We start from the raw sequence: 57,671 nt of genomic DNA, 5'->3' as shown, positions 1-57,671 counted from the left end.
TGTTACCAGCAAATTATTCGTCACCGTAATGGTGAAGACGAAGTGGTTTCCGATGCCTATGTCACTTTTGTGTTCATTGATGGAAAAAGCAATAAAGCGATGGTGATTGAAGATGAATTACACGAAAAGATTGAGTCTTTGAAAAATAAAATAGATGCATGTATTGAAGTATAGCCAACCGAGGGGCAGTCTTGGTTGGCCGGCTGAATTACTTAATGCTATTGAGGTGTTTGAGTAGGGAGTCCATAACGGCTTGCTTATTATTGAGATAATAATTCAAACCCTTGCTACGTAAATGACATGCTGCGCATTCAGCACAGCCGTCACCTTGGATACCATTGTAGCAAGTCAGTGTTTGTGTACGGATAGTTTCAAGATGCCCATAATAATCAGCAAGAGCCCAAGTTTGAGCTTTGTCTAACCACATAAGCGGTGTTTCGAAACGGATATCTTTTGCTAACCCTAAATTGACAGCATGATTCAGTGCTTTGACAAACTCGTCACGGCAATCAGGGTAGCCCGAGAAATCAGTTTCACACACGCCAGTGATCACTGCTTCTGCGTTGACCTGATAAGCATAAATGGCGGAAAGCGTCAGAAATAGAATATTTCGACCAGGCACAAAGGTACTTGGAAGGCCACTTGCTTCACTTTCTTCATAATCAGGGACAGGGATATTGTCACGGGTTAGGCTGCTTATCGCAAGTTCGTTGAGTAATGAGACATCGAGAACTTTATGCGCTTTTGCACCTAATTGGAGGCTCAATTTTTGTGCGACCTCAATTTCTAAGCGGTGACGTTGCCCATAATCAAAGGTCACACAGTGAACCTCATCATAATCTTTGAGTGCTTGAATTAGGCAGGTCGTTGAATCTTGCCCTCCACTGAAGACGACAACGGCGCGTTTCATAAGTCTCTCCTGAGCTTGCAATAATGAGGAAATTAATTGAGCCCTATGTTAGCGGTCTAGAAGAGTAATGAACAGCTTGTTTTTGTACTATACCCTTATGGTATAAGCAATTTATGCTATTTTTCGGCTATTTATGCAAAGTTATTCTACAATACTTGCAATTCATAACGGCTTTATTATTTCATCATGATAGAATTTTGCTGATACAGGAATCCGCCTAGGGGCTAAATATGCTGGATAAAATAGATAAAAAACTACTTGGCTTATTACAAAATGACAGCAGCCTATCATTAAATTCATTAGCGGAAGCCGTTAACTTAACTTCCACGCCATGTTGGAAGCGATTAAAACGACTAGAAGATGAAGGCTATATTCGAGGTCGTGTCACACTCCTTGATGGAGAAAAACTAGGATTAGGATTGACCGTCATTGTCATGATTAAAACCCAGCAACACAATAGTGAATGGTACGCGCAGTTTGTTTCCTTTGTCGAAAAGCTTCCTGAGGTTTTAGTATTTTATCGTATGGCGGGAGAATATGATTACCTGATGCAGGTTGAAGTCCATGATATGAAATCCTATGATCTATTCTATAAGAAGTTGGTTAATGGTGTTCACGGCTTAATTGATGTAACCTCCAGTTTTGCAATGGAAAAAATCAAATATACGACAGTACTGCCCATTCCCGACTAATTTAGCTTACTTAAATTGGTGCAATATAGGCTAAAACACAAAGTCATTAATAATAAAGAAAGTAGGCAGTTACTAACATCATTCAAGGCAGTAATACGTGCGATTATTTTCACAGTTACGTTGGTATTTTATAAGCGAATGGCGTCGTTATCTCGGCGCTATTTGTTTTCTTGTGGTCATTGCCATTCTACAGATAATTCCTCCACGTTTCGTTGGTGTGATTGTGGACGGCATAAGTAAAGGCTCGATGACTAATCAACAACTTGTTAATTACGTCTTATCGATGTTAGCTATTGCCTTAACGGTTTATGGGTTACGTTATGTTTGGCGGTTATGGTTGTTTGGTGCTTCCTATAAGTTAGCCGTTCAGTTGAGGCAACAAATCTATCGACAACTCAGTTTACAAAACCAACCATTTTATTTGAAATATCGTACAGGCGATCTTATCGCTCGGACTACGAATGATGTCGACCGCGTGGTATTTGCTGCGGGGGAAGGGGTGCTGACCCTTGTAGACTCTTTAGTGATGGGATGTGCTGTCCTTATCATGATGAGTATTGAAATTAGTTGGCAATTAACACTGCTTGCCCTGATCCCTATGCCTATTATGGCATTGGTTATTAAGCGCTATGGCGACCAACTTCACCACCGCTTTAAACACGCTCAGGGCGCTTTCTCTTCTTTAAATAACCATGCTCAAGAAAGCTTAACCAGCATTCGAATGATTAAAGCATTTGGTCTGGAAGATCATCAATCTAACCAGTTTGAACAAGTTGCCACTGAAGCAGGGCGACGCAATATGCATGTCGCAAAGATTGATGCTCGCTTTGACCCGACCATTTTTATGGCAATTGGTATGGCAAACCTATTAGCCATAGCTGGTGGGAGCTGGATGGTATTGAATGATACCTTGACTCTCGGGGAGCTCACCAGTTTCGTGATGTACTTAGGTTTGATGATTTGGCCAATGTTAGCGCTTGCATGGATGTTTAATATCGTTGAGCGTGGTAGTGCAGCTTATAGCCGAATTTTAAGTTTACTCAATGAGCCATTAGTGATTAAAGATGGTAACCAAAGTTTGCTCGCTGAAAAAGGCGAGTTAAGTGTGAATATCCGAACGTTTTCTTATCCTGAAACTCAGCGGTATGCTCTGAAAGACATTCAATTTACGTTGAAGCCTGGTGGATTTCTTGGTTTATGTGGACCAACGGGTTCCGGTAAATCGACACTAATTACTGTACTACAACGTCATTTTGATGTGAGTGATGGCGAAATTAGTTATCAGCATAAGCCACTTACTGATATTCAGCTCGATGAATGGCGGGCTAGGCTATCTATCGTCAATCAATCCGCTTTCCTGTTTTCGGATACAGTGGCAAATAATATCGCTCTTGGGCAGCCAGATGCCACTATGGCACAAATAGAAGATGCTGCTCGTATTGCTTGTGTTCATGAAGATATTCTACGGCTACCTGAAGGGTATCAAACCCAAGTGGGAGAACGTGGAGTCATGCTTTCCGGTGGGCAAAAACAGCGCATTTCCATTGCGAGAGCCATTTTGAAAAATGCCGAGATATTGGTCTTGGATGATGCGTTATCTGCGGTAGATGGGCAAACGGAACACGTTATTTTGCAAAATTTGAGTGACTGGAGACAGGGGCGAACTTTGATTATTAGTGCCCATCGTTTATCTGCTTTGGTCGATGCTGATAATATCCTCGTGTTATGTCATGGTGGGATTGTTGCTAAGGGAACTCACAAAGAGTTAGTTAAGGAATCAGGTTGGTACAGTGATATGTATCATTATCAGCAAATTGAAGCTGCTTTGGATGGTGACCTATGAACCAGAAAAAGCCGCTATGGCCGGCACTAAAACGCTTATTATCTTATGGTAAAGCTTACCGTAGGACTATGGGGATCGCGATAACGATGCTGTGGCTGGCAGCCGCAGCAGAAGTGAGTGGACCCTTACTTATTAGTTACTTTATTGACAACATGGTGGCAAAAAAACAGATTATCATGCCGCTTACGTTATATATGGTGATAGGATTTATTGCATTGCAAATTATCGCCGCACTCCTCCATTACTATCAAAAAATACTGTTTAACCAAGCTTCTGTTGGTGTGGTACAAAACTTACGAACGGATGTGATGAATGCGGCTTTACGCCAGCCTTTGAGTGCTTTTGATAAGCAACCCGTAGGGCAGATTATTTCCCGAGTGACTAACGACACTGAAGTCATCAAAGACCTGTTTGTTATGGTCGTACCAACCGTATTTCGTAGCTTAGCATTGATTTGCGCTATGTTAGTGGCGATGTTCTCTTTAGAGTGGAAAATGGCGTCCATTGCAGTATTAATATTTCCAGCGGTACTGGTTGTTATGCTGGTTTATCAACGCCTAAGTACACCAATTGTACGCCGAGTTAGGGCATATTTAGCGGATATTAATAACGGCTTTAATGAAGTTATTAACGGTATGACAGTCATTCAACAATTTCTACAACAAGCGAGATTTGGTCAAAAAATGTTGTCTGCGAGTGAAGATCATTACCATTCAAGAATGAAAGCATTGAAATTGGATGGGTTACTCCTCAGACCGTTACTAAGCCTGTTTTCCGCTTGTGTACTGTGTGGATTGTTGTTGCTATTTGGGTTTGACGGAACCAGCACCGTTGGGGTTGGGGTCCTGTATGTTTTCATTAACTATTTGGGACGATTAAACGAACCACTCATTGAATTAACTTCTCAACAATCGATGCTGCAACAAGCGGTTGTCTCCGGTGAACGTGTTTTTGAATTAATGGATAGTCCACAGCAAGGGTATGGCGAAAATATTGCGCCATTGCAAGGTGGGGCGATTGAAATTAAGCATCTTTCGTTTGCTTATCGTGCAGATAAAAAAGTCCTTGATGATATTAATTTGTCTGTACCTGAACACCATTTTGTTGCATTGGTTGGGCATACGGGTAGTGGGAAAAGCACTATCGCAAACTTAATTATGGGTTATTACCCGTGGCAAGAAGGGGAAATATTACTGGATGGGAGAGACCTAAACTCACTGTCTCATCAAGTATTACGCAATGGTATTGCCATGGTACAGCAAGATCCCGTTGTATTGGCGGCTTCATTTTTTGATAACGTGGCATTAGGGCGTGAGGTTTCCCAAGAAAAAGTGTGGGAAGTGCTTGAAACCGTACAATTAGCTCAACATGTTCGTGAATTACCGGATGGATTAGACTCTTTATTAGGTGAACAAGGGAATACTTTATCTGTGGGGCAACGCCAATTATTGGCGATGGCTCGAGTACTGGTGATAACGCCGAAAATTTTGATTTTGGATGAAGCCACCGCGAATATTGATTCGGGGACCGAACAGGCAATTCAGAAGGCACTACGCGTTATTCGTCAAAATACTACATTGGTTGTGATTGCTCATCGCTTATCCACCATTGTAGATGCAGACCATGTTGTCGTATTACATCGAGGGATGATTGTAGAACAAGGAACTCATACTCAGCTCCTCCAACAGGGAGGGCGCTATTATCAAATGTATCAATTACAGCAGGTTGGCGAATCATTGAATTCCCGTGATGAAGCAGCGGAAGCATTATTAGTTTAGTTAGTGCTTACTGACAGATATTGCTCCAATAGCGTGGTGTATTATACGAGATATCAAATAAAAGAGCCTCGTAGTAGAGGCTCTTAATATCTTGAGAAGTAATGGCTTACTTTCATTTCATGAGCAGAGATAAGAGATAGTGGGTATTAGCGAGGTTTTCTCTTACGAATAACACCTTCTTGTACGGTTGTTGCCACTAAATCTCCTTGCTGGTTATAAATTTGCCCCTTAACAAAACCACGCCCACCGGAAGCGGAAGGGCTTTCAATGGCATATAGTAACCATTCATCAATGCGATAAGGTCTATGGAACCACATGGAATGGTCAATGGTTGCGACTTGCAAGTCCCGCTCCATGAAACCTCGCCCGTGCGGTTGTAATGCGGCCGGTAGGAAATTGTAGTCTGATGCATAGCCTAGTAAGTAGTCATGTAGCTCAGGGCTATTGGGGAGCTCACCTTTGGCTTTAAACCAAATATAGCGAAAGGGTTCTTGAGGTGCACTATCAAACGGGCTATAGAACTCAATAGGACGAAATTCAAAAGGATTAGGTCGTAACGCATATTTTTTAACTGCATCGGGCAGTTGATCCGAGAAACGTTGAATGATTTCATCCTGCGAAATTAATTGTTCTGGCGTAGGAACATCAGGCATTAGATTCTGATGGTTAAAACCGTCTTCTTGTTCTTGAAAAGAAGCCGTCATAAAGAAGATAGGTTTACCATTTTGGATAGCACTAATGCGGCGTGTACTAAAGCTTCCACCATCACGCAAGATTTCTACATCGTAGACAATTGGTTTTTGGCTGTCCCCAGGCCGTAGAAAATAGCTGTGAAAGGAAGTGATAATCCGCTCTTCTGGCGTGGTTTGTTTTGCAGCATACATTGCTTGTCCAACAACTTGCCCGCCAAAAACTTGCGGCAAACCAAGATCTTCGCTTTGTCCCCGAAAAATACCTTCTTCAATTTTTTCGAGTTTAATTAGGCTGATTAAATTCTGTAATTCTGGGCTCATGGTCACCTTGAAGAGGATTAAAAAATATCAGATGCGGCTATTTTCCCATTAATCTGCATAAATAGGTAGGCTGTTTATGTACTGATTAATTGACAATCGTTTTTGGTTACAATTTGAAATATAATTTCATTATTTAATTTGTATTAGATATAATTTTCTAAGTTTAGATAAACTCTGATATATCAATAATAATCATATGAAAATGTCTAAATAAATCAAAAAACTATAGGTAATTATTATGACATTACATCGCTACATGATTAGTTTGTTGATGCTTATTTTCTTGGCAGGTTGTGAAGGTAACAATGCGAGCCCACCAGAAAAAAGGGTGAAAGGAAAAAGTAGTCATGAGAACCAGAAGGTCGATATTGGCACTATTAGTGGGAATATTATCATTGGTAAAAGTATGGGGTTATCTGAAAACGTAGACCTCACCGTCACGATGTCGGACAATTCATTTGTTGAGTTACCAGCGCTTATATTATCTCAAAAGCATTACACAAGTTTGGATAACCAAGTGACGATTCCTTATGAACTGACTTACCACAAGGATGAAATAAGAAGCCAAGCCAAAATTACGGTGAGTGCCACGCTATATGTTGATGGTAAATTAATTTATATTACAGACTCACCTACTGAAGTGATCAACAATGGTATCTATAAGAATATAGATCTGTTATTGGTTCCTGCCAACTGATGTTGCTCCTTGCTAATATGTACTCTTTATCGCTATCTATTATTCAGCGGTGATTCGGATTTTTGTGTAATAAAACAGCACTTGGTAGCGGCTTTCTTGCTATTTAGCTATCTATCAAGCATAATGCCCCTGCTTTGAAAAAAGCAATCAATGGGGGCTCTGTTGGTTCTCCCGCAACGCTAACTTGTTAACTCGGTCAGGTCCGGAAGGAAGCAGCCATAGCAGGGGTCGTGTGTGCCGGGATGTCGCTGGCAGGGCTCCCACCCAAAAAACTCCCAAAACGTTGATACCTTTCTTATATTCACGCCTATATTTTTACATTAATCAAATGTTGTTCGTTTGTAGATATTTTTGACTATTATCTGCTTAGCTTTATATATTATAAATAATAGGATATTGATTATTATTCTTAATACTAATTTGCTATGGTCAACGATGAATTTTATCTCGCATGCAATGTTAAACTAATTGGGATTAAGAAAGGGTAAAAATATAAGGATATAAGAATTGAGCCAGTATTCATCGAACACTAACTTGGGAAATAAGGATTTTCATTGAGCCGATAAAAAGTTACCGGCTATAACCATTCACTATCTATGCGTGTAAATAAGTATTTATCTAACAAACTTCCAAACAGATGCTGGAATTTTATCGTAAAGTTTATTCATCGTGAGCTCTGCAAGACGATGATCAGCGGCAGAGTAAAATAACTCTAACTCATCATCGGATAACTCATACTTATTTTTTTCAATAACGCGCTCAAGTGTTTCAATAGTGGTGCATTTTCTTAAACGCATCAGATAATCGGATTTGGTCATAACGCCCTTTCTTTATGTGTCTATAACCTAAAATATACTATGCAATAGTGGGATTAAAGGTAAATGGTAATACTAAGTCTTACTTGTCAGACATTTTAGATCATCATCGAGCACGGCGACAAGATTTTGATTCATACTTTCCCAGTCAATGATTTCGCTGAAGGTAACTACTGGGCTGCCAAATAAATTATATGTTTCGTCAAGATACTCTTCAACAAGAGAAATAACGAGATTTTCTTTTGGATATTTGATTTTAAATCGCCAGACAAAAGCTGCAATATGCTCAACAAGCTCGTTAAGACTGATGCTTTGTGCAGAACTAAGATCATTTATCCAATGAGTGTTTGTTTTTTGTAAACTTGATATAGCGTCTCTATTCAAACTGTTACAAAGATATTTTAATTCGGCTATATCATGTTTCTTGGGTGAGTATTCATCCATAATCACCTCCATGGGCGAATCTGACTTTTACTTTGTGTATTTTTGTATCAAAAATAATGCCATATTAACTGAATATAAGCACCCGTTTTCAATATAAACAAACATAGCTAATATATTGATAAATATCAGATTATCACTAGTTGAGAGAGTTTTTAGATTATCACTAATATAAAAGTAATATTCAAATATAAACTGGTTGCTCAGATTGCTTTCGCCACATGGATAATAATAGCACTTTTATTACATAAGTCACCACCCAATAATGATTTTTTTAGGGGATCATTGGCTGGTGGAGTAGGAAAAATTGGGCTATTTATTTTTTATCATACTCTAATGAAGAATGTAAATGATATTGTGCGGTTTATGCAGTGAAGTGTATTTAAATGATATGTTACAACTCAAGTTGTGATCGAGATTGATATCGAGATTAAACCTAATTAAATAGTTTATTTCTAATCATTGAATTTTATTTAATATAAAATCCCCTAGGGTTTAACCTTTGTGGGGATTTTTGAAATATTTAATTTAAAGATATAAATTTAGTGTAACACCTGGTTTTAAATCCGCCATTTTAACACCAGAGTTCCAATTCATCAGGTCGTTAAGTTTAATCCCATGACGTTTAGCAATGCTGTAATAAGTGTCACCTTTTCTGACTTTATAGGTTCCACCTTTACGGCTATTACTAGTAGGGGAAGTGCCTGAAATTTTTAAGGTTTGTCCTGGAACAATATTCGCCTTTGCTGTTTTTAACCCATTAAGTTGTTGGATATTCTTCGCTGTCGTATTGAATTTTCTAGCAATACTGGCGATAGATTCACCCTTGCGGACTTTATAGCTAAAGGTTTTGTTCTGTTTTGAATTTCTCTTGGCTGTTTGGACGTTATTGAGCGCCGCTTGTGCATAACGATTTTGTGCAACCGCATTACGAATATCATTCAAGACATCTTGATCAGTTAACGAAACTTTTAATTGTTCAGCTTTCGCAGTTGGTAACATTATATAATGCGGACCATTAGGAGATGTCACTCCTCGGGTATAACCCGAATTGTAGGTTTTAATGGATTCTTCCGTTAAGCCTGTCAATTCAGCCGCTTGAGTTAGTGTAATTTGTTGCCCTACATCAACTTGGGTCAGCCCTCTATTTTTATTACTTTTTGGTAATCTGACTTGATAACGTTCTGGTTGTCTCAAAACTTTGCTAAGCGCAAGGATCTTTGGAACATATTGTTTGGTTTCTTTAGGTAGTTGAAGAGACCAAAAATCTGTTGGTAAGCCAGCGGCTTCATTCTTTTTAATGGCGTTTTGTACGCAACCCTCACCACAGTTATAAGCAGCAAGCGTGAGTTCCCAATCGTGACCGAACATAATGTTTAGGTTTTCAAGGAGATCTAAAGCCGCTTTTGTTGATGTGATAACATCGCGTCGCTCATCAACCCATTGGGTCTGTTTTAGCCCATAAGAACGTGCAGTAATGGGGACAATTTGCCAAAGACCCGCAGCTTGTGCAGGGGAGGTTGCTTTAGGGTTATAGGCACTTTCAATAACTGGAATTAAGGCTAATTCCATCGGCAAGTTGCGATCATTGATTTCATCTACAATTAAGTACATGTAAGGTTCGGCTCTTACTGCAACGTCATAGATAAAACTTTGTTTATTTGAGTAATTGTTGGCCATTTCCCTAATTGTTGCATTCTCAGGGATATCCATCTTCAGCTCACCACTAATATAACCCCAGAGGTCATGATCGACTTTAGAAGCTTGTCTACTTGCTGCCTGATTATGGGATGCAACAGTGTCAATTGAGTGATTGGCTGAAGATTTTGGTTGCTTAACGGTGACCTTGGAAGTGCCTTGACAGCCCGCAAGCAAAACAATGGCGATGAGGGTCGCGATTATCTTCATTAGCTCTGTTTTTCTTTGTTTTTGATGTTTAAAAGTTGACCAGATAATACTGGCTTTAACTGCTATTGACAACGATTATACATCAATATTCATCTTTTAATTGACGTAATAAAGTGAAAACAGCGCGTAATGATGGATTTGTCACATTAATGTTCAGTTTTTGTTGTAATTTCGGGTTGTCGCACTGTAAAAAAATGTTGATGTTTCTCTCTGTTTTCAACGTACTAGGAACACTTGCTTGCTGGTTGCTGCGCAGTATTCTTACTTTTTCGGAATAATTCGTAATTATCTCATTTTCAGGCCAAATATGATGTGCGAATTGCAAATTAGACAGAGTATATTCGTGAGCGCAACAGATAAGCGTCTCATCTGGAAGTGCAGCAATTTTTTGAATGGATTGGTACATTTGTTCTGGGGTACCTTCAAAAATTCGACCACAACCAGCGGAAAATAGAGTATCCCCACAAAATAGATAAGGAGCTTGGTAGAAACCAACGTGCCCAAGAGTATGTCCTGGTAATCCAATGACTTGAAATTTGAAATCATCAATGACGACTAAATCCCCCTCGTTTACTTGCTCTGTGGCACCTTTAACGCGTGTTTCTTGGGGACCGAATACGGGGAGTTTTGGATATTGTGCAATAATTCCTTTAACACCCTGAGTATGGTCGTTATGATGGTGTGTGAGTAAAATTGCAACAGGGGTCAAATGATTAGCCGTTAATATTGCGAGAACAGCCTCTGACTCAGCTGGGTCAACGATGATACACTGTTGGTTGTTTGTCAGCAGCCAAATGTAATTATCATTTAACGCTGGAATTCGAATTAACTCCATAATCACCTCGATCCGATTTTTTAAAAGGGGAATGTTATGAAACCCGCGCGTATTGAAGAAAAGATTCAAATGCCCGCCAGTTGGTCTGATATTCCTTTTGGTGAACACTATCGCCAAGCATTGGAAGCACAGTTAGCGCCTTGGTGGCAAAAAATGTTTGGTTATCACTTGCTTAAATTAGGGCATTTGAGTACAGAAATCCACACTAAAGAGTGTATGATCCCTCATCAATTCACCGTAGGTGAAGATCCTCATTTATTTGACGTGGCAGCAAATCCTGAAGCATTACCGTTTGCAGACAAAGTCATCGATGCTTGCTTAATGCCTCATTTGTTGGCATATAGTCACGATCCTCATTGGATCTTGCGGGAAGTTGACCGTGTTTTGATTGATGATGGTTGGCTAATTCTTTCAGGATTTAACCCATTTAGCTTAGCTGGAATGGCTAAATTGGTGCCAATTTTACGTAAGCAGCAACCTTATTGCAGTCGTTTCTTCCCTTCTCTCAGAGTATTTGATTGGCTAGGGTTACTCAATTATGAGGTGCTATATCACCGAAATTGCCAAGCTCTCCCTTGGCTTTCATCAGAAAAACGCGTGAACAAGCGCTGTGGAGGGCTGGGTGTTATGAGTGTCATTGTTGCCAGAAAGCGTACTTACCCTTTAACACCAACGCCCCTGAAATTTAAGCAACCAAAAGTTAAAATTTCAACAGCGTTAGGTGCAACGAAAGAGATCAGTAAATCGAAGCAGTTTCGTTAAATTTTAATGTAATCAATCTTCAGTTGGCTGGTAACCTGTATCTTCTTTGGTTGGAGCATTTGCGGCGGCTCGGGCTAATTCATCACATTTCTCATTTTCTGCATGACCGGCATGACCTTTTACCCAGCGCCAATCAATAGTATGGCGAGTAATCGCTTGATCGAGACGTTTCCATAGGTCTACGTTAACCACCGGCGATTTATCTGCTTTTTTCCATTGGCGACGTTTCCAATTATGGATCCATTGGGTGATCCCTTGGCGTACATATTGGCTATCGGTCGTTAGGATTACATCGCAAGGTCGAGTAAGCGACTCTAATGCAATAATTGCGGCCAGTAACTCCATTCGATTATTCGTGGTGAGGAAAAAACCGTCACTGAGTGTTTTCTCATGTTGCTGATAGCGAAGCACAATACCGTATCCGCCGGGGCCTGGGTTACCTAAACAAGACCCATCAGTGAAAATTTCTACCTGCTTTGTCATTTCTGTTACACTCTTTCTTATTCATCAACTTCTAGTTTGACACAAAAAAACATTATGAGCACGGCGATAACCCGACAAATTGTCCTCGATACTGAAACGACAGGTATGAATAAACTTGGTGTTCATTATGAAGGGCACAATATCATTGAAATTGGTGCGGTAGAGGTGATTAATCGCCGACTAACTGGGCGTAATTTCCATGTGTACATTAAACCTGATCGCCTTGTTGATCCGGAAGCTTTTGAAGTTCACGGTATTAGTGATGAATTCTTGCAAGACAAACCCGTGTTTGCCGATATTGCGGATGAATTTATTGAATTTATTCGCGGTGCAGAACTTGTTATTCATAATGCCCCCTTTGATATCGGTTTTATGGATTATGAGTTTCGTAAACTCAATAGAGGGATCCCGCCTACAGCAGAATTTTGCACGATTACGGATAGCTTAGTGCTAGCCCGAAAAATTTTTCCGGGTAAGCGAAATAATTTAGATGCGCTGTGTGATAGATATCTAATTGATAACTCTAAGCGAACATTGCATGGAGCATTACTCGATGCTGAGATTCTTTCTGACGTTTACTTAGCGATGACGGGGGGACAGACTTCCCTTGCATTTTCAATGGAGTCTGAATCCAGCAATACAGAACAAGCTAATACAATTCAACGTATTGAACGACCAGTGAGTGGATTAAAGATTCTTTATGCCTCTGATGAAGAAGTAGCAGAGCATGAAGCTCGCTTAGATATAGTCGACAAAAAAGGGGGTAAACCTTGTTTATGGCGGCAAACTAAGCAAGATGAGGATGTTCTACATTAAGAGTGGTGATTTAGTGATCTCGCAAGGCTAAAAACTGCTCAACCGTACGATTTTTCAAGAAAAAGTATTGACTGTCATAGCAAGTATTCGTAATATGCTTGGCGTTCCCAGTAGGGAACTTCGGAGCGGTAGTTCAGTTGGTTAGAATACCTGCCTGTCACGCAGGGGGTCGCGGGTTCGAGTCCCGTCCGTTCCGCCACATTATTAAGCCCTGAGTCTTATGACTCGGGGCTTTTTTTTGCGTAAAAAATTATTGATCGTTTAACTTTTTTGTTTTGAAGCATGCATGGCATGCTTACATCATCAAATCCCTTTCAATAGGTTCAAGGTGACTTTGCGCCTATTTATTTCACTTTAGTGATAAGACGTTGTGCCCGTGTAGGATAATAATTAATCTTATAGTAGGTCATGGTTATTTTCGATTATTGAAATAGGATTATGTGATTATTTTAAATAATATTTATTCTCCTAATCTAGGAATAATTCTTAGGTTCAATTAGAAACAATAAGGGAATATTCTTAATTTAAATTCATTTCTAAGTATTAAGTTAAATTATGAGGGGCAATAATTGATATATATTGATAAGTGTATCTGGAGATTATTTGAAAGAAGATTAAATTGTAATAATGTTTAATTAGAGAACTATAGCCTTATGATTTACACGCAGTAAAGGTATCTTATTATAATGAAGGTTTTACTCGTATTAGCGTATTTTTATCAAAATGTTAATAGTTATTAACATGGCCTATAGACCATTTTTTTCAAATGGTCTTTTGCTGAAATAATATTCTTTGCATTGCTTTTTAATTGGATTTTTGCTTTTATTTTTATTAATTTTATGGTTTTTATTCTCACACACCATATGGGTTATAAAAATAAATAAAAATTTAACATGGATTATAATCCATAAAAATCAATAAGTTGATATTTAATTGAAAGAATAGCGACTAAAAATGATATCTTTTCTTGCGATTGGTAGGTTTTAGGGGGTGAAAATTGACGCATGTCAACTTTCAACGATATAATGCTGAAGTTTTCATCATGTAACAAAGTATTTCAATCATCCATTTAATAGATTAGTTGAGTCGAAAAATAACGATAAACATTTATTTTTAAGCTGGAAGTTAAATAATTCCAAGCGTTAATATTTATTCAAATTACTAAACTATTTATTCTCTCTAATATAGCTTAGAGGGATTTTTCTTTGCATAAATAAAACACCATAGCGTTGAAAGGATTAATATGAAAAAGTTTACTGGCGTTGTAATGTTATTATGCATTGCAGCATTGACTGGCTGTGTGCGTAATGAAGGACTTCACGGATATAATAACGAGAGCTGGAAGAATAAGAATATTCTCAAAGAGAGCAAGGAAGTTGAAAATAATAAAGCATTGGTTTCCTTCTATAGAATAGATAATCAAGTTGAAGGGAAAACAATTAATATATTCGTGAATAAACAGTATCTCACTTCATTAGAACCTAATGCGACTAAACAAATTAAATTGTGCTCTGGAAACAACAATTTTACTGCATATAAGACAGACGTTAGCGAACGCTATAATACTAAATTAAACGAAATCGATAATAAGCCATTAGAGCCAGGAAAATCCTATGCGTTCTTGGTCATTGAAACCAATGGAACAGTATCATTAAAACCAATGACAGAAAAAGAAGTTAATGAATTTAAAGGAAAAGTTAGTACTCAGATTCATACTTTACCGCGTGTGGATGTAGCTCAAAGCTGCCAATAATTAATACGTTCTTAAGCTAAATTTAATTCAATAAATAATTGTCTGATACGAGGCAATGGATAACTATGTCTATTAAAAAAATATCAATTAAAGTTAATAATAGCAAAGAGACGATTGAGCAATATTCTGTCACTGGTGGAGAAAACGGCGCAGGTAAATTAAAACAACCACTGCATATTAATGCACAAAAAAATGTAAATTATTTATTAATTGATGAAAGTACACAATTCGCGCCAGAAAATATCGCGGTTAAGCGCGTAGATAAAAATCTTGTCATTGCATTTGAAGGTGGTGACGTAGAAAGCCCTGATTTAATTATTGAAAATTACTTTGCTGAAAACGGTGCCATTGGCTACCACGAAGGTGATGCAAACCTAATTATCGGCCAATATGAAAATGGTCAATATTTCCCATATGTTCCTGAAAGCGCTGTAAAGGCAGATGCAATAAGCCAACTGGCTGATGGCCAGGCTACAGGGCAAGCTATCGGCGGCGATGCACTACCGCCAATGTGGGCATTTAATCCATGGTGGTTAGCAGCGTTGGTTCCTCTCATTGGAATTCCTGCTATTGCAATTGGCGGCGGTGGTGGTGGCGGTGGTCACTCCAAAGTGGTTGATCATGCACCTATTGCGGGTGATGATTCTGCGCATACTAAGCATAATACCCCCATTTCTATCCATGTTACCGCCAATGATAGTGATGTTGATGGTGACTTAAATCCTAATTCTATTCGTATTGTCAAAGAGGGTTCCAAAGGAACGGTGACAATCGGTAAAGATGGAAAAATAGTCTATACGCCAAACAAAGGCGAGTATGGTATTGATACCATTACTTATGTAGTAAAAGATCGTGCAGGTCATGAGTCTAACGTAGCCACTATTACGGTAAAAATTGATGCTGCACCAGAGGCGAAGGATGATTCTGCGGCAACCAAAGAATCCAAGCCTGTCACTATCGATATGGAAAACAACTATTCTGATAAAGACGGAGACGTTGACCATAGTTCTCTAGAAATTAAAACTAATGGTGCTAAAGGTTTTGCGAAGTTTGTGAATGGCAAGCTGGTGTACACCCCCAAAGCGGGCGAAGTGGGCACCGACACCATTACGTATCAAGTCAAAGACAAGAACGGCAACGTATCCAACGAAGCGACGGTGACCATCGAAATCGACGCCGCTCCGGTGGCGAATGATGATTCGGCTGCGACCAAAGAATCGGTGCCCGTCACGATTGACGTGTTAGACAACGATAAAGATCTTGATGGCGATATCGACTCAAGCACGCTGACTATTATCACCAACGGTAACAAAGGCACCGCGGAATTTGTGAACGGCAAGCTGGTGTACACCCCGAAAGCGGGCGAAGTGGGCACCGACACCATCACGTATCAAGTCAAAGACAAGAACGGCAACGTGTCCAACGAAGCGACGGTGACCATCGAAATCGACGCCGCTCCGGTGGCGAATGATGATGCGGCTGCGACCAAAGAATCTGTGCCCGTCACGATTGACGTGTTAGACAATGATAAAGATCTTGATGGCGATATCGACCCAAGCACGCTGACTATTATCACCAACGGTAACAAAGGCACCGCGGAATTTGTGAATGGCAAGCTGGTGTACACCCCGAAAGCAGGGGAAGTGGGCACCGACACCATCACGTATCAAGTGAAAGACAAGAACGGCAATGTGTCCAATGAAGCGACGGTGACCATCGAAATCGACGCCGCTCCGGTGGCGAATGATGACACAGCAAGAACAAATCAAGCCACTTCAGTGACTATTGACGTATTAGCAAATGATACTGATTTAGATAAAGATCTTGATCCAACTACACTGACTATCGTGGACCAGCCAGCACAAGGCAAAGTAGATATCGTCGATGGTAAACTGGTGTATACACCGAATGCGGGAGCTAAAGGTACAGATACCATTACTTACCAAGTCAAAGACAAGAATGGCAACGTATCCAATGAAGCTACTGTGACCATTGCGATCAATGAGCCGCCTGTTGCAGGTGACGATTATGGTAAAACTAAGCAAGGCGTACCGACAACAATTGATGTTTTGGCTAACGATAAAGATCCTGATGGGGAATTGGATAAATCGACTCTGCATATTGAAAAGAACGGAAGCAAAGGTACTGCTACGTTCGATGTGGATGGTAAATTGATTTATACACCAAAACCAGGTGCAACAGGTCAAGATACCATTACATATACGGTGAAAGATAAAGATGGCAGTATCTCGAATACCGCTACCATCACAATTGATATTGTGCCAACACAGACTACGCCGACAGAAGTTTATGAAAAAGGGTTAAGAACAGATGGCACGGCTGGTGATAAATCGTCTGTGACTGTAAATGGCGTTATCGAGCTATCTAACCCAACGGATAAACCAACAACACCAAGCGATATTAAGATCATCGAGCCGACAACCAAGTTAACTTCTGGTGGCGAACCCATTAAATGGGAGCCTTCGGATAACGGTTTTGTGGGTAAAACGCCAGATGGGAAAGAGGTTATTTCTGTCAAAGTCACTGATACCCCAACAGCAGATGGCAACACAAAAGTTAACTATGAAGTTAACCTAAAAGGTCTTGTTGACCACCCAGAGGGTAAAGATTCTCTGAATATTGAGTTTGGTGTTAACAACGGCACAGATGAAGTGAAAACAGAAATCGTGGTGCATGATGATAAGCCAAGTGCCGCGGATGTTGAATTATCAGTAGAGCCGCCAGCAGACAACACTTTTTACGCCAACTTAATTATCTCATTAGACTTATCCAGCAGTATGGGAAGGGATGATAGTGGGATTCAAGGTGGCAATACTCATTCAGGCATGAAAACGCGATATGACGCAGCATTAGACTCAATTGAAAGTGTACTTAATAGCTATGAAGAAAGGTTAAATAGTGCTGATGCGGGAGAAGTCCGCGTGAGTATGAATGGCTTTGCGAAACAAGCGTCAGCAATTGGTGCCATTAAAGGGTATCCAATGGATCAACCTTATTGGTGTTCAATCGCGGATGCGAGAAAAATTGTTGAAGGATTGCGTGGTTATCAAGAGTTACGCCCTGACCATCAAGTTATTGGGGTAGATACGAACTATGATGCTGCTTTGCAACAAATTATTAGTATTTTCCAAAAACCATCCAGCAGTGGAATGGAGCCACTGGATGCTAAGAATATTAGTGGGAAATTGGATAACACATTGTTTGTAATCACTGATGGTATTCCAAACTTTGGTAACCAAGAAGGTAGTCAAGATCCTTTGGTGGGCAATGGCATTGCACCAACATCGCCAAATGGTTTTATTCCCGGTAGCCCTAATTCTGATATTGGTGAAGATAGCTGGAAAGCTTTCTTAACTGAAAAAGGAATTCGTTCAGTTGCGATTGGTATTGGTCAGGATATGCTCAATAGCTCCAATGGTAAAACGGGCGAAGAGTTTATTAAGCCTATCGCTTTTGATGGTCAAAAAGGCAAAGATAATGATGGTAGTGATGTTATCGTCTTGAAAGATATGAGTTCGTTATCAAACATATTAGAAAAATATGTTCCTAGCGAAAATACGATTGAAAGTAGTTTCTCCAAAAATAGTCAAGATGAAAAAACCTTAAGCTTTGGTGCCGATGGCATGAAATCAATCAGTATTGAAGTGGATGGTAATACCTACAAATATGATCCAAAAACTAATTCTATTACCTCTGATGGTAAAGATAAGAGTATTTGGGCAGATTTCGGTGGCGGTGAAGTCGCCATTAAAACTGAAGCAGGCGGCTTACTCTCTATCTCGTTAGGTGAGAAAAACTTTGGTCAATTAACCTACCGTCCGGGGACAACACGTCCAATTGGAATGGAAAAAGAGACCTTCACACTGACACTAACGGATAACGATGGAACCAATGGTAAATCATCAATTTCAGTGGATATCAGTAAGTTAAAAGAATCTGGTCATACAGGTTTAAATGATGCTGATTTAACGGCACTGAAATTGTTCTCACCAGAAAGTGCAATGGAGTTATCTGGGGGGGATCATGATGTCAATGCAACATCCAGCCACTCTACTGGTTTCATGCATTCATCATTAGATGCATTACAAGAAACTCAAAACGCCATTATTTAAGACTATTTATAGAGGGTTGCTCATCAGTAGCCCTCAATATTTTACGTCGCCAACCCCTGTTTTATTACTTTGCGCCAAATTTATGAAATCTATGATTAATGGCATCTTAGCGTTAGTTTTTGTGAAGATGCTTTCTCTTTCTGCTGTGGCAGATGTAGTTGAATTAAAAAAGCTATTAAAAGATTCACTCGATAGTGCCCCAGAAGTTCAAGAGGCTTATGCCAATTATCAAGCGGCGCAGAGCAACGTTAGTGCAGCGGAAGCTGGGCATTATCCTGTTGTCAGTTTAATGGGAGCTCAGCCTCTTGCGCAGCAACACAAATATGAAAGTAACGCGATGGAATCGGGGTTTCACCTCGGTACCAAAGCGACCATGAATATTTATTCTTGGGGGGGGATTGAAGCGAGTGTCGACCGCGAACAGTCCAAGCAAAGTTACTACGAAAACCAATATATTCTTTCTCAAGAAGATATCAGTGTGCGCATTAGTCAGCTTTATTTACAGGTTTTGCGCCACAAAGAAACCCTTGATGTTATTGATGAAAACCTCGTTCGTCATCACCAAATTGCAAAGCAGCTGACTACCATCGTCCAACATGATTCGGGGCGAATGAGTGAGCTAACACAAGTGAAAGCGCGCACCTTAAAAGTGGAAATGAGCCGCGCCGAAACAGAAAGAAACCTGAATTTAGCCCTGAGCCAATTATCGATTTTGACTCAGCGCCAGCTCACTGTAGACCAATTTGTTGATCCCTTCAGGTCGACAACGAGTGGTGTAATTCTGGCGAGATTCCAAGATGATAACTTAGAGAATAATCCAAGCTATAAAGCCCAAGTAGCGGATGCTCAAAGTCTCGATGCAGACGTTAAAGTTGCGAGTGCGATGAGAAAGCCAGCATTGAATTTAGAAGTCAGTGCCACCCCCGATAACAGTGAAGTATTTTTACGGGTCTCTTGGAATATTTTCGACCAAGCCAGCTATTACAGCCAAGCACAAAAAGAATATGCCTTATCGGCAGCGAATGAGCGTATTAAGAAGACATTCCGTGAAATTAAAGAAATGAGTCAATCTGCGGCGATCAATATGGCGCAAAGTGAAAAGCAAGGAAACATAGCAAAAGCCTATATCGCAGAACAAAAAGTGGTGATCAGTAACTATGAAAAGCAATTCACCATCAACCGCCGTACTTTAATTGATTTGCTCGATGCGTATAACGAGCTTGCAAGCATTCAAACCAGCGCCGTTATCTTACAAAACGATTTCCGTGACGCGACACTTAATTACCTCAGCGTGCAGGCGAAAATGTCTGCATGGATGAACCAAGAATTGGCTTCAAGATAAATTATGAATATTATTAATAACCTATCATTAGTCACCCAGCGTTTGGGTTATACCCTTTCACCGGAAATCTTATTAGCACAAACCAAGCGTACTGAGTCGAAGTCTTTCGATTATGCCTCGTTAGTAAATGTGTTGAATTCCCACCAATTTGATAACCAGATCATTGAAATCGATCTGCATAAGATCCCGACGATTGCGGCGCCGTTTCTGGCGCTATTGGCAAATAATGAATCAGTGGTGATCAGCAAAATTGAAGATGGGGAAAATGGGCGTCATTTCGAGATCTTAACGGAAGAAGGCTTACGTCAAACATTAAGCGTGCAAGATCTGGCAGTGAACTACAGCGGCTATAGCTGGTTTATTAAACGTAATATTCGTTCAGAAACCCGTTCGGAAATTGATAAATATGAAACCAGCAGCTTCTGGAAAGTGATTTGGCGCTATAAAAAATATTACTACCAAGTGATCATCGCATCGTTTGTCATCAACTTATTAGCCTTAATTAGTTCCCTGTATGTGATGAACGTGTATGACCGTGTGATCCCAAACCAAGCTTACGAAACGTTATGGGTACTGACCATCGGTGTTGTGCTTGCCATTGGCTTTGAATTTCTCGCCAAAATGCTGCGATCTTACTTATTAGATATCGCAGGAAAAAAAGCGGATATCGTGATCAGCGCCATGCTATTCCATCGCGTGATGGGGATCCGCCTTGATAAGCGCCCAGCGTCATCAGGATCGTATGCCAACAATTTACGTGACTTCGAATCCATTCGTGAATTCATGACCAGCGCGAGCTTATTAGCGCTCGTCGATCTGCCGTTTATTTTGCTGTTTATCGGTGTGATCAGCGTCATTGGTGGATACTTAGCGTTAGTGCCACTGACCATTATTCCGGTTGTGGTGATCGCGGGTCTTTTGATCCAAAAGCCATTAGCAAAAGGGATCAACGCCTCAATGAAAGAAACGTCTCAACGCCAAGGTCTAGCAGTTGAATCCATTGAAGGGATCGAAACCTTAAAACTGAATAATGCCGTGAATTGGGCACAACAGCGTTGGGAAATGCTTACAGAGAAAACCGCATTTTCATCCATTGCCGTGCGTAACCTGACCAACTTTATGGTCAACTTCAGTGCGGCGATGCAGCAGCTCAATACCGTCGGTTTAGTGTGCTTGGGAACTTACCTGATCCACGCGAATGATGTGAACTCGCGTATTACGATGGGGGCATTGATCGCCAGTGTGATCTTATCCGGTCGAGCATTAGCGCCACTGGGGCAAATTGCAGGGCTGGCAACACGTTTTCAATCAGCGCGTATGGCATTAGCGGGCGTTAAAAATATCTTTAATCGCCCCGTAGAGCGCGAAGATCACAAAAAATACATTTCACCGACTTCTGTTAATGGCGCATTACGACTGACCAATGTGACTTATCAATATAATAAAGATGGGCAGCCAGCATTAAACAACATTAATTTAGAGATTAAAGCGGGCGAGAAAGTCGCGATCCTCGGTAAAATTGGTGGCGGGAAAAGTACATTACTGAAGCTATTGACTGGTCTGTATGAGCAACAGCAAGGAAATATCAGCTTAGATGACCTCGATATTCGCCAAATTGATCCGATTTTCCTCAGAAGCAAAGTTGGTATGCTGGCTCAAAAGCCGCGTTTATTCTTTGGAACCTTACGTGAAAACTTGGATTTGGCTCGCCTTGATGGCTATTCAAGTGATGACGATTTGGTGCGTGCACTTAAGCGTTTCCAGCTTGATAAAATTATTCGTCAGCATCCCGCCGGTTTAGATATGCCTTTGGGGGAGGATGGACTAGGGCTATCGGGCGGACAAAAACAGATGGTAGCACTGGCGCAGTTAACCTTACATAACCCAAATGTGGTGCTGTTGGATGAACCCACCACGGGCATTGATGTGGATACTGAGAAATTGGTTCTGGATGCACTGGAGGCGTGGACTCAGGACAAAACGCTGATTGTCGTGACACATAAATTACCTATTTTACGTTTAGTTGACCGAATTATCGTGATGGACGATGGCAAAATCTTAATAGATGGTCCTAAGCAGAAAGTATTAAAAATGCTAGGACAGTCGGAGCAGCCAGTAGACACTGTTTCTACCGATAAACCTGCGCCACAGCAGGCACCACAAGTACGCGTTGTTTCTCAAGTTAGACATACCGTTACAAAAGAAGAAGAGGCGATTTAAAATGGATCATTATGGTAAAGCGTCTAAACAGCAGCGTACTATTTCTAACGATTTTTCTCATGACTTAGCATCCGTGATGAAAAAAGAACGTAGCAATTTACTGTTTCTGCCTATTATCTTTTTGGCGCTATTGCTGACGATTTTTATCATCTGGGCGTATAACAGTAATTTAGAAGAGATTATTCGCGGGCAGGGAACCATTATCCCCAGTAGCCGTGAGCAAGTCATTCAGAGTATCGACCCAGGTAATATCCAAGAAATGTATGTTAAAGAAGGGGATATTGTTGAAAAAGGGCAAATTTTACTGAAGTTGGATGATGCTCGTAGTCGGGCGTTATTACGTGAAAGCCAAGCTCGAGTACAAAACTTAGAGGTTATCTCAGCGCGTTTGAAAGGGGAATCTCGTAACGAAGAGCCTGATTTTTCAAAGATAGCGGATCAAGAATTAGTGGCGCGCGAACGTAATGCCTACAACGCGAAAAAGACTCAGCGCGACCAAGCGATAGCAGGTTTACGTCAAAGCAAAGGGCTATTGGATCGAGAAATCGCGATCACTAAGCCGTTGGCGAAAGAAGGATTAGTTTCCAATGTGGAGATCCTGCGAATGGAAAGACAATCTGTTGAGTTGGCAACCCAAATCAACGAACGCATGAATAACTATCTGGCGGAAGCTAATGCGGAATTAATCAAAGTCGAGTCGGAGTTGGATCAAGCGGAAGAGAGCATGAGTATGCGTGAAGATCCGGTGGCACGCTCGGAGATCCGCGCCCCCGTTCACGGCATCGTAAAAAATATTAAGATCAATACGATTGGCGGTGTGGTTAACACGGGGCAAGATATTCTTGAAATCATCCCTCTGGATGACAAACTCATGGTCGAAGCGTACATTCGCCCACAAGATGTTGCATTCTTAAGACCGGGTATGCCTGTGGTTGTTAAAGTGACTGCTTATGATTACGCTATTTATGGTGGTTTAAATGGGGTGGTGAAGTTAATCAGCCCAGACACGCTAAGTAATGATACACGTCGCAGTGAGTTAAAGCTCAATCCAGATGAGACCTTCTACCGAATTCTTGTCGAAACAGAGAGCAATTATTTGTTAGACAAAAATAACCAGAAAATGGAAATAATTCCGGGTATGGTGGCATCAGTAGATATTAAAACAGGCGAAAAAAGTGTGTTTGATTATCTTATTAAGCCAATCACGCGTATGAAACAGGCAATGACAGAACGTTAATCATCCTCTAAATGCCGTGATATAAAAATGAGGGCGCTAATGTTAGCGCCCTTGTTGTTTTGTGTGGGTTTTCCCGTCAAAAATTTGCCAAATATCACTAATATTGAGGCTAATTACTCAAGAAGCATAAATCACCTTGATCCTAAGTGGTGAACTCAGGTTTAATAAGGTCAGGCAATTGCGCAAAACGAAGAACCCAAAGGGATATTTTGCGCAATGGAAAGGATTCAGCTTGACGGTTGCGATAAAGATCCGCAGTCTGCTGTCAGATTGTTTCAAATAATTGCTGTATGGATGAAATTGCGTTAGTTTCGTAGAGTCTCATCGCCAAACTTCAAGTTGTGGGTAGGTTTAATAAGCGCTTATGCACCTGCGGCTCGAATTATTGAGGCTAACTCTATAAACCGCAATGATTCTCTATTGCGTTGTGAATATTGGTTTAAGTACGTTCTATCCTACTTGGAGTATACTAATGACGACTCGTAAAACCCTTGCTAATGCTATCCGCTTTCTGAGTATGGATGCGGTTCAAAAAGCAAAATCAGGGCACCCTGGCGCACCAATGGGCATGGCTGATATCGCTGAAGTTCTTTGGCGCAACCATATGAATCATAACCCAGCAGATCCACATTGGGCTAACCGTGACCGCTTTGTACTGTCTAACGGTCATGGCTCAATGCTGATTTATAGCTTGCTGCATCTGACTGGTTATGACTTATCTATTGATGAGTTAAAGAACTTCCGTCAATTGCATTCTAAAACCCCAGGTCACCCAGAATATGGTTATACGCCAGGTGTTGAAACTACCACGGGTCCTTTAGGTCAAGGTATTGCAAACGCTGTGGGCTTTGCAATTGCTGAACGTACTTTAGCGGCGCAATTTAACCGTCCAGGTCATGATGTCGTCGACCACCACACCTACGTGTTCATGGGTGATGGCTGTATGATGGAAGGTATTTCCCACGAAGTATGTTCATTAGCAGGTACACTGAAGTTAAATAAACTGGTCGCATTCTATGATGACAACGGCATCTCTATCGATGGTGAAGTTGAAGGCTGGTTTACTGATGATACTGCAGCGCGTTTCGAAGCATACGGCTGGCATGTTATTCGTGACATTAACGGTCACGATGCAGACCAAATCAATGCGGCAGTGAACGAAGCACACAAACAGTCAGACAAACCAACCCTGATTATGTGCAAAACCGTTATCGGTTTCGGTTCACCAAACAAAGCCGGCACTGAAGCAGTTCACGGCGCACCTTTAGGTGATGCAGAGATTGCAGCAACACGTGAAGCGCTGGGCTGGAACTACGGTCCATTCGAAATCCCAGCGGATATCTACCAAGCTTGGGATGCACGTGAAGCTGGTAAAGAAAAACAACATTCTTGGAATGAAAAATTCGCAGCATACGCGAAAGCGTATCCTGAATTAGCGAAAGAATTCGAACGCCGTATGGCGGGTGAATTACCGGCTAACTTTGATGCTGAAGCGAAAAAATTCATCGACAATCTGCAACAAAATCCAGCTAATATTGCAAGCCGTAAAGCGTCTCAAAACGCATTAGAAGCGTTTGGTAAGGTATTACCAGAATTTCTGGGCGGTTCTGCGGATTTAGCACCAAGTAACTTAACCATGTGGTCAGGTTCTAAACCACTGAACGAAGACAAAGCGGGTAACTACATCCATTACGGTGTACGTGAATTCGGTATGTCTGCGATCATGAACGGTATCGCTCTACATGGCGGTTTCGTGCCTTATGGCGCAACATTCTTAATGTTCGTTGAATATGCACGTAACGCGGTACGTATGGCAGCGTTGATGAAAATTCGTAGCATCTTCGTTTACACCCATGACTCAATCGGTCTGGGTGAAGATGGTCCAACTCACCAACCAGTAGAACAACTGGCAAGTTTACGTGTGACACCAAACATGAGCACATGGCGTCCATGTGACCAAGTTGAATCTGCGGTAGCTTGGAAATATGCGATTGAGCGTAAAGATGGTCCAAGCGCACTGATTTTCTCTCGTCAAAACTTGGAACAGCAACCTCGTACCGCTGAGCAATTAGCGAATATCGAGAAAGGGGCTTATATCCTGAAAGATTGCGCAGGTACACCTGAGCTAATCTTTATTGCAACGGGTTCTGAAGTTGAGTTAGCAGTGAAAGCAGCGGATCAACTGACTGCAGAAGGTCGTAAAGTTCGTGTGGTTTCTATGCCATCAACGGATGCATTCGACAAACAAGACGCGGCTTACCGTGAATCCGTTCTGCCTTCAAGCGTGAGCGCTCGTGTTGCGATTGAAGCGGGCATTGCGGACTACTGGTTCAAATACACGGGTCTGAATGGCGCTATCATTGGTATGCATTCATTCGGTGAATCAGCTCCAGCTGACGTGTTGTTCAAAGAATTCGGTATTACGGTTGAAAATGCAGTGAATGCAGCGAAATCTCTACTGAAATAATTCATAAGATGCACCGCGGTTAAACGCGGACATCCGAAAGTGAATGAATGTAATTTACGCCTCAATATCAAGTTTGGTATTGGGGCGTTGTTTTTTTGTGCACCCTTTCTTGTTTTTCTATTGCGTTCTATAAATATATCCCTTAATCTAAAACTTGATTAGCTGAACCGTTTCAGTTTCGTTTGAGAAAATGTAAATAAATTTTAAAAATGTCGAGTGAAGCACACTTTTGATGTTTGACAGCTAAAATGAGCAGTAGAGTTGGTGGTAGTCAGTTATCCTTAGCAACCGTGTGATTTTGCTCAGATACAAGGTGTAGAATGGCAATCAGGGTAGCAATAAACGGCTTCGGTCGTATTGGTCGAAGTGTCCTTAGAGCACTATATGAATCAGGTCGTCGGGCAGAAATTGTCGTTGTGGCGATCAATGAATTAGCTGAACCGGAAGGTATTGCTCATTTGCTGAAGTATGATTCAAGTCACGGACGCTTTGCATGGGATGTCCGCCTCAATGGCGATCTGCTACAAGTTGGGGATGACAATATGCGTCTTTTCCATCAAGCGGATATCAGCAAGCTACCTTGGAAAGAATTAGGTGTGGATGTGGTATTAGATTGCACAGGCGTTTACGGCTCTCGCGAAGATGGCATTAAGCATCTGGAAGCTGGCGCAAAAAAAGTGCTCTTTGCGCATCCGGGAACCGATGATCTTGATGCAACCATTGTGTATGGTGTGAATCATGACAGCCTACAAGGAAGCGATACCATCGTTTCCAATGCATCTTGTACGACCAACTGTATTATTCCTGTCATCAAAGTTTTAGATGATGCTTTTGGTATAGAGTCGGGCACCGTCACTACCATTCATGCATCCATGAATGATCAGCCTGTGATTGATGCCTACCATAAAGATTTGCGCAGAACCCGTTCCGCTAGCCAATCGATTATTCCCGTTGATACGAAGCTGGCGGCAGGGATCACTCGAATTTTCCCAAAATTTCAAGGGAGTTTCGAAGCGATTTCGGTACGTGTTCCTACGACCAATGTCACTGCCATTGATTTAAGCGTGACTGTCGATGCGGATGTTTGCGTTGATAAAGTTAACAAGCTACTACAGAGCGCCGCGCACGGGCATTTTCGTGGTATAGTAGACTATACTGAATTACCGTTAGTCTCGATGGATTTTAATCATGATCCACATAGCGCTATCATTGATGGCACGCAAACACGCGTTAGCGGTAAAAATTTGATCAAAACTCTCGTTTGGTGTGATAACGAATGGGGGTTTGCTAACCGGATGCTAGATACAACCCTAGCGATGGCAGCAACAGGTTTAAACTAATTGGCGTCTGACAGACAGCAGGGCACAATAACCCAATACGTTATTTATTGCCCAGCCCAGTCGCTAATGAAAACTTTATAGAGAATCAACAAGAGGATTCACCATGTCTGTAATTAAGATGACCGATTTGGACTTAGCGGGTAAACGCGTTTTCATTCGTTCGGACCTAAACGTTCCTGTTAAAGATGGTAAAGTTACTTCAGACGCACGTATTCGTGCTTCATTACCAACAATTGAATTAGCGCTGAAACAAGGTGCTAAAGTCATGGTTACTTCCCACCTAGGTCGCCCGACTGAAGGTGAGTACAACGAAGAGTTTTCACTGCAACCTGTTGTTGACTATCTGGCCGCTAAATTAGATAACCCAGTTCGTTTAGTTAAAGACTACTTGAATGGCGTGGATATCGCTGAAGGCGAATTAGTTGTTCTGGAAAACGTGCGTTTTAACAAAGGCGAAAAGAAAGACGACGAAACACTGTCTAAACAGTATGCTGCACTGTGTGATGTGTATGTGATGGATGCGTTCGGTACTGCTCATCGTGCTCAAGCATCAACTCACGGTGTCGCAAAATTCTCTCCAGTTGCGTGTGCGGGCCCGCTGTTAAGCAATGAATTAGAAGCATTAGGCAAAGCGCTAGGTAATCCAGCACGCCCAATGGTTGCTATCGTAGGCGGTTCTAAAGTTTCGACTAAACTGACTGTATTAGATTCCCTGTCTAAAATTGCTGACCAACTGATTGTTGGTGGTGGCATCGCCAATACGTTCATCGCTGCGGAAGGCAACAATGTGGGACGCTCTTTATATGAAGCAGACCTGATCCCAGAAGCGAAAAAATTACTGGCTAACTGCCAAATCCCAGTGCCAACTGATGTTCGCGTGGCTACCGAGTTCTCAGAAACTGCTGAAGCAACACTGAAAGCAAGTAACGCTATCAAAGATGATGAGCAAATTCTGGACTTAGGTGATGAATCCGCAGAACGTCTGGCTGAAATTCTGAAAAATGCGAAAACCATTCTTTGGAACGGCCCTGTGGGCGTATTCGAATTCCCTAACTTCCGTAAGGGAACAGAAATCGTTGCTCGTGCTATCGCAGACAGCGACGCTTTCTCAATCGCTGGTGGTGGTGACACCCTAGCGGCGATCGATTTATTCGGTATCGCTGATAAGATTTCATACATCTCTACGGGTGGCGGTGCTTTCCTTGAATTCGTTGAAGGTAAAAAGCTCCCAGCCGTTGTAATGCTAGAAGAACGTGCTAAAGCGTAATTAATTTGTTCATACACAACAGGCAGCGTAGGCTGCCTGTTCACCACAGGACCTTTTCACATGTCTAAAATTTTTGATTTTGTTAAACCAGGTGTTATCACTGGTGATGATGTACAGAAAGTTTTCGCGGTTGCCAAAGAAAATAACTTTGCATTGCCAGCTGTGAACTGTGTTGGTACTGATTCAATTAACGCCGTACTTGAAGCGGCAGCTAAAGTACGCGCTCCGGTTATTGTTCAGTTCTCTAACGGTGGTGCTGCATTTATCGCAGGTAAAGGCCTGAAAGCTGAAGGGCAACAAGCCGCTATCTTAGGTGCCATTTCAGGTGCCCACCATGTACACCAAATGGCAGAACACTACGGTGTGCCAGTGATTCTACATACTGACCACTGTGCGAAGAAATTACTGCCATGGATCGATGGTCTGTTAGATGCAGGTGAAAAACACTACGCGAAAACTGGCAAACCACTGTTCTCTTCTCACATGATTGATCTGTCAGAAGAATCTCTGGAAGAAAACATTGCAATCTGTTCTAAATATTTAGAGCGCATGGCGAAAATCGACATGACTCTGGAAATCGAATTAGGTTGTACTGGTGGTGAAGAAGACGGTGTTGATAACACTGGCATGGACAGCTCAGCGCTGTACACCCAACCAGAAGACGTGGCTTACGCTTACGAAAAACTGAACGCTATCAGCCCACGTTTCACTATCGCAGCTTCTTTTGGTAACGTACACGGTGTTTATAAGCCAGGTAACGTACAATTAACGCCAAAAATTCTGCGTAACTCCCAAGACTACGTGTCTGAGAAATTTAACCTACCACACAACAGCTTAGATTTCGTTTTCCACGGTGGTTCCGGTTCAAGCGCTGCTGAAATCAAAGAAGCAGTAAGCTACGGTGTTATCAAAATGAACATCGATACCGATACTCAGTGGGCAACATGGGATGGTATTTTACAGTATTACAAAGCGAAAGAAGGCTACCTGCAATCTCAGTTAGGTAACCCAGAAGGCGATGATAAGCCAAACAAAAAATACTACGATCCACGTGTGTGGCTGCGTAAAGCACAAGACTCAATGGTTGTTCGTTTAGAGCAAGCATTCAAAGAACTGAACTGTGTAGACGTTCTGTAATTTAAGAGTCGGGCTACAAATAGAAAATCCCTCAGTAAGGCGACTTGCTGGGGGATTTTTTTATGCTTTGAAAAAGATGCTGGGTGTATTTGGTATAAATACAGCGGCATTATAAGTTGATTGTCATGGACTGGTTTCTACGCTCCAAAAAATAATTCAAATCACATTGCAGTACGTTGGCGAAGATACACAATCGAGAAATCGTGAAGTTTTGAGTGCCACGCTCATAGCGAGAGATTTGCTGTTGGCTTAAGCCCGTTTTCTTACCTAAAATGCTCGCGCTCCAGCCTAGCAATAACCGGCGTTTACGAACTTTGGCGCCAATATCAGTGTTTGAGATATGATTATCATAGAGAGCCATATGCTGTCCTCGTTTGTTTTTTATTTCTTCATTATGCAAATGAGAAAATATTGGTGTGAAAGAAAGATTGACCATTAAATAAACTTAATCCGATGATGAAAACACTAAGGCCAATAATAAAAGTGCTAAAACTAAACAATAAAGAAAGATGCTTATTAATATAAAAAATAGACTGCTCTTTGAGTGGGAATGACGCATCTGAAAAAGATAAAAATAATATAATCATTCCCCAATGCAGTACCGACTGTAAAAAAGGGTGCTCTAAGTTACTGTTGATGACTACAGGCGTTAGCGCTAATACCAACGATATTGAGTATCCATTTCCATTTTTTTTATATTTAATGATTGACTGATAAATAACATAAATTCCTCCTGTAATAAGAAATGACATGAAAATAAGATTAATATATCCACCTGTCATCACCCAACGTAAAATTTCATTAAAAACATGGGGCATAATGTAATTATCAGAGCTCAAAAATGGAATTTGATTTGTTTCAAAACTCGCATTCATTATTAACGGTTTTTCCCACATTTCAGTTGGCGGTGAGATAAACAGTGAAATGGAAAATCTCAACATTTGTTTAATATGGAAACGATTAATAATTTCACTATCAATATATTTTGGACATAACTGAATCAAGTAAACACCGATAAACACAGCAATGGCGATGATGAAATAGCTTACACTCACTCTGAGTTTATTCTTATGGTAAAACAAGCAGATAAAGATAAATGTACATACGGCGAAACTCAATATTATCGTCACGGACTGTAAGATAACGAGCATCATGGTAAAAAGAAAAATGCCAATGCCTAATAGCATCGTGCGGCATTTTTCTTGGAAAATTGATGCTAATTTAAACTGCGATAAAACCATGGTCATTAACGATAATATGCAACTCATTGCCATATTAACCGACAAAACGGTGATTTGCTGGGTCAAGCCGTATGAGCGCATGCCGGTTGCAAAATAAAAAATATTGGTTTCAAAGATATACTGGTAAATAGTAAAAAAACACTGAATTACATTAATAATTATGAAGCAATAAATACAGAAAGATTGAATTAACCATTTCTCTCTTATTTGCAGCCCGACAATGTAGAGTATTACACCAGCACTAATTCCAGACCAATACCAAAATATGATATTGGTATTTTCTTGTACATAAAAAAGATTAATGCTTAATATCACGAGCCCTAGACAAAAACACATTGCTGGAATCGTAATGAAAATTTTTATTTTTCTATAAAATACAGTAAATGCAATGATAGAAATAATTAATACAATCGCTAACCAGCTAATAATATTCTGTGGCAACGATTGCCGGAGACTCCCTAAATTGTCAATATAAATTATGCTGGCGAGATTCCAAATAATAAAAATACTAATGAATATAGAACGAGAAAGCATAATCATATTATTTTTTACAACATGTTATTATAAATAAGTCGCAATTAACCACGCATTACCGGTATATTTACCTGGTTCAGCATCTAATCCGTAAAGATGACTTTCAATTTGAATATTCTTTACTTTTTCAATGGTGGTTTCGATGGTTTTACCCCGTTGATTGCTCTCTGCATCGTACAGGGATAGCTCGGAATAAATGGTGTTATTGCCTGATTTTAACGGTACCCGCTTTTGAGGATCACTATCTGTTACATAATCTAAGGCGAATTTAACTTTAATCCCCTGACCTCGATCACATTGGTAGGTTGCAGTGCGGGTTTGTTTACTGTCAAATTCAATTGCATTCATCGTGTTATGGTTGATATTTAAGTTATCAATATTGGATTTACAGTTTGATGGGTAGTTAATTATTGATCGAGTTAAATCCAGTTTTACACCTGATTTTTCAGCAGGAACAAACATGTCGGGTGTTCCGGGGTATTGGAACATACGTGTATAACCCGCAATCATGGCTTGAGGGATCACAACTTTTCCATCTAATGGAATTTCTTTTACATAGATACGGACTTCAAATGGAAATTGAACGGTAAAATAGGAAGTACTTTGTGAGGTTTCCGTTCCACTACATCCATTACCGGCAATATTTTTCCAACCTTGGGTAATTCCGTTGTCTGAATACAAAGTAAAAAACGTATTACCATTAATTTTATATGCAGTTAACCCTTTGATAGTAAATCCAGCTTCAGGCATATACGAAAATACACGGTGGAAGGCATAGTTTGAAGCCAGCCCGCGTTGGTAATTACCTTCTAAGTAGTTAACTTTACAGTACACCGTACCAACAGGTTGTGAAGTACTTTCATCAATCACAATGCCTTCTTTATTAGGCGGAGCAACGGAATAGTACTTCTCCCCATTACTGCCAATCGTTGGGGTATCTGCTAATACGGAATTATTGGAAACAAGGTTCATTTTGTAGGTGCCGCCACTACCCGAATAGCGGGTTAACCCATGGGAAACTTGGCTGTATAAAAACAATGACATAACCATTGCCATTAATGAAGTTTTCGATGTTTTTTTCATTGTCATTACCTAGCTTTAAAGATAATCAATCATAACTGACAGTGCCGCACTAAATGGACCCACTTCAAGGGTTTCTGGTAACTGATTCGTTACTAATTGTGACTGTAAGGTCAACGTGGCGGTATCACCACTGATGGATGGGAAAATGGGTTCCCATTTCAGTAGATTGATAGCGGTGTTTCTGTTGGCTTGGGAAAAACGGATCCCTAAGCCTTGAATGGTCGTGCTCAATACTGTTTCGTTATTTATCGTGAGGGTAGAGCCTTCTTTCGGAGATAAATAAACGCGTAAATTTTTTCTGAGATCGCACTGTTTAATTAAGATCCCAAAAGATTGTTTTTCTTCTGTTAAGCGATCTAAAGCGACATTTTGAAAATTGACGTATAGCTCTTTATCACCGTTTTCATTCGTGATGACACAAGATGGGCGTACCAACGTGGTTTCTAACGTAATTAAAATATCGGCATATGAAAAGTGACTCACGAGCAGGCAAATAGCGCCTAAAAAATGGGATATTTTCATCATCATTCTCCTACTGGTAGTCCAGATTAAACGTGACCAAAGATGAGAAACTTCCTGTCTTAAGACGCCCACTAAATGGTTTCTGTGCATAGACCCCGAATAGCAAAGGGTTAATGGATCCTTTGCCTGTTTCCGTCACCGAGCTGACATCAATTTGCGTATTAAACTTCAGTGGCTGACCATTTTTTCCATCAGTTAAGGCTAATAGCACATTGGACTCACCAGTGGTTTTTAAATAGGTGATGCCATTGTGAGTTTCCGTATCTTGAGTATTTAGCGTAATTTTGATGGTCTTATTTAATGCCGCGGTTGAGCAATCGACGATATCCAACTGAAAAGGTTGAATATCAGAACGGCCTTGATTTTCAAGTTCAGAAAATCGTAAGCCAGATAAGTAGACCTTTTTCTTCGTATCGTCATCGGACAGGCGGCAACCAAGAGGCACGAGAGTTCCTTCAAAATAGACGGATAAGCTATTTGCCAAACTGCCATAGCTGGTCAATAGCAAAGTGCTAAAACTGACCATGAGCGCGAATGTTTTAGTCATAAATCATCTCCAAACGGCGAGCCGAATTTTCGGCGGGGAGTAAAAATGTCAGGCTCTTATTCGCTGGTGGTTTTGAAACAACATACTGCTGACCCGAAAATTTCAACGTGAATGGTGACCAAGCTTGGTTATAGGAACTGGTGATACAGTGGGCATAACTCACATTAAATTGATAAGCTGGTTCATTGATATGATTGACCGCTCGAGTCATTGTCACCTTGGGTTGGCATGGCGTTATGACAAAACGTGCATTGACATAAATAGTGCCAGTTGTTTGCAATGAATCGTTTTGCGATGGCGTTGCCGCCAAGGTGGGCATTGCAAACATGAGCGATAACCCAAAGTGATATAGTTTCATGTTGATATTCCTGTTTATCTGGTTTGCGCTATTCCGTTACTGTGCATTGCGATGCTTGGCACTTAAATGCCAGCGAAGGTTTTCCACCATAATCATTGATATAGGTCAGATATGGCGTTGCAAACTTCGCGGATTTTAAGTTGTGGGTTGATTTTGGTGGCACCATGACGGCATCAAAATCACTTTGCTCTGACAGCTTTTGGCTATTACCAATACCAATAATGGTCAGATAAAATCCCGTAGGGTTATTCAGCTGATAACCATTGGCAGTCGGGGTTAATGTGATTTGTTTTGCCCACTCTTTTTTACTATCAGCCACAATCGCTTCAGGGCGATAGAACAACTTTACACGGCTTTGCAGTGCAATTTGTAAAACACCAGCTTCTGTCGATTTTGGTGGAATTTCACGCAAGTTATAATAAAACAGAGATTCTCTGTCTTGAGGTAACTTATTGATATCTGGTGCAGCACTTAAACGCACTAAGCTGGTGGATTTTGGCTCCATACGCTGAATGGGTGGAGTTGCAATAATCGGACCCGCTTCTAATTTTTTCTCAGCGGCATCTTCTAACCATGATTGGGCTAAGTAAGGCAACTCTGGATTGTCATTGCGGATGGTGATGTTAATAGACTGTTGGTCGCCATCAAAAATAATACGAGTACGGTCAAGCGTAACGGCGGCGTAAGTGGCGCCCATTGCACCCATGGTCGTCAATAAGACACTGGTGCGAATTAAATTAAAGATATTTGATTTCATTTAAATTTTTTCCTAATGACAAATTAATACAGGGTAGCTATCCGCACCATTTTTAAATTCAGTTACTCTGGCGCTGCATTGCAATTTATTTCCCCAGTAGAGATCGAGCAGGTCATTCGGCATGACACCAACAATCCATGTGATCCCTTGTTCACCCACAATACCGAGCTCAACGTTGTTTTTATTACGGACGCTGGCGCCGAAAGGTGGATAAGTGCCGTCCGTAAGTTTTAAACGGGCAAAGGTTTTTTCCCCTTGAATCACGTTAAGACTGCGATAACCAATGGCTCCGCGGGTTAATGTGGCTTCAGTGACACTTTCCAATGCTTCAATGTTATTCGGTAATTTACTGGTGTTAATCGATGCCGTTGTTTTTCGATAGCTACTTACGTTAGGGATGACCGTTAACCCAAAGCGGTTAGTTTGATAAACCCCGCCATTTAATGGCACGTTGCTGGCGCCTGGTGTTTCAACGACTAAGCGAGTTCCACCATAGGCTGCCTGATGCATTGCAATACCGTCTTTAACCAACGTGATCCCACCGTTAATCGACCCACCAATGGTGTGGTATTGGTTCGGTACATAGCTGGCATTAGCGGATAGTGATGCCGTTGGAAAATTCTGGCTCAAGTAACCGCTGAAACTGGTTTGTGAATCCTGAAATTGTCCCGTTTGATAACCTACGTTGAGGTTATAGCTGCGTTGATCGCTGTAGCCGCTATATCCCACATTATGGGTTGATGAACGGCGTCCACTCTGGTCTTTTGTGTAGCCTTCAGAGAAACTAAAACTACTCCCCATCGTAAACGGAACTGTGACGTACAAATTAATCGCATCATCTTGATATCCAGATCTTTTGGATCGAGTCGCTGATGCAGTTAGGCTGATATTTTTTAACCCAAAAGCGACAATATTGAATGCGGTGTTAATGTAAGCCCCAAATTGCTCTTCGGCTTGGCTATTCCAGTAAGTGTTGTACTGGTAGTTTCCACCCAGCGAGAACGAGTCAAAATATTTATTAATATTGACCTGATAGCTCTCTTTATGGGCTTGGGTTTCTGTCCCTGTGCGACGTTCATCCAATGTTTGTTGCAAAGAACGATAGGTTTCATCCGAGAATCGATATCCGGCGAAGGTGATATCCGTCCTCGCTTCATCAAACGATTTTGAATAACTTAAGCGATAGCTGCGCCCTGTCAGGGTGTTGTCCAGTAATTTCGCGTGGGATTGTGTCACGTCAAATGACAGGCTCCCGAAGGTAAATAAGTCTCGCCCAAAACCCGCAGAAAAAGCTTGGTAGTTTTTCGATAAAATCGAGCCACCATAGATAGACCAAATGTTGTTAAGCCCATATGACAGCTCGCCTGATGCGGTCATATCCCCTTCAAGATGGCGACCATCGTAACGTGGTTTACCCGCTGCAAATTTGTAGCGAATTTGTCCCGGACGCGTTAAGTAGGGGAGCGCTGCCGTGGTGACGCTGAACTTTTGTTCTTCGCCATTTTCTTCACGCACAGTGACATCCAAGGTTCCACGGATTGAGCTATCCAACGTTTGGATCTGGAACGGTCCCGCAGGAACTGTGGTTTCTAACACGATACGATCATGGCTTTTAACGATGACCGTGGCATTAGTTTGTGCTATCCCAATAATTTCAGGCGCATACCCTGTCAGTTTGGGTGGTAGCATATTTTCGTCGGTTTCTAATGACAAACCGGTAAACTGCCAAGAATCAAAAATTGCGGAATAGAAATAGTTTTCCCCTAACGTCAGAACCGAGGCAATATTAGCTAATGAACGATAAGCATATAAACGGCTGAATATGGCATCGCTATATTCATTGTTATAATTACCAGAGGATTTACGGTAGTTCGCTTGGTAGTCACCACGTAAACGCCACGCGCCAAGGTTCAATCCTGTGGTTCCGTTCGCCGATAAATATGACTCTTTGGTTCCGCTATCTCGACGGCTGAATGAGCCCGTTAAGGTATAGTCGAGTAAAAAACCATTAATACCTTCTTCCCAGCGAGAAGGTGGCACCCAGCTCGGGTCGGTATATTCTAAATAACTTTGTGGGATCAGAATTGACAATGTTAACGTCGATAAGTCCACACTCAGCGTACTACCTTCAAGAGCAGATAAATCCATACACTGATCGTTATCACGATATTTAACTAAACGAATCGCTTCAGGTTTTAAGCCGAGTTGATCTGTAATTACTGCTGGAATACATATGACACTAAATAATGAATCTTCAGAAGACGTAGGCGCACCAATAGTAATATCACGCGCGTTACCCAAACGTTCGTTATTGACTTTAATCGTTAAGTGATAATTTCCAGGCATAATAAATCCGGCCTGTGAAAACTGGCTAAAGTCAATATTCTGAGTATCTTTGGTATCGAGCATATCTGTATTAAATTCAACAGAAAAAGCGACAGTAGGAATACTGGATAAACAAGATATAATAATTAACTGGTGAAAAATATTAAATTTAGCCATAGTGTTCTTATCATATAAAATAATTTAGAATATTTATTAGTCGTAACTTACATTGAATTTTATCGTGGCAAAGTAATTCCCTGGTACAATTTCATTGTTAAGGGTGTCAATTTCTGTTTCATATTTCAAAAAGCTGACTTTCGTTTTACTATCAAAGTAAATTGCGCTATTTGAAATAGAATACGATTTATTCGGAGTGACTAAGTTATTGTTGGTGTCATAAATGTAAACAACGACGCCATCCGTGGGACCAGAAAGTTTAACTGCATTGTTATATAGATCGTTATTGGCAAAGAACTTGATTTTTATTCCTTTTCTATTATCTTTGTCGTATTCACTAATACAGTTGTTTAATTTAATGTTAAATGACTTCCTGTTATTATTTTTAGCTTCTTCTGTGTTGATATTTTTTTTAGAAACAAAATCATAATTAATATATTGATATTGGCTGTCTGTTTCTATTGAGCAGGGAGCGGCAACAATATATCCACGCATTACCGTTTCGCCACGAATACCACCATCAACCGTGTATTCAGCATTAGAAATAAAAGGTGTTAATAATAATATTGACCATAAAAAAGATAAATTTCGCATAATGAACCTTTTTATTGGGAGGGTTTCCCCTCCCATAAAAATTACTCGTAAGTGATTTTGAAATCAGCGATAGAGTTAAATTCACCTTCAGTTACTGGCGTTGCAGCATCAACACGTTTTGCTAATGCAGTAAATTCCAGAACGTTTTCACCTTGTCTATTACGAATTTGGTTCAGAATAGATTTAGCTTCGTCGAATTTAAAGTCTTTAATCTGAATACCAACGTTAGTAGCAGTACCAGTTACGCCTAAGAATTCTTTATTTGTACCGACGTAGTTTTTACCACCAAAAGTAATTTTGATGTCTTTAACCGCAACCCATTTACCTTCAGTATCTTTACTGAATTCGTCGAAGTTACATTCTTTTAATTTGATTGCGATATTTTTTTCTGCTGCATTACCTGCTTCTAAAGAAGCACGTGAAAGTTGACCAAAAGGAACTTCTTGTTTGGTGCTTTCAGATTCGATATTACATGGAGAGTTAATAACTTGACCGCTGAAATGTAATTCACCCGTGTTACCGCTAGCTAAAACTGAAGCAGACAGAGTAGAAGCTGCAAATAAAACAGCAACAGATAATTTATTCAATTTCATATTATAGATCCTTAAAGATAAGTAATTGTCAGTCCCTAAAAAACCTAAGCAAGTGAATGTTTCAACTTAGGATTGAAGACTTCATTTTTAAACGTACTTGGTATTTAAAAGTACTAAACGTTAAATCATTCCCTGAAGTGTTGAATGCAATTTGCCTTATGTATCCATCCGTAGGCTTTTTGTGTAAGTCATTTCGACGAAAACAAGTTTATCCATTAGAGGAGTTTTTTGAAATAAAGTGTTGATATTTTAATAAAGTAAAATATTTAATTCTAATATTAATGTTTTTAACGTTGCTTTTAATGTTTTAATTTCAATATCGTATGGCGATGAATGTTTAATGACTTTTGCTTTAAGGTAAATTAACAAATAAATTTTAAGTTATAAAAAAACAGAGCATCGAATGTCATAATCCGATGCTCTGTTTTTGTAGTTATTGCAATGTTATTGGGAAATTACTGAGATAGGTCAAATAGTACAAATAAAAAGAGGGGAGAAATTTTCTTCAAAAATATAATTTTTATCACTTAAACGTTTTATTTTTACAAAATAAATTTGGTCTTGCTGTGGAATTCCACGTATTTTGATTTTATCTTGGGCCTGGTCACTGGGATCAATGAAAATATTTTCAACGCGTGAAAAAAATGCCCTCCTTGAAAGACATATTTCATATAAAACTTACGAGAGATTGCATAATTTTTTCCATTACTACTAATTGTTCCATTCATTATAAAAGTATGGTGATCAGGATCATGCTCATTTGGGATAATACTTAATAGGTAGTAACCTTTTAAATCTGAACGGTCGTCTGATATGTTAATTTTCAAAGTTGCTCGGCAACTTGGTACGATGGGAGTATGATTTTTATAATAAAAATAACCGCTCATGATGACTAATATAGTTGAAACAATCAGTAACCAAACGGTTCTGACCGATTTCTTATTTGACATAGAAATTCTCACAACTCACAGTTGCACTGTCTTTTGGGGTGGTAGGACAATAAGATAAAAATAAAAAGTTATCATAGAGATTTTTATCGTTAGTGACGATACCCACGTTGTAATAAAACAAGGTCGCTGGTTTTTTACAATCAATATTTAATCGAGTTAGCTGATTTTGTAAGTCAGTAAAATTGATCGTGGTCATATCGGGTTTATGATAGCTATTTATATAGCGTATGCTGCATTGGTCAATACGCCCAACTTCAGGGTATTCAGTGCGCGTAGCAAAAAAATAGCTTTTAAAAAGATACAACAAGCAAAAAATAATAATGACAACTAAGGTAAGCTCAATATAGCGATTATTGAGAATGTAACTCTTTTCCTTTACCGATAGTGATTGTTCCTTTGGGCTGTTTTCTATAATTGAAGGCTGTTCAGATTCCTTAAGTAATATATTGGGTTGCTCTTCTTGGTGGGTTTTTTGATTTAATTTAGTCGAGAGAGACTGTAATTTTGCATCGAACTTTATACCCACTTTGGGAATAGTTGTAATAATTTCCTCCTCAAAAAAGGAGGAAAGGTGGCGGCGTAAAACAGAAATGCTGCTATTAAGGTTATTATCAGATGCAACTTGGTTATGTTCATCCCATACTCGGCTTAATAATGTTTCCCTATCTAAAACTTCACCATTATTTTGCACTAATACCAATAATAAACGGTTTAATGTGGTGGTAAGTTTAATTGCATCGTCGATATTATCGCGATATAACAACCCCTGATGGCTGTCATAAATAATATTATTTATAAGATATTTCATATTTTGATTATTTTTATTTATTTAGGTGTTATATAAGTATTAATCCAGTTTATACCTCTAATTTGGTCGGTGTCAATTAGACAGAAATAGCCTAATTATTTATTTCATTTAAGATCATTAAGTTAGATTAAGGTAATAAAAAAGCCCCTTAATAGGGGCTTGTTCTACATAATGAAGGTCAATTAGGCCGTAGGTTCTAAGATTTTGTGCATAACGGGATGAAACTTACGTTTAAAGTACACTAAACCATGTCCGTCATCACTGACGACGATCTTTTTCATCTCAACCATATACACAGAGTGAGTGCCAATATCTTGGACTTGGGTAATTTCACCCTCAAGATTGGCAAGCGCATTTCTTAACAGTGGTTGTTCTAAAATGCCTTTATCCCACACATCCCAGCCGAAACGCTCATCCATGGTTGAACCTTTCATGCCGGCGAAATGACAAGCTAATTCTTCTTGATCATGGTTGAGAACGTTAACGCACAGGCGGCCATTCTTTTGAAAAACCGCGTTCATTGCACTGTTGCGGTTAACGCATACCATCAAAGTGGGTGGCGTATCAGTCACAGAACACACCGCAGTGGCAGTAATACCACAACGACCTTCTGGACCATCCGTGGTGACGATGTTAACAGCGGCACCGAGACTTGCCATCGCATCTCTGAAACGTAAGCGATGTTCATTTTCTAAAGACATTTTGACCTCCTGCTACCGATTACTTCAGCAGCGAATCTAACAGATTAATATCATTGTTGTTGTGCAGGTGAGGGCGCTTCCAGCCGTGCTGATCATAGTCTGACAGGCAGCGATCAACCATATCTGTCATGGCTTTCATATTGCCAGAACCGTATGCATGACGCAGACATTGCAGACGAATTTCGTCTTGGCTTCCTGCGTAGTTAATTTCATACAGCTCGTGACGACCGCCAAATTCACTACCGATAGCATCCCACATTAATTTTAAAATTTTAATACGTTCAACGTGATCCATCCCATTTGAACCGCGAACATATTTCGCCAGATATTTGTCAATCTCTGGATTATTCATATCACGAACGCTTGATGGCAGGTAGATCAAACCACTCGTTACGTTACTTTCGATGATATTTTTGATTTTGGTGTAGGCCATTGGTGCCATAACACGATAAGTCTGAATGGCTTGGGTATCAGGTAGGTATGCTCCACCTTCCCACGCTTTCGCTTCTGAACACATGGCATCAGTCAGTGACCAGAATAAGTTACGCCAAGCAACGACTTCACCGAGATCGGCTTGAACACCACGGAAGTCAATGACCCCAGTACACTCAAGGCTCTTTTGCAGAAGACCTGTAATGAAATCCAGTTTTACCGCTAAGCGAACACAAGCTTGTAATGGGAACAGGCGAGCGAAACCACCTTGTACCGCCCAGTTACGAGCACGGTCGAAATCGCGATAAATCAGTACGTTTTCCCATGGAATTAACACATGGTCCATGACTAGAATAGCGTCATTTTCATCAAAACGGCTGGATAACGGATAGTCAAATGGTGCACCTGTTGCGCCAGCAACTAACTCATAAGATGCACGGGAAATTAATTTCACGCCGTCAGCATCCATTGGTGCAACGAACATCAGAGCAAAATCAGGGTTATCACCCATGACCTGTGCAGAACCAAAACCGATAAAGTTGTAGTGTGTTAACGCGGAGTTGGTTGCAACAACTTTTGCACCGCTGACGATAATACCTGCATCAGTTTCTTTTTCTAGCTTTATATAAACATCTTTAACTTCATCAGCAGGCTTATGGCGATCGATTGGTGGGTTAACAATCGCGTGGTTGAAGTACAAACCACTCTCTTGAATACGTTTGTACCAGTTACGTGCGTTATCAGCAAATTGACCATAATATTCAGGGTTAGCACCTAAACAGCTGGCGAATGCCGCCTTATAGTCTGGAGTGCGTCCCATCCATCCGTAGCTTTGACGTGACCAATCTGCGATGGCGTCGCGTTGTTGGCGTAAGTCATCTGCACTTTTGGCAAAACGGAAGAATTTATGTGTGTAACCGCCGTTGCCTGTATCTGTGCCCCAGCAAAGTTGGTCATGAGTCGATTTATCATGAAGCGCATCATATAACTGTCCTATTGAAGCTGCAGAGTTACGAAAAGCAGGGTGCGTGGTCACATCTTTAACACGCTCACCATAGATATAAATCTCGCGACCATCTTGTAAACTTTTTAGATATTCTTGGCTATTAAATGGGCGCTTAGCATCGGAACGAAAATCTTCTGGTTTCATGTCTACCTCGTTATAGAACAAAGAGGGCTTGCGGGTTATCGGCATACAAAGATTGCAAGCTTGAATAATGTTAATTTTATGTTTGTTTTGTGTGTACTAATTGAATCGTTTTCTGTGGGGTTTTAAAAGAGACTTTCCAAAGGATTGCTGGTACTTTTCGTTGGTAATGTGGTTTTATAAAAGAAATGTGATCTTATCGATATTTTAATATTAATGCTTTTTTATATTTTGATAAAAAGTTATTAATTATCATATTACTATGATTCATTTAAAAATTAATAATTTTTATTTTTTAATTTTAATTTGAGTGTTTTTTGAGCCGATCATTCACTTTTTGTTAGGCGCTAATAGTACAAGTTGCAACTTTAAAAATAAAAATGCAAGACATCAAAAATGTTTGAATTATGTAAAATAGTTTAAGGGGAATGCTAAAATTTTAGTATGAGTGACTCAGTGGATGTTTTGCTCACGCCATTGACTGGGAGAGGTACCCTCAGAGCGATTGAAAAAGCGGGCAAAATAGGCAGGATCTTTGAATCCAAGTTGGTAGGCAATTTCAGATACGGGGCTATCACAAAATAGCAGCATACGTTTCGCTTCCCGTAAAATTCGGTCGAAAATAAGTTTCTTTGGCGGGCGGTTAGCAAACCGGCGGCACATGTCTTTGAGTCGTGATTCAGTGACACCAAGCTTATTAGCATATTCGGGAACAGAGAGGTGTTCACGATAGTGCATGTCTATTAACTGGTTGAAACGTTGGAATAATCGATGTTCACCACGCACGCCGCTAACATGGTGCTCGTCAAGAGGGACAGAGCGCAGTAAAAAGGTGAATAGGGCTTGGGCAAGTGAAGATAACACTTGGTCTCGACCAATATAGTTATTGGTCGATTCCCTTGCCATTAAATCCCAGTAATGATTGAAGGTTTCAATATCTTGCGGCTTATCTGCAACAGATAAGCAAATAGCAGGAATGTCCAATCGATCTAAATTAGCAGAATACAGAGACTCTAATAGGGGCGAAATCAAATCCTGTCGTACGGTTAATACATGGCCATCAGTATCTTCTTGGGTAAAAAACGCGTGAGCGACAGAAGGTGGGGTCAATATAAATAGCGGTGCTTGCACAGAATAACGTGACTCATCCAGCTGCAATGTAATGTGCCCAGTGACCAAATAGTGTAATTGGAAATAGCCATCGTGACGATGAGCGGGCATGTCGCGACCGAAGAAGGCGGCAAGCTTGCCAAAGGTTTGGTAGTGGACGTCGTCGTTGCCCTGGACGTCATCATAATCCTTCCCAATATCTATATTTGTAATGCCCGTCATATTTCGACCCGTAGCGTTGTTGGCTTCACTCCGTTACTCGGGTCACATACGTATGTATGCTCCCCAAGATATCGTCGTTTGCCGCCTAGCTACAAGCCGAACTATTTTGGGCATTCCCACGTTTTCGGTCTGTAGCGTTGTTGGCTACACAAGCTAATCCTAGTCACATACTTGTGTATGCTCCTAGGAATTAGCTTGCTTGCCGGCTAGCTGCAACTCGAATTATTTTGAACAATATTTAAGGGGGAATTAAAAAATCTAAATATTTTCAATTTGTTGCAGCACTCATTTCTTTAATTCGACTGTTTTACAGTTTTGCCGTTTACGGTGTGGCTCTTGGTCTTGAGTTTTTCATTGGGATAGCGATGACCAGAAGGGCACCGACGACCAGCAAACCCGCCACAAAATAAAGACCTGAATTAAAGCTACCCGTTTGATCTTTCAGCCAACCGATTAAGAGTGGGCTGACCGCGGAACCTATATTACCTGTTGCGTTGATCACTGCAATACCAATGGCACGAGCGCGTAAACTGATCGACTGATCTGGTGTTGTCCAGAAAACCGCCATGGCTGTAAATGAACCGGTAGACGCCATAATGATCCCCAATAATTGGATCATCGGTTGATGGGTCATCGCTGCGATGACCCAACCTGCCGCTGCAAACAAATACGGTAACGCGGTGTGCATCTTACGCTCTTGCAAGCGATCCGAACGGCGACTCCAATAAATCATCCCCAAAATCGTACAGAACTGAGGGATCGCAGTTAATAGTCCGATCATGGCATTACTGCTGCCTTGGTTAAAGCTCTGCATAATTTGCGGCGTCCAGATATTAATGGCGCTCAGCGTGTTAGTTAGGCAGAAATACGCCACGGTATACATCAAAATCACAGGGGTGAAAATTTCTTTCCACAGGCTGCTATTTTGCAGCGCAGTCTGACTTTTTGATCCGTGTGGCTGCACTAATTCTAACTGGTCTTTATCCATCATCTCTTGCAGCGTGTCTTTATCTTCCTGAGTCAGCCACTTCGCTTTCTTCGGAGAATCATCCAGATAGAACCACACTAAAATACCCAGCAGTACGGATGGGAAACCTTCCAGTAAGAACAACCACTGCCAGCCTTTTAGATTTAACACACCATCTAGCCCTAAAATATAACCAGAAGCGAGTGAACCAAATGCCATAGTAACAGGCATGGCAATCATAAATAGCGCATTAGCACGCGCGCGGAAATAAGCGGGGAACCAGTAAGTTAAGTAAACTAACATTCCCGGTAAGAAGCCTGCTTCAGCAATACCTACCAGCATTCGTAAAATATATAAGCTGGTTGGTCCAGTCGCGAACATAGTGGCGGTGGAGGCAATACCCCATAGCACCATGATAGTGGCAATCCAGCGACGTGCACCGACAATACCAAGCATGATGTTACTTGGAATACCGAAAATAATGTAGGTGGCGTAAAACAAGGTGGCTGCTAGACCAAACATGGTGGAAGTTAGACCGATGTCTTTCCCCATTGTCAGTCCTGCAAAGCCGATATTAATACGGTCTAAAAACGAGAAAACAAACAGCACGAACAGGAATACGATCAGCCGTTTAAATAGCTTATTGATGACCCGCTGTTGCGGCTCTGTGAGGTTTTTATGTTGCTCCGCAGGATTGTTACTAGCAACATTTTGTGAATGGCTCATTATAATGCCCTCTATTACAATTTATTATAGGTACAAGGGTCTACTAGGCAGTTATTAAGGCTGCCTTGGTTGTGGTTGTGATTTCTTGCTTACTGTCTAGGTAGCTCGTGAGCGTAGGGTAAAATAGAGCGACCTAGAGAAGTTCAGATTGCTTAGTACACACTCGAGCCGCTGTTATCCATATCGGAAATGGTTTTACCAAATTTTGCGGCAAGTGCTTCGGCGGTACGCGCTAATAATGTGGTGTCCACACCGACGGCAACAAATAGCGCCCCGAGCTTAATATAGTGTTCAGCAATATCCGGTGCTGCCATTAAGATCCCCGGCGCTAAGCCAGCAGCGCGAATTTGTTTAATGGCGTCTTCGATAACGGCTTTAACTTCAGGGTGGTTTGGATTACCAGAAAAGCCCATATCTGCGCTTAAATCGGCCGGACCAATAAATACCCCATCAACCCCTTCAACTTTGAGGATCTCAGGCAGGTTTTTGATAGCTTCGCGGGTTTCTACTTGGACAATCACACACATTTCATTGTTAGCGCGTTTTAAATAATCTGGAATACGGTTCCAGCGAGAGGCGCGTGCTAATGCGCTACCTACGCCGCGAATTCCGGCAGGTGGATAGCGTGTTGAGCGAACGGCTTGCTCAGCTTGTTCGGCATTTTGTACCATTGGCAGCAACAGTGTTTGCGCACCAATATCCAGCAACTGTTTGACGATCACCGGATCATTCCACGGCGGTCGAACGACGGGTTGTGAGGGATATGGCGCGATAGCTTGTAATTGCGCTAAGGTGGTTTGCACGTTATTTGGTGCGTGTTCGCCATCAATAAGCAGCCAGTCAAATCCAGCACCGGCAACAAGTTCAGCGCTGTATGGGCTGCACAATCCTAGCCATAAGCCAATTTGTGGTTTGCCTGTTTTCAGGGCTTTTTTAAATTTATTTTCTAACAGATCCACGGTGAACTCCTTAAACAAAGCGGCAGCTAATTGAGCCCATCACGCCGTAGTCAACGTGGAAAACATCCCCTTTACGTGCAGGAACTGGGCGAGTAAATGAACCACCAAGGATAATTTGTCCTGGCTGTAACTCCACATTGTGTGGCGCTAATTTATTGGCTAACCATGCCACGCCATTGGCTGGGTGGTTTAGAACTGCTGCTGCAACGCCAGATTCTTCGATCACGCCATTACGATAAAGCAGGGCGCTGATCCAACGCATGTCTAAATCACGAGGTTTAATCGGACGTCCACCTAAGATCACTGCACCGTTTGCCGCGTTATCTGAAATGGTGTCGAACACTTTACGTGGACGGTTAGTGTCAGGATCGATATTGTGGCAACGCGCGTCGATCAGCTCTAAAGCGGGGATCACATAGTCCGTGGCATTATACACATCAAATAAGGTGCAGTTAGGACCGCGCAGCGGTTTTGCCAATACGAAAGCCAGCTCAACTTCGATGCGCGGGACGATAAAGCGATCCGTTGGAATATCACAACCATCATCAAAGAACATGTCATCAAGCAGTGCGCCATAATCAGGCTCATCAATCTGGGAGCTGGCTTGCATCGCTTTGGATGTCAGACCAATTTTATGCCCTTTTAATACGCGCCCTTCCGCCAGTTTTAAGCCAACCCACTCTTTTTGAATGGCATAGGCATCTTCAATGGTCATTTCAGGATGATCCAGTGAGATTTGACGGATTTGTTGGCGGCTTTTTTCCGCTTGGTTTAGGCGTTGAGCGATTGTTGAAATAATATCTTGTTGCAACATGCTTAAAATGCTCCTGATAACTCTTTGCCCTTCGCATCACTGCGTTATTGCATTAATGCGAAGGGGGAGAGTATGACTAAATCGGCTATAGTTAGTGGGATAACCCACCAAAACAGAGATATTTCACTTCCAGATAATCTTCGATTCCGTAACGTGAGCCTTCACGACCAAGTCCTGACTGCTTAATACCACCAAACGGAGCCACTTCATTTGAAATCAAACCTTCGTTAATACCGACCATGCCGCTTTCTAAGGCTTCAGCGACCCGGTAGATACGCCCGATATCCCGTGAATAGAAATAGGATGCCAGACCAAATTCAGTGTCATTCGCAAGGTCGATAGCCTCTTGCTCATCACGGAATTTAAATAGTGGTGCTAATGGACCAAATGTCTCTTCTTTTGCCACTTTCATGGATTCAGTCACATTGACTAAGACTGTGGGTTCGAAGAACAGACCACCAAGACTTGCTGATTTACCACCTGTCGCGATGCTGGCACCTTTGGCAACGGCATCTGCGATGTGTTCAGACACTTTATCGACTGCAGCTTGGTTGATGAGTGGACCTTGTTCTGAATCTGCTTGCGTTGCTGGGCCAATTTTTAACGCGCTAACGGCTTTCGCAAGGCGAGAGGCAAACTCATCGTAAACGCCTTCTTGCACTAAAATACGGTTTGCACACACGCAGGTTTGTCCGCTATTACGGAATTTAGCGGCTAAAGCCCCTTGAACAGCAGCGTCTAAATCCGCATCGTCAAATACGATAAATGGTGCGTTACCGCCTAATTCCAGTGACATTTTTTTCACGGTATCGGCACACTGTTCCATCAGCAATTTACCGACACGAGTCGACCCAGTGAACGTCAGCTTGCGAACGATTGGACTCGAGGTCATGATGCCGCCAATGGCTTTCGCATCAGTACCCGTGACGATATTGAATACCCCAGCAGGAATACCAGCTTCTTCACCTAACGCGGCTAACGCTAGTGCGGATAATGGTGTTTCAGCTGCGGGTTTTAATACCATGGTACAACCCGCCGCGAGGGCAGGACCGACTTTGCGGGTGATCATGGCATTTGGGAAGTTCCATGGGGTAATGGCGGCAACCACACCAACAGGTTGCTTAATGGTGACTAAGCGACGACCTGGTAGGGGGGATGGAATAGTTTCACCATAAGTACGTTTACCTTCTTCGGCAAACCACTCAATGAAGCTAGCACCATAGGCAATTTCACCCATCGATTCATTGATGGATTTACCTTGCTCAGTGCTGAGAATTTGCGCCAACTCTTTTTGGTTTTCCATCATTAAACGGAACCACTTGTTGAGGATTTGGCTACGCTCTTTGGCACTTTTTGCCCGCCATGCTGGTAAGGCTTGTTCTGCGGCTTCAATAGCCTGTTGAGTTTCAGTTGCACCCACATTGCTGACGCGAGCAATCACTTCTCCATTTGCAGGGTTAGTCACATCAAATAGGCTATTGTCTTTGGCGTTAACCCATTGACCATTAATGTAAGCCTGTTGGCGGAATAATGTAGAATTGGTGTTTAAGCTCATTTTTCGTTGTTCTCCGAAGACACTGAATGAACGTGTGCATGGACATTTCTAGCGGACAAGCGTTGGCTTGAGAAACTCAGTCCGGCACAAATCGCCATTACGAGTGCCATAGCAAATGGGGATTCATCTTGTAGTATGGACACTGCAACACTGGCAAAGGCTGCCAAGGCGAACTGAATTGAGATGGCGAGCGCACTGGCGCTGCCGGCGATTTTTCCGCGGTGTTGCAGTAACAGTGACAAACTGTTGGTGCCGATAGCATTCACCATCGATAGGAACAGGACCACTAGGATAACAATAATTGGTAGGCTTTGTTGATAGAAAATTAACAACAGCACACCAAAAATCAATTGGATACCACTTTGCATGCCCAAAATTCGTGGCAGACTATACACCTTGAGCAACCGGACGTTCAGCAGCAACATGGCAATCATGCCTAAAATATTGCAGCCAAACAGCAGCCCATAATACTGTTCAGAAACACCAAAATAATTGATATACACAAACGGTGAACCACTGATAAAGGCGAACATACCGGCAAAAGAGAATGCCATGGTGCCAATGATACTCAGTGCTTCTCGGTCTGTGAGCACCAACCGATAATTATGAAAGGCGACACCCACTAAATTGCGGGACTCACGCTGATGAGGCAAGGTTTCAGGCAGCAGTAAGAAAATAGCTAAAACGGAACACAATCCGACAGTCGCTAATACATAGAATATGACTTGCCATTCAAAATGAATTAATAAAAACCCGCCCACCAATGGTGCTAATAATGGGGCTATCATGGTGACCAGCGTCATCAGTGACAGCATTTTAGGAAGTTCATTTGAGGGATAAACATCACGGGCAATCGCCCGCGCCATCACGATTGCCGCACCGCTACCAAATGCTTGTAATGCGCGAAATGAAATTAATGCCTCAGCGCTGGTGGCTTGAGCGCATAACAGGCTGGCGAGGGTAAAAATCACCAGCCCACTTAATAGCATTTTACGACGCCCCAACAGGTCACTTAAGGGACCATAAAACAACATTCCAACACAAAATCCACCAAAGAATGCACCAAGGGTGTACTGCATTTGCCCTTGGGTTGCATTCAATGCTTGCGCCATTTGCGGTAGAGCAGGTAAATACATATCGATCGATAGGGGACCAAACGCCACCAGTGAGCCCAATAATGGGATTAACCAGCGCGGTATGGATCTATTGGTAAATGAAATTGGCATATTACCCCCTCTCGTGATTCATCAATGAATACGTATTAACTGGTGCGCATCAATTATGATTTGAACAGCGCGTGCACGTTGTTCTGTTTGTAGTTCAGAACAGGATCGAGCTCTTCCATGGTGAAAGAGAGCGCCAAGTAACGCTTTGCCATTAAATCGGCAAAATGTACTTTGATCAGATCAAACAGCATTTCCCCGGTTTTTTGGCGATCTTCAAGGGAGCGACCCGCACCAATTTTTAAGGTCATATGCACAAACGCGTAATCGTGTTTACCATCTGCCATTTGCCACGTATCTAACCAAATAGCGCGGCTACGAATACCGCCCAGTGGGAAAATACCTGTGCCTGCCAGTGCGCTATTCACTTTAGCAAACAGCTCTGGGAGAGCCGCTTCTTCACGAATGTTGTCAGTACATTCAGCATAAAAATGAGGCATATTCGCTCCTTACGCGTTAGCAGCTTGTTTGTCAGTAATAAACTTTGGCAGTGGGAAAATCGCGTTGATTTGTCCAGTTCCGGAGCTGGCGAACAGGTCGGTTAACACTTCCACTTTCTCATCATATTTATCCCAGCCTAGCAGACCCAGTAACATCACGGTGTCATGCATGTGACCTTCGCCGTAACAGTAATCGGCATATTCAGGCAGCATTTTGCAGAATTCAGCGAAACGTCCTTCTCGCCACAGTTTTACAACGCGTTTGTCCATTTGCTCATCGAATTCGCGGGTATAGCTGTTCATGCCGTCTTCCGCTCGATGGTCATCAATAAAGCGGTGAGATAGGGAGCCGCTCGCTAATACCGCCACGGTACCGTCATATTTTTCAATCGCAGTCAGTACGGCTTCGCCTAATTTGCGGCTAGTTTCAAAGCTGTGTGAGGTACAAAATGCGGAGATGGAGATCACTTTAAAGTGGCGATCGCTGTTCATATAACGCATTGGAACCAGCGTTGCGTACTCTAGAGTTAAGCTTGGAATTTCATGAGCTTGAGCACGAACGCCTAGCTTGCGAGCTTCTTCGCCGATCATCTGACCCAATACAGAGTTGCCGTCATACTCATATTCCATATCGCGAATAAAGTGAGGCAATTCATTACTGGTATAGATGCCTTTGAAGTGATCGGCACAGTTAATGTGATAAGCACTATTGACCAACCAGTGCGTGTCAAAAACGATAATGGTATCAACACCCAGTTCACGGCAGCGACGGCTGATTTCTTTGTGGCCATCGATGGCCGCTTGGCGACAACCGTGGTTTTTGCCCGGTAGTTCAGATAGGTACATTGATGGGACGTGTGTGATCTTTGCTGTTAATGCCAACTTACCCATTTCCTTCCCCCTCCGCTTATCCGTCATACTTCGCGCCGTAGCGTTGTTGGCTTCATAAAGTCACCCTAGTCACATACTTCAGTATGCTCCTAGGGATAACTTCACTTGCCGCCTAGCTACAACACGAATTATTTAGGATAAGTAGCTAAATTAATTATCATTGATTCAAAATTACTTAGAATAAATAATGGTGTAGCCTGCTACTGAGTAATTTTGCTTTCTACTGTGTATGCTTCCTGAGATTCCATCGTTTGCCGTCTAGCTACATCACGAATTATTTAAGCTAAGTAATAGCTTGGCTTAATTCTGTATGACGTAGAGCTAATAACAATTCATAAAACGGCAGATGATAAAACTTACACACCCCAGCGTGGGATGTTGTGGTCGCCGTAGGAGATACAAACGTTCTTCATTTCGGCAAAGACCTCGAAGCTATACTCACCGCCTTCACGGCCGACGCCGGAGGCTTTCACGCCGCCGAATGGCTGACGTAAGTCACGAACGTTCTGGGTGTTAACAAACACCATACCCGCTTCGATATTGCGCGAAAGTCGTAGGATCTTGCTGACATCTTGAGTCCAAATATAGGAAGCCAGACCATATTCCACATCGTTTGCCATACGCAGACCATCTTCCTCGGTCTTGAATGGGATCAAACAAGCGACTGGTCCGAAGATCTCTTCTTGAGCCACACGCATGCGGTTGTCGACATCGGCCAGAACGGTTGGGCGTAAGAAGTGACCGTTTTTCAGGTGCGCTGGCAGATCCGTTGGTTTGTCTGGACCACCCGCTAACAGGGTTGCACCTTCTTCCATACCAATGCGGATATAACCAGAGACTTTGTTCCAGTGCTGCTGGCTGATCAGTGCACCCACTTGGGTTTTCGGATCCGTTGGGTCGCCGACGATCAGGCGATTTGCACGCTCAGCAAAGCGTTTTACGAATTCTGGGTAAATGCTTTCTTGGATGAAAATACGTGAACCCGCAGTACAACGCTCGCCATTGATAGAGAAAATGGTGAACAGCGCGGCATCCATTGCACGTTCAATGTCGGCATCTTCAAAAATCAGAACCGGAGATTTTCCGCCTAATTCCATTGAGTATTTTTTCAGACCCGCGTTTTGCATAATGGCGCGACCCGTTGCGGTGCCCCCTGTGAAGGAGACAGCGCGAACGTCATGGTGTTTCACCAGTGCATCACCCGCAGTAGCACCGTAACCTTGCACCACGTTCAGTACGCCCGCAGGGATACCCGCTTCAAGGGCTAATTCACCTAAACGGTTTGCAGATAGTGGAGATAATTCAGACATTTTCAGAACCGCGGTGTTACCTAGCGCTAAACATGGTGCAGTTTTCCATGTCGCGGTCATAAATGGCACGTTCCACGGAGAAATTAATCCGCACACACCCACTGGCTGGATCAGGGTGTAGTTCATCATTTTGTCGTCAACCGGATAGGTGCGACCGTTCATTTGCTGGCAAATTTCAGCAAAGAATTCAAAGTTGTGTGACGCGCGAGGGATCAACACGTTTTTAGTTTGATGGATAGGTAAACCGGTATCGTTAGTTTCCATCTCAGCAATCTGAGGAACGTTTTCGTCGATCAGCTCACCTAAGCGGCGCATTAAGCGTGCACGTTCTTTCATTGGCGTGTTTGCCCACTTAGGGAAGGCTTCTTTTGCAGCAGCAACCGCTTGGTTGATCTCGTCTTGGCCGCCGGATGCCACTTCCGCTAATACTTCACCCGTTGCTGGGTTAGTGGTTTCGAAATACTCTTTACTTTCAACGTTTTTACCGTTGATCCAATGGTTAATCTTAGTCATCACACTCGCTCCTCATACTCTTTTTCGCTGATAATGGTATTGATCAGCCTGCCCACACCTTCAACTTCAACGATCACTTCATCACCCGGAACTACATCGGACAGCCCTTTTGGCGTGCCCGTTGCGATCATGTCGCCCGGTTGCAGTGTCATAAAGTCACTTAGGTAGGCAATTAAAAATGGGATATTAAAAATCAGATCCGCGGTGGTGCCTTTTTGACGCAATTCACCATTAACGTAGGTGTACAGTGCGAGGTTGTGTGGATCTTTAATATCTGACTTGTCTACCATCCATGGGCCGATTGGCGTCAACGTATCGCGGCTTTTTACGCGTAGGTTTGGCCGGTAGTAATTCTCTAAATAGTCACGGATCGCGTAGTCGTTACATACGGTGTAGCCCGCAACATAGTTCATCGCATCTTCTTGGGAGACTTTGTGAGCCGCTTTACCGATGATAACCACCAGTTCAGACTCATAGTGCATGTATTCAACATTGTCTGGGCGAACGGAGACTTGTCGGTGACCTGTTAAGCTGTTTTCTGCTTTGATAAAAATCAGTGGCTCTTCAGGTGGCTTAAATTCTAATTCAGTGGCGTGGTCGGCATAGTTCAGACCTAACGCGAATAAAGTACCTTGTGCAGGTGGTAGCCATTCAACATCTGCGCTATCGCCAGCAATTACATTGCCATTTGGCAGCTTGATGGCTTCGTCGTCACCGACAGTGACGGAATATTCAGTGCCTTGATAACGAATTTTTGCGTGTTTCATGATTATTGTCCTCCTGCCGCAACAACGTTGTTCTTGAGGCTTGGGAAGCCAGCTGCTTGGATCTCAACGTGATCACCCGGTTTGATGGTGACGCGTTTATGAGGAGTACCCAGTAAAATCACATCCCCTTGTTTTAGGGTTGCAAAGTCGCTCAGTGCAACCACTAATTCGCTTGCGCTACGAACGAGATCTTTGGTTGACCATCTGTCAGCTTCTTTGCCGTTAATCAGCGTCACGATATCAACAGGTGAAGATAAAGCGGTTTTCACTAACTCACCGATTGGGCAGAACGTATCACGGCATTTAGCTTTAATCGCAGGGCGGTAGAAGGTGTCTTCCGGCAGGCTGACTTCGTTTGCCAGTGCAAAGCCCGCAATAAATTCCAATGCATTTTGTGGCGTGACTTTTCGCGCATCTTTACCGATCACTAAAGCCAGTGTTGCACCACTTTGCACTTCTTCTCCTACGGGATGCAGGATGTTATCTCCGGAATTAATGCGTGTATTACGCGGCTTAATAAACCACACAGGTGTTTTCGGTGGGGTTTTATAAGGGGCTTGCTGGAACGCCTCGAGCCAATGATCAAGTTGGCTTTGATGGTTGAGGGCAACGGCAAAAACAGTGCCTTTCATTGACAACTCCTTATTAAAGAGATCGATTCTGAGTAATTATTAATATATTAATAAAGTATTATTTTGTAATAAGCAATAGCTTTATGGAAATGTTAATTTTAATTGTGATCGTATTAACATAATCAGATGGCTTGAGTGTAAGTTGCTGTAATTATTTGAATTATTTTTTTTAAGTTTTTTAAAAATTTACAACATATTAACTTTATAATTTTGATGAATTTTATTTACTCATTAATATTTTGGTGTTTTTCTTTGAGATTGTTAGTGCTGCATGCTACTCTTGCATTTAAGATAATTGAGTGTGTTGCTGTTACCTCCGTGATTTTTTTGCTCGCTGTCAATAGCGTTAGAAATGGTAACCAGCACGGAGGCTGACTAAACCCTATTGTGGGTGTTTAATAACTTTAAATAGCGTGGTGAGTTTTAAGCTTATGCATGAATCATTGACAATTGCATTATTACAGGCGCGAGAGACTGCAATGGGCTTCTTTCGACCAATATTGAAATCTTATAATTTGACGGAACAGCAATGGCGCATCATTCGTGTATTAGCGGATAATCGTTCGATTGATTTTCATGAATTATCAGTGCAAACCTGTATTTTACGCCCAAGTTTGACGGGGATTTTGACTCGTATGGAGCGTGAAGGGCTTATTTTCCGTTTAAAGCCATTGAATGACCAACGTAAACTGTACGTGTCACTGACGCCAACAGGACAAGACCTGTATGACAAAGCGCGTCAGGAAGTTGAAGAGGGTTATCAAAAGATTGAACAGGCTTTCTCCCAAGAGAAAATGCAGCAATTGACGGCATTGCTGGAAGAGTTGATTGCTCTGGAAAGCCCAGATTATAGCAATATTATGGATAGAAGTAAGAGCGCATAGCCTTCTTCAAATTTCGTATAATAATGCTGTTGGTGGCTATACCTTGATATAAATATGACTTGTCGATGTTTTGGTTGTGGGATTATAAATAATGATCTCGGGCTTATCGAGGAGTCATTTCTTTCCCATTGACCATATCAAATTTATTCCAATCTAAAGTATTATATTTTCCTGTGAAACCATTGTAGTTGAATTTGTATTCACATCGACTCAATAAGCTTGGAATTCCAGCCTCTTGATCGCTAATTTATAATAGCGTTTTTTGTTAAATGAAGATTTATTGAAGCAATTGAATAAAAAGAGTGCGATAAATAAAATCTAATACAAGAAAGATTAAATTTTAGTCATGATGTATGTTTTTTAGCTGAAAAAATTGAATGAGAATGAGTTACATTACGTAAAAGTAACTACTCATACGTAAACTCAAACAACATGACTATTCATCAAATTTTTTGGCGTTTAATATACTTATCGTTATTCATCATCTCTCCTTATGGTTATGCAGGAAACCAATTTCTGAGCTCATCACAGGAGAGCATTCAGTTTGAACAAAAGCAACGGTTAGAGTTGGAGCTGAACCAGCGTAATCAATTGGAAAAACAAAGTACTATCATTGTTGATAATGCTTTTTTAAAACCTACTCAAGATGAAACATGTTTCTCTACCGAAAAGATTCAATTTGTCGGTGCCACACAGCTTAGCATCATAATTCAGGATAAATTAACATCAACTTATCTCAATCGTTGTCTTACACTTAGTGAAATACATGGACTCACAAAACTCGTCACTAATTATTACATGGAACAGGGATTTATTACCTCCCAAGCTATCATTCCAGAACAAGACTTATCTTCACATCGACTAATACTGCAAGTCATAGAAGGACAAATTGAAGCTATTGAAATTGAAGATTCCCCTGAGCGTTTAGCGCATCAAATATTTCCTCATCAACGAAGTAACATATTAAATCTACGGGATATTGAACAAGGGTTGGAACAACTCAATCGATTATCGTCTGCTAAATACACTATTGATATTCAGCCAGGAACCCAAAATGGCGACTCTCGGATTATTATTCATAAGCAAGGAAAAAAATGGCCCACTACGAGCCAACTGAACCTTGATAACTCAGGCATGAAAGCAACAGGAAAACAGCTGCTTACTGGAAGCTTGACGGTGGACTCCCCTTTAGGGTTTGGTGAACAGTGGTCAGCCTCGGCCAATACAGATATGGATGGAAGCCCATCCCACCATAATCGTTATATTGTTGCGAATTTGAATGTCCCTTATGGCTATTGGTCTTACCGCTATCAATTTTACCGTAACAGCACGCTACAACCGTTTAAGACGTTAGGTCAGCAATACCGTTATGAAGGCAAAAATACCAACCAACAATTTGATGTCAGCCGTTTAATTTATCGTGATGGCAAGCAGCGTTTAACCTTACAAGGCAGTTTAAAACATAAAAAAGCCAATACTCAGTTGGCTTCCCAAACACTGAGTATCAGTAGCCCAACATTAACCTCTCTCTTGTTTACCCCACAATATAGTACCACGCTTGGACAAGGTTATTTCACGTTTAACCCTACCGCAGAATGGGGAATATCCGCTTTTGGGGCTTCATCGGACACCCTTGCGAAAGATTCACCTCGCAGTCATTACCGTAAATTCAGTCTAAGCAGCAGCTATCAGTATTTTTTTCCAATGGTTTGACCTATTTAACCTCATTTTTCGGTCAATACTCACCCGATAACTTATATGGCATTGAACGCATCAGTATTGGTGGGCAGTACTCTGTTCGTGGCTACCATGAGCAGGCTTTAAGTGGTAATCGAGGCGGGTATTGGCGTAATGAAATTAACAAAGACATCGCCAATACGGCAATTGGGCAACTGCGTTTTATCGGTGCATTAGATTACGGGTTTATTAGCTCAGCGGTGATCATAACAGTAGTAGAACAAATCAAATGGCTAATACCATGAAAAAATTAGGGATATTTG

Annotated in this window: 50 protein-coding genes, 1 tRNA gene, 1 other RNA gene and 1 pseudogene (2 of these 53 running past the window's edge); 22 read left to right on the top strand and 31 right to left on the bottom strand. The window is 41.6% G+C overall.

The genetic code is table 11. The features are described from left to right. A protein-coding gene (locus PR766_RS02625; protein WP_006657225.1) for an acyl-CoA thioesterase crosses the window boundary here: on the top strand, positions 1–174 show its end. 255 nt of this gene lie to the left of the window's left edge; the window shows 174 of its 429 coding nt (coding positions 256–429); its start codon lies beyond the left edge, outside the window; it ends in the stop codon at positions 172–174. Positions 175–208: 34 nt separating this feature from the next. Here the strand turns inward: PR766_RS02625 and queC are convergent, their stop codons facing one another. Beyond that, positions 209–910, bottom strand: a complete 702-nt coding sequence (queC, locus tag PR766_RS02620) for a 7-cyano-7-deazaguanine synthase QueC (RefSeq protein ID WP_006662765.1) — start codon at positions 908–910, stop codon at positions 209–211. Positions 911–1,140: 230 nt separating this feature from the next. Here queC and PR766_RS02615 point away from each other — a divergent pair, with 230 nt between their 5' ends. From PR766_RS02615 to PR766_RS02605, 3 genes are all read left to right on the top strand, one after another. Further along, positions 1,141–1,602: an Lrp/AsnC family transcriptional regulator gene (locus PR766_RS02615; protein ID WP_006657227.1), complete on the top strand. Its 462-nt coding sequence runs from the start codon at positions 1,141–1,143 to the stop codon at positions 1,600–1,602. Between the two features lie 97 nt (positions 1,603–1,699). Continuing rightward, the gene (locus PR766_RS02610; RefSeq protein WP_036961887.1) at positions 1,700–3,445 is read left to right on the top strand and encodes a SmdA family multidrug ABC transporter permease/ATP-binding protein; all 1,746 of its coding nucleotides are present in this window, start codon (positions 1,700–1,702) and stop codon (positions 3,443–3,445) included. Continuing rightward, on the top strand, positions 3,442–5,223 hold the full coding sequence (locus PR766_RS02605) for a SmdB family multidrug efflux ABC transporter permease/ATP-binding protein (protein ID WP_036961890.1): 1,782 nt from the start codon (positions 3,442–3,444) through the stop codon (positions 5,221–5,223). Before PR766_RS02610 ends, PR766_RS02605 begins: the two co-directional genes overlap by 4 nt. A gap of 146 nt (positions 5,224–5,369) precedes the next feature. On the opposite strand, the gene tesB is transcribed toward PR766_RS02605, so the two are convergent. Further along, a complete protein-coding gene (gene tesB / locus PR766_RS02600; protein ID WP_154636333.1) occupies positions 5,370–6,236 on the bottom strand; it encodes an acyl-CoA thioesterase II in 867 nt (288 codons plus the stop codon). Between the two features lie 238 nt (positions 6,237–6,474). On the opposite strand from tesB, the gene PR766_RS02595 reads away from it, so the two are divergent. Continuing rightward, positions 6,475–6,933, top strand: a complete 459-nt coding sequence (locus PR766_RS02595; protein WP_006662761.1) for a YbaY family lipoprotein — start codon at positions 6,475–6,477, stop codon at positions 6,931–6,933. A gap of 160 nt (positions 6,934–7,093) precedes the next feature. After that, an RNA gene (ffs, locus tag PR766_RS02590) (signal recognition particle sRNA small type) lies at positions 7,094–7,190 on the top strand. Positions 7,191–7,547: 357 nt separating this feature from the next. Here the strand turns inward: ffs and PR766_RS02585 are convergent. The 4 genes from PR766_RS02585 to gloB form a co-directional block, all read right to left on the bottom strand. Continuing rightward, on the bottom strand, positions 7,548–7,751 hold the full coding sequence (locus tag PR766_RS02585; protein ID WP_004905417.1) for an HHA domain-containing protein: 204 nt from the start codon (positions 7,749–7,751) through the stop codon (positions 7,548–7,550). A 72-nt stretch (positions 7,752–7,823) separates the two neighbouring features. Then, on the bottom strand, positions 7,824–8,192 hold the full coding sequence (tomB, locus tag PR766_RS02580) for an Hha toxicity modulator TomB (RefSeq protein WP_006662760.1): 369 nt from the start codon (positions 8,190–8,192) through the stop codon (positions 7,824–7,826). A gap of 525 nt (positions 8,193–8,717) precedes the next feature. Then, entirely contained in the window at positions 8,718–10,097 is a 1,380-nt protein-coding gene (gene mltD, locus PR766_RS02575) for a murein transglycosylase D (protein WP_036961894.1), read from the bottom strand. A gap of 82 nt (positions 10,098–10,179) precedes the next feature. After that, entirely contained in the window at positions 10,180–10,932 is a 753-nt protein-coding gene (gloB, locus tag PR766_RS02570) for a hydroxyacylglutathione hydrolase (RefSeq protein ID WP_006662758.1), read from the bottom strand. Positions 10,933–10,968: 36 nt separating this feature from the next. Here gloB and PR766_RS02565 point away from each other — a divergent pair, with 36 nt between their 5' ends. Further along, positions 10,969–11,694, top strand: a complete 726-nt coding sequence (locus PR766_RS02565) for a class I SAM-dependent methyltransferase (RefSeq protein ID WP_006657235.1) — start codon at positions 10,969–10,971, stop codon at positions 11,692–11,694. A 12-nt stretch (positions 11,695–11,706) separates the two neighbouring features. Here PR766_RS02565 and rnhA read toward each other — a convergent pair whose 3' ends face one another. Further along, a complete protein-coding gene (gene rnhA / locus PR766_RS02560) occupies positions 11,707–12,177 on the bottom strand; it encodes a ribonuclease HI (RefSeq protein WP_006657236.1) in 471 nt (156 codons plus the stop codon). 54 nt (positions 12,178–12,231) lie between these two features. On the opposite strand from rnhA, the gene dnaQ reads away from it, so the two are divergent. From dnaQ to fbaA, 11 genes are all read left to right on the top strand, one after another. Then, positions 12,232–12,993, top strand: coding sequence for a DNA polymerase III subunit epsilon (gene dnaQ, locus PR766_RS02555; RefSeq protein WP_036961895.1), 762 nt, complete (start codon positions 12,232–12,234; stop codon positions 12,991–12,993). A 122-nt stretch (positions 12,994–13,115) separates the two neighbouring features. Then, positions 13,116–13,192, top strand: a tRNA-Asp gene (locus tag PR766_RS02550). A gap of 1,044 nt (positions 13,193–14,236) precedes the next feature. Then, entirely contained in the window at positions 14,237–14,746 is a 510-nt protein-coding gene (locus PR766_RS02545) for an OmpA family protein (RefSeq protein WP_036967256.1), read from the top strand. A gap of 65 nt (positions 14,747–14,811) precedes the next feature. Continuing rightward, entirely contained in the window at positions 14,812–18,879 is a 4,068-nt protein-coding gene (locus tag PR766_RS02540; protein ID WP_154636334.1) for an Ig-like domain-containing protein, read from the top strand. 82 nt (positions 18,880–18,961) lie between these two features. Next, positions 18,962–20,221, top strand: a complete 1,260-nt coding sequence (locus tag PR766_RS02535) for a TolC family protein (RefSeq protein ID WP_154636335.1) — start codon at positions 18,962–18,964, stop codon at positions 20,219–20,221. Positions 20,222–20,224: 3 nt separating this feature from the next. Next, a complete protein-coding gene (locus PR766_RS02530) occupies positions 20,225–22,441 on the top strand; it encodes a type I secretion system permease/ATPase (RefSeq protein WP_154636336.1) in 2,217 nt (738 codons plus the stop codon). A gap of 1 nt (position 22,442) precedes the next feature. Next, the gene (locus PR766_RS02525; RefSeq protein WP_154636337.1) at positions 22,443–23,678 is read left to right on the top strand and encodes an HlyD family efflux transporter periplasmic adaptor subunit; all 1,236 of its coding nucleotides are present in this window, start codon (positions 22,443–22,445) and stop codon (positions 23,676–23,678) included. A gap of 472 nt (positions 23,679–24,150) precedes the next feature. After that, positions 24,151–26,145 (top strand): transketolase, encoded by a 1,995-nt coding sequence (gene tkt, locus PR766_RS02520; RefSeq protein WP_006657245.1) that lies wholly within the window; start codon positions 24,151–24,153, stop codon positions 26,143–26,145. 320 nt (positions 26,146–26,465) lie between these two features. Further along, the gene (gene epd / locus PR766_RS02515) at positions 26,466–27,485 is read left to right on the top strand and encodes an erythrose-4-phosphate dehydrogenase (protein WP_006657246.1); all 1,020 of its coding nucleotides are present in this window, start codon (positions 26,466–26,468) and stop codon (positions 27,483–27,485) included. Between the two features lie 103 nt (positions 27,486–27,588). Then, positions 27,589–28,752: a phosphoglycerate kinase gene (pgk, locus tag PR766_RS02510; RefSeq protein WP_006657247.1), complete on the top strand. Its 1,164-nt coding sequence runs from the start codon at positions 27,589–27,591 to the stop codon at positions 28,750–28,752. 60 nt (positions 28,753–28,812) lie between these two features. Continuing rightward, complete coding sequence (fbaA, locus tag PR766_RS02505; protein WP_006657248.1) at positions 28,813–29,889, top strand: class II fructose-bisphosphate aldolase; 1,077 nt, start codon at positions 28,813–28,815, stop codon at positions 29,887–29,889. Between the two features lie 109 nt (positions 29,890–29,998). Here the strand turns inward: fbaA and PR766_RS02500 are convergent, their stop codons facing one another. Both PR766_RS02500 and PR766_RS02495 read right to left on the bottom strand, forming a co-directional pair. Further along, entirely contained in the window at positions 29,999–30,250 is a 252-nt protein-coding gene (locus PR766_RS02500; protein ID WP_006657249.1) for a helix-turn-helix domain-containing protein, read from the bottom strand. Positions 30,251–30,281: 31 nt separating this feature from the next. Further along, positions 30,282–30,944: a hypothetical protein gene (locus PR766_RS02495; protein ID WP_224050834.1), complete on the bottom strand. Its 663-nt coding sequence runs from the start codon at positions 30,942–30,944 to the stop codon at positions 30,282–30,284. A gap of 97 nt (positions 30,945–31,041) precedes the next feature. On the opposite strand from PR766_RS02495, the gene PR766_RS02490 reads away from it, so the two are divergent. Further along, positions 31,042–31,227, top strand: coding sequence for a hypothetical protein (locus tag PR766_RS02490; RefSeq protein ID WP_224120569.1), 186 nt, complete (start codon positions 31,042–31,044; stop codon positions 31,225–31,227). Between the two features lie 464 nt (positions 31,228–31,691). Here PR766_RS02490 and PR766_RS02485 read toward each other — a convergent pair whose 3' ends face one another. From PR766_RS02485 to PR766_RS02380, 22 genes are all read right to left on the bottom strand, one after another. Continuing rightward, complete coding sequence (locus tag PR766_RS02485) at positions 31,692–32,747, bottom strand: adhesin (RefSeq protein WP_195848327.1); 1,056 nt, start codon at positions 32,745–32,747, stop codon at positions 31,692–31,694. Positions 32,748–32,762: 15 nt separating this feature from the next. Further along, positions 32,763–33,269 (bottom strand): fimbrial protein, encoded by a 507-nt coding sequence (locus PR766_RS02480; RefSeq protein WP_112860815.1) that lies wholly within the window; start codon positions 33,267–33,269, stop codon positions 32,763–32,765. A gap of 10 nt (positions 33,270–33,279) precedes the next feature. Beyond that, a complete protein-coding gene (locus PR766_RS02475) occupies positions 33,280–33,816 on the bottom strand; it encodes a fimbrial protein (protein ID WP_006657253.1) in 537 nt (178 codons plus the stop codon). After that, positions 33,809–34,174, bottom strand: coding sequence for a hypothetical protein (locus PR766_RS02470; protein ID WP_154636339.1), 366 nt, complete (start codon positions 34,172–34,174; stop codon positions 33,809–33,811). Before PR766_RS02470 ends, PR766_RS02475 begins: the two co-directional genes overlap by 8 nt. 28 nt (positions 34,175–34,202) lie before the next feature. Next, a complete protein-coding gene (locus PR766_RS02465; protein WP_006662727.1) occupies positions 34,203–34,931 on the bottom strand; it encodes a fimbria/pilus periplasmic chaperone in 729 nt (242 codons plus the stop codon). A 12-nt stretch (positions 34,932–34,943) separates the two neighbouring features. Further along, positions 34,944–37,433, bottom strand: coding sequence for a fimbria/pilus outer membrane usher protein (locus PR766_RS02460; RefSeq protein WP_154636340.1), 2,490 nt, complete (start codon positions 37,431–37,433; stop codon positions 34,944–34,946). A 36-nt stretch (positions 37,434–37,469) separates the two neighbouring features. Beyond that, positions 37,470–38,027, bottom strand: a complete 558-nt coding sequence (locus PR766_RS02455; RefSeq protein ID WP_006662725.1) for a fimbrial protein — start codon at positions 38,025–38,027, stop codon at positions 37,470–37,472. Positions 38,028–38,068: 41 nt separating this feature from the next. Next, the gene (locus tag PR766_RS02450) at positions 38,069–38,620 is read right to left on the bottom strand and encodes a fimbrial protein (RefSeq protein ID WP_006657258.1); all 552 of its coding nucleotides are present in this window, start codon (positions 38,618–38,620) and stop codon (positions 38,069–38,071) included. Between the two features lie 939 nt (positions 38,621–39,559). Next, entirely contained in the window at positions 39,560–40,378 is an 819-nt protein-coding gene (locus PR766_RS02445) for a winged helix-turn-helix domain-containing protein (protein WP_154636341.1), read from the bottom strand. Between the two features lie 182 nt (positions 40,379–40,560). Then, complete coding sequence (gene hpaC / locus PR766_RS02440; RefSeq protein WP_006657309.1) at positions 40,561–41,079, bottom strand: 4-hydroxyphenylacetate 3-monooxygenase, reductase component; 519 nt, start codon at positions 41,077–41,079, stop codon at positions 40,561–40,563. A gap of 19 nt (positions 41,080–41,098) precedes the next feature. Further along, positions 41,099–42,661, bottom strand: coding sequence for a 4-hydroxyphenylacetate 3-monooxygenase, oxygenase component (gene hpaB / locus PR766_RS02435; RefSeq protein WP_006662722.1), 1,563 nt, complete (start codon positions 42,659–42,661; stop codon positions 41,099–41,101). Between the two features lie 450 nt (positions 42,662–43,111). Then, the gene (gene hpaA, locus PR766_RS02430) at positions 43,112–43,990 is read right to left on the bottom strand and encodes a 4-hydroxyphenylacetate catabolism regulatory protein HpaA (RefSeq protein ID WP_006657311.1); all 879 of its coding nucleotides are present in this window, start codon (positions 43,988–43,990) and stop codon (positions 43,112–43,114) included. A gap of 322 nt (positions 43,991–44,312) precedes the next feature. Further along, positions 44,313–45,683: a 4-hydroxyphenylacetate permease gene (hpaX, locus tag PR766_RS02425; RefSeq protein WP_006657312.1), complete on the bottom strand. Its 1,371-nt coding sequence runs from the start codon at positions 45,681–45,683 to the stop codon at positions 44,313–44,315. A 152-nt stretch (positions 45,684–45,835) separates the two neighbouring features. Continuing rightward, a complete protein-coding gene (gene hpaI / locus PR766_RS02420) occupies positions 45,836–46,642 on the bottom strand; it encodes a 4-hydroxy-2-oxoheptanedioate aldolase (RefSeq protein WP_230086828.1) in 807 nt (268 codons plus the stop codon). A gap of 10 nt (positions 46,643–46,652) precedes the next feature. Beyond that, a complete protein-coding gene (hpaH, locus tag PR766_RS02415; RefSeq protein WP_036974875.1) occupies positions 46,653–47,456 on the bottom strand; it encodes a 2-oxo-hept-4-ene-1,7-dioate hydratase in 804 nt (267 codons plus the stop codon). 91 nt (positions 47,457–47,547) lie between these two features. Beyond that, complete coding sequence (locus tag PR766_RS02410; protein ID WP_006657315.1) at positions 47,548–49,011, bottom strand: NAD-dependent succinate-semialdehyde dehydrogenase; 1,464 nt, start codon at positions 49,009–49,011, stop codon at positions 47,548–47,550. Next, the gene (locus tag PR766_RS02405; protein ID WP_154636343.1) at positions 49,008–50,237 is read right to left on the bottom strand and encodes a Bcr/CflA family multidrug efflux MFS transporter; all 1,230 of its coding nucleotides are present in this window, start codon (positions 50,235–50,237) and stop codon (positions 49,008–49,010) included. Before PR766_RS02405 ends, PR766_RS02410 begins: the two co-directional genes overlap by 4 nt. Positions 50,238–50,290: 53 nt before the next feature. Beyond that, entirely contained in the window at positions 50,291–50,674 is a 384-nt protein-coding gene (locus tag PR766_RS02400) for a 5-carboxymethyl-2-hydroxymuconate Delta-isomerase (protein ID WP_006657317.1), read from the bottom strand. Positions 50,675–50,683: 9 nt separating this feature from the next. Then, the gene (gene hpaD / locus PR766_RS02395) at positions 50,684–51,565 is read right to left on the bottom strand and encodes a 3,4-dihydroxyphenylacetate 2,3-dioxygenase (RefSeq protein ID WP_036962703.1); all 882 of its coding nucleotides are present in this window, start codon (positions 51,563–51,565) and stop codon (positions 50,684–50,686) included. Positions 51,566–51,921: 356 nt separating this feature from the next. Continuing rightward, complete coding sequence (gene hpaE / locus PR766_RS02390) at positions 51,922–53,388, bottom strand: 5-carboxymethyl-2-hydroxymuconate semialdehyde dehydrogenase (protein WP_006657319.1); 1,467 nt, start codon at positions 53,386–53,388, stop codon at positions 51,922–51,924. Further along, positions 53,388–54,155: a fumarylacetoacetate hydrolase family protein gene (locus PR766_RS02385; protein ID WP_006657320.1), complete on the bottom strand. Its 768-nt coding sequence runs from the start codon at positions 54,153–54,155 to the stop codon at positions 53,388–53,390. Before PR766_RS02385 ends, hpaE begins: the two co-directional genes overlap by 1 nt. A gap of 2 nt (positions 54,156–54,157) precedes the next feature. Then, complete coding sequence (locus tag PR766_RS02380; RefSeq protein ID WP_036962699.1) at positions 54,158–54,787, bottom strand: fumarylacetoacetate hydrolase family protein; 630 nt, start codon at positions 54,785–54,787, stop codon at positions 54,158–54,160. Positions 54,788–55,218: 431 nt separating this feature from the next. Between PR766_RS02380 and hpaR the strand changes: the two genes are divergently transcribed. From hpaR to PR766_RS02360, 3 genes and pseudogenes are all read left to right on the top strand, one after another. Then, positions 55,219–55,671: a homoprotocatechuate degradation operon regulator HpaR gene (gene hpaR / locus PR766_RS02375; protein WP_006657322.1), complete on the top strand. Its 453-nt coding sequence runs from the start codon at positions 55,219–55,221 to the stop codon at positions 55,669–55,671. A gap of 432 nt (positions 55,672–56,103) precedes the next feature. Further along, positions 56,104–57,653, top strand: a pseudogene (locus PR766_RS02370) (ShlB/FhaC/HecB family hemolysin secretion/activation protein). Beyond that, positions 57,638–57,671 carry the beginning of a hypothetical protein gene (locus PR766_RS02360; RefSeq protein WP_154636346.1) on the top strand. The gene runs 221 nt beyond the window's last position, so only the first 34 of its 255 coding nucleotides appear in the window; it begins with the start codon at positions 57,638–57,640; its stop codon lies beyond the right edge, outside the window. Before PR766_RS02370 ends, PR766_RS02360 begins: the two are co-directional and overlap by 16 nt.

Origin of the sequence: Providencia sp. PROV208 (genome assembly GCF_028479465.1) — a bacterium.
GTDB lineage: Bacteria > Pseudomonadota > Gammaproteobacteria > Enterobacterales > Enterobacteriaceae > Providencia > Providencia alcalifaciens.
Note: the sequence above shows the minus strand (reverse complement) of the source record. Positions and strands in the feature narration are given on the sequence as shown.

What these genes read in the sequence shown, in the direction of transcription:
- queC (WP_006662765.1), bottom strand. Translation starts at nt 910, where the DNA reads ATGAAACGCGCCGTTGTCGTCTTCAGTGGAGGGCAAGATTCAACGACC.
- PR766_RS02615 (WP_006657227.1), top strand. Translation starts at nt 1,141, where the DNA reads ATGCTGGATAAAATAGATAAAAAACTACTTGGCTTATTACAAAATGAC.
- PR766_RS02605 (WP_036961890.1), top strand. Translation starts at nt 3,442, where the DNA reads ATGAACCAGAAAAAGCCGCTATGGCCGGCACTAAAACGCTTATTATCT.
- tesB (WP_154636333.1), bottom strand. Translation starts at nt 6,236, where the DNA reads ATGAGCCCAGAATTACAGAATTTAATCAGCCTAATTAAACTCGAAAAA.
- PR766_RS02595 (WP_006662761.1), top strand. Translation starts at nt 6,475, where the DNA reads ATGACATTACATCGCTACATGATTAGTTTGTTGATGCTTATTTTCTTG.
- PR766_RS02585 (WP_004905417.1), bottom strand. Translation starts at nt 7,751, where the DNA reads ATGACCAAATCCGATTATCTGATGCGTTTAAGAAAATGCACCACTATT.
- tomB (WP_006662760.1), bottom strand. Translation starts at nt 8,192, where the DNA reads ATGGATGAATACTCACCCAAGAAACATGATATAGCCGAATTAAAATAT.
- mltD (WP_036961894.1), bottom strand. Translation starts at nt 10,097, where the DNA reads ATGAAGATAATCGCGACCCTCATCGCCATTGTTTTGCTTGCGGGCTGT.
- gloB (WP_006662758.1), bottom strand. Translation starts at nt 10,932, where the DNA reads ATGGAGTTAATTCGAATTCCAGCGTTAAATGATAATTACATTTGGCTG.
- PR766_RS02565 (WP_006657235.1), top strand. Translation starts at nt 10,969, where the DNA reads ATGAAACCCGCGCGTATTGAAGAAAAGATTCAAATGCCCGCCAGTTGG.
- rnhA (WP_006657236.1), bottom strand. Translation starts at nt 12,177, where the DNA reads ATGACAAAGCAGGTAGAAATTTTCACTGATGGGTCTTGTTTAGGTAAC.
- dnaQ (WP_036961895.1), top strand. Translation starts at nt 12,232, where the DNA reads ATGAGCACGGCGATAACCCGACAAATTGTCCTCGATACTGAAACGACA.
- PR766_RS02545 (WP_036967256.1), top strand. Translation starts at nt 14,237, where the DNA reads ATGAAAAAGTTTACTGGCGTTGTAATGTTATTATGCATTGCAGCATTG.
- PR766_RS02540 (WP_154636334.1), top strand. Translation starts at nt 14,812, where the DNA reads ATGTCTATTAAAAAAATATCAATTAAAGTTAATAATAGCAAAGAGACG.
- PR766_RS02535 (WP_154636335.1), top strand. Translation starts at nt 18,962, where the DNA reads ATGAAATCTATGATTAATGGCATCTTAGCGTTAGTTTTTGTGAAGATG.
- PR766_RS02530 (WP_154636336.1), top strand. Translation starts at nt 20,225, where the DNA reads ATGAATATTATTAATAACCTATCATTAGTCACCCAGCGTTTGGGTTAT.
- PR766_RS02525 (WP_154636337.1), top strand. Translation starts at nt 22,443, where the DNA reads ATGGATCATTATGGTAAAGCGTCTAAACAGCAGCGTACTATTTCTAAC.
- tkt (WP_006657245.1), top strand. Translation starts at nt 24,151, where the DNA reads ATGACGACTCGTAAAACCCTTGCTAATGCTATCCGCTTTCTGAGTATG.
- epd (WP_006657246.1), top strand. Translation starts at nt 26,466, where the DNA reads ATGGCAATCAGGGTAGCAATAAACGGCTTCGGTCGTATTGGTCGAAGT.
- pgk (WP_006657247.1), top strand. Translation starts at nt 27,589, where the DNA reads ATGTCTGTAATTAAGATGACCGATTTGGACTTAGCGGGTAAACGCGTT.
- fbaA (WP_006657248.1), top strand. Translation starts at nt 28,813, where the DNA reads ATGTCTAAAATTTTTGATTTTGTTAAACCAGGTGTTATCACTGGTGAT.
- PR766_RS02500 (WP_006657249.1), bottom strand. Translation starts at nt 30,250, where the DNA reads ATGGCTCTCTATGATAATCATATCTCAAACACTGATATTGGCGCCAAA.
- PR766_RS02490 (WP_224120569.1), top strand. Translation starts at nt 31,042, where the DNA reads ATGGTAAAAAGAAAAATGCCAATGCCTAATAGCATCGTGCGGCATTTT.
- PR766_RS02485 (WP_195848327.1), bottom strand. Translation starts at nt 32,747, where the DNA reads ATGAAAAAAACATCGAAAACTTCATTAATGGCAATGGTTATGTCATTG.
- PR766_RS02480 (WP_112860815.1), bottom strand. Translation starts at nt 33,269, where the DNA reads ATGAAAATATCCCATTTTTTAGGCGCTATTTGCCTGCTCGTGAGTCAC.
- PR766_RS02475 (WP_006657253.1), bottom strand. Translation starts at nt 33,816, where the DNA reads ATGACTAAAACATTCGCGCTCATGGTCAGTTTTAGCACTTTGCTATTG.
- PR766_RS02470 (WP_154636339.1), bottom strand. Translation starts at nt 34,174, where the DNA reads ATGAAACTATATCACTTTGGGTTATCGCTCATGTTTGCAATGCCCACC.
- PR766_RS02465 (WP_006662727.1), bottom strand. Translation starts at nt 34,931, where the DNA reads ATGAAATCAAATATCTTTAATTTAATTCGCACCAGTGTCTTATTGACG.
- PR766_RS02460 (WP_154636340.1), bottom strand. Translation starts at nt 37,433, where the DNA reads ATGGCTAAATTTAATATTTTTCACCAGTTAATTATTATATCTTGTTTA.
- PR766_RS02455 (WP_006662725.1), bottom strand. Translation starts at nt 38,027, where the DNA reads ATGCGAAATTTATCTTTTTTATGGTCAATATTATTATTAACACCTTTT.
- PR766_RS02450 (WP_006657258.1), bottom strand. Translation starts at nt 38,620, where the DNA reads ATGAAATTGAATAAATTATCTGTTGCTGTTTTATTTGCAGCTTCTACT.
- PR766_RS02445 (WP_154636341.1), bottom strand. Translation starts at nt 40,378, where the DNA reads ATGAAATATCTTATAAATAATATTATTTATGACAGCCATCAGGGGTTG.
- hpaC (WP_006657309.1), bottom strand. Translation starts at nt 41,079, where the DNA reads ATGTCTTTAGAAAATGAACATCGCTTACGTTTCAGAGATGCGATGGCA.
- hpaB (WP_006662722.1), bottom strand. Translation starts at nt 42,661, where the DNA reads ATGAAACCAGAAGATTTTCGTTCCGATGCTAAGCGCCCATTTAATAGC.
- hpaA (WP_006657311.1), bottom strand. Translation starts at nt 43,990, where the DNA reads ATGACGGGCATTACAAATATAGATATTGGGAAGGATTATGATGACGTC.
- hpaX (WP_006657312.1), bottom strand. Translation starts at nt 45,683, where the DNA reads ATGAGCCATTCACAAAATGTTGCTAGTAACAATCCTGCGGAGCAACAT.
- hpaH (WP_036974875.1), bottom strand. Translation starts at nt 47,456, where the DNA reads ATGTTGCAACAAGATATTATTTCAACAATCGCTCAACGCCTAAACCAA.
- PR766_RS02410 (WP_006657315.1), bottom strand. Translation starts at nt 49,011, where the DNA reads ATGAGCTTAAACACCAATTCTACATTATTCCGCCAACAGGCTTACATT.
- PR766_RS02405 (WP_154636343.1), bottom strand. Translation starts at nt 50,237, where the DNA reads ATGCCAATTTCATTTACCAATAGATCCATACCGCGCTGGTTAATCCCA.
- PR766_RS02400 (WP_006657317.1), bottom strand. Translation starts at nt 50,674, where the DNA reads ATGCCTCATTTTTATGCTGAATGTACTGACAACATTCGTGAAGAAGCG.
- hpaD (WP_036962703.1), bottom strand. Translation starts at nt 51,565, where the DNA reads ATGGGTAAGTTGGCATTAACAGCAAAGATCACACACGTCCCATCAATG.
- hpaE (WP_006657319.1), bottom strand. Translation starts at nt 53,388, where the DNA reads ATGACTAAGATTAACCATTGGATCAACGGTAAAAACGTTGAAAGTAAA.
- PR766_RS02385 (WP_006657320.1), bottom strand. Translation starts at nt 54,155, where the DNA reads ATGAAACACGCAAAAATTCGTTATCAAGGCACTGAATATTCCGTCACT.
- PR766_RS02380 (WP_036962699.1), bottom strand. Translation starts at nt 54,787, where the DNA reads ATGAAAGGCACTGTTTTTGCCGTTGCCCTCAACCATCAAAGCCAACTT.
- hpaR (WP_006657322.1), top strand. Translation starts at nt 55,219, where the DNA reads ATGCATGAATCATTGACAATTGCATTATTACAGGCGCGAGAGACTGCA.